The following is a 57,671-nucleotide window of genomic DNA, read 5'->3' as shown; positions in this document are numbered from 1 at the left end:
AGCTGCCGGGGCTGTGTAGACCAGTACCCCCAGAAGAATATAACGTTCTGCCGCTTCAAAGAGCAGCTTGATGTAGTTCCACGCCAGAATCAGTACCAGAATCAGTGCAATGATGGCTACCGCCCCATTTGCACAGACTCCTAGGATGACTGTGACTACGGAGTTAAAATCCGCAAATTTTAAAGGCGGCAGGTCTTCCGTCAAAATCCAGTTGTACGGTGTTCCTGAAATCTTCAGGAGCAGATCCACAATATCTTTCGCATAGAAGGTGAGAAAGATAAAGAGGAAGGAACGGATGGACAGCTTAATGGGATCTTCCGCTTCGATACCGGCTCCCATAAAGTAATTTTTAAAGAGCTGCCATACCCAGTTTAAGAGGATCAGCCCGATGCCCAGTGCCAGAAAGACCTGATACATGGTCTCGGCTGCAGGAAAGTAGCGAAGAAACGTATCCATGGAACAGCCCAGAGCACCGAGGACTGAAGTGGTGATCAGATCCAGAATGTTCATGACCTGTTCGGCAATCCATTCCACGATTCCGTCAAGTATTCCCATAGTGGCATCTCCTTTCGTCTATCCGTTCCATTTTCCGCCTGCAAAGAACGGGGTGATGTAAGCCATGATAAAGCCAAGCCCGTTTAAGATCGCCCAGGTAATGACGATACGCTTGAGCCATGCACGTGATTCGTCCACGGTTTTTCCGCTTTTGGAAAAATTCATCATCAGAAGGGCAACCGATGCCGTTACGACTGCAGCAATGGTGGAAATGAGGATAATCTGGTTATAGACATCCTTCATGATCTCATTGGCTTTGGTCCAGATGGTAGCGGCAAAAACCGGCTGTGTATATCCGCAGAGGACTGTGACAGCCAGAAATGCAGCATACAGGCATCTGCCATAATTGACATGCCGTTTTGTGTCCGGCGGAGCGTTTTTCAGTTTGTGTTTCACGTAAAGATACCTCCTTTTTATAAGAGCGGCAGGAGAATTACCTCCCCTGCCTTTGCTTATGGTTTTCCTGCCTCAAGAAAGGACGCAGCCCGGTCAATGCAGGCTGCGTCCTAAATCAAAGTATGAAATTGTAAAGATCCTCCTATCTTACAGAAAAAACGCAGCTTATTTGCCGCAGGAGAGGCTTCCCATAAGGCAGTGCTGCGTTTCCTTCTGCATATAATTTTGACAATATCAATTTTAACATGGGTAAATTACCGCTACAATCGCAGGAATGTGCCAGTTACAGACGATGGAGTGCCAAAAACGTGACCAACGCTAAAAGCGTTGTAAATGCAATCCTTATGGATACTGTAAGCGTGATTTGCAACCAATTATACTGGATTTACATGACTAATGCTTTAAGCGTTAGTGAATACTGGAAGGAGGAGGTGTGCGTGTGAAAGGAATGGGAAAGGCAATCCGCAGGTACAGGGAAGAGGCAGGAATTACGCAGGAGAAACTGGCTGAACTGGTGGATATCAGTACCAACCATCTGGGTGCGATTGAGCGGGAAGTGAAAACACCTACGATGGAAACATTTGTAAAGCTGTTGAATGTATTAGGTGCGGAACCGAATGAAGTGCTGAAGGAAGTGATTCCTCTTACCAGAATGGAACATACTTCTGTAGTGGAAGGAAAGCTGGAAGGGCTCACACCGAAGAAGCAGGAAAGCGTGCTTCGGATGCTGGATGTGATAATTGAAGAGATGATGAAATAGAAGCTGTCTGCGAAATTGCCGCAGGCAGTTTTTTTGAAAGTTGTATATGCAATAAAACACATAAAAATATGCGATTTATGATGAAAGTGATTGCAAGATTTGATATAGTAATCCTAAAAGCATTATAAAACTAATTCTTAAAGGATGACTATGATATGAAAAAGGGATATGTGGGATTATTGGCATGTGCGGCAGGAATTCTGATCGGACTGGGAATCAGCCGGCTGGATCTGACAGGTTATCTTGAAAAAACACAGGAGCAGGAATATCACCCGGTAGAAAGAAAGGTGCCTGAATTAGTAGAAAGCAAGCTGAAAGATCCCAAGCAGTGCTGGCTGTGTGGGAGTCATGAACGGAGCATGATGGGATATTTTCGGAAGTTTGATGATCTTGGAGTCATCTGTACCAATCAATGGTATGTGATGGATATGCATATACGGAATCACGATGAAGACGGGAATCTTACCGGCCCGCAGGGAAACGGGCATATGGGTTATACCGGGACAGGAGAAGGCGGCTGCTTTTTCCATACGGAGCAGATGTCGGATTACGGGATTTCCGAAGTATCGGTGGATTACGGGGAAGATAGTATCTTCGATGTGAAAAAAGTACAGAACCATCTGTGTCAGGAATGTCTGGATAAGCTGGTGGAAAGCATGGAAGTATTCTGTGAGGAAACACAAAAGCCAAAGCCACGTGATCTGGTACTGGTGGATTTTCAGACATTGGAGCTGTACGCCCTTCAGGAGCATAATGCGGGATACTTTATCCGGGATTATTATGTGGAAATTGAATCAGATGAGGAGACTATGAAGATCCAGGCGTTTTACTGTCCGAAGCTTGTGAACGGGAAAAAGGCTGGGGAATAAATTGTGATTTGAATTGGGGAGGAGTATAATGTAAGTAGGTTTTATGTATTAGAAAAATTTGAAGTTGATGGAGGAAAAGCAATGACAATAGCGGCATCGTGGGTGAGAAAAATTCATAATTGTGAAGAATTAATTTTTATTTCTGATAGTAGATTATGTGGAGGACATCGCTGGGACGAGTGTCCAAAACTTACAACTTTGCCGGGAAATACATGTGCACTAGCGTTTGCAGGAGATACTGAATATGCATATCCAATGATGATGCAAATTAGGCAGGCAATGACGGGATATACAAGAATAGAAACACGGGCAATGGATATAACCGATATTAATGGACACCTTTTAAATCATGCAAATCATCTAATGAATTCAGTGTATGATTTGGCTGATCCAAATTATGTTCCCGATAATGAATTCGTTTTTGGAGGATATTCGTGGGTGGAGAAGAAATTTAAAATTTGGAGATATTATTATGATAAACATGATAAGTCTTTTGCAAAGGACGGAAAGAACCATAGAATAATATCTAGTGTGAGTGGCAACTTTGTGGCAATTGGTGATCAGAGAGAAAATTTTAAAAGAGAATTAAGGGATTTATTAAGGAAAAAGTATGGAAACGATATCGAGAAACAAAAAGGGATTGTTTTAGATATGGAGCCTTTTGAAGCATTATGCAGAATGCTTCAAAAAACAGATAAAAGAGATACAATAGGAGGAGCTCCGCAGATGATCAAGTCGTATCAGTATATGAATTGTCGCCCTGTGGGAGTATACTGGCCAGAAAAGAAAGATATGTTTTCAAATCGCACATTATTAGGAAGAAGGTTATTTGACTATGAAGATACAAAATATTGGTTTATAGATCCAGTCACGCTACGAACTAATCCATGTAATAAGATTGAAGAACATGATGAATTGAGAAGTATATAAAAATTCTATTTTGTGGAGGGGATAGATATGACCAATAGAGTGGAGAAGAATAATGAAATGAAAATTTTTTGTAGTGAAGACGAGATAAATTATAATCAATCAAATAATTATGCTTTTTTGAACTGGTGTTTTGATGACGCTATGGGGGGAAATGATAAAAGTAATCCGGTTCAAACTATAAATGATAATTTTGAAATGGGCAAAGCATATATGGCCAATGCAGTATTAGGGCTGTATTCAATTTTGTATAATAGAAATCGTTATTGTGTGGCAGATATGCTTGTTTTTCCTATTTTATTTGACGTATGGCATGGCGTAGAATTGTGGCTGAAAAGTAGTATAAATGCAATTCATTTTCTTATTCATTCTGGAGAGAAATTAAAAAATAATCACGGTATTTATGAGTATTTAAATATTTTAAAGTGTGAATTGAGTAGACTAAATATGAACAAATCAATAGAAATCGCACTATCAGAATTGAGCGTACTGATCGAGGAATTAAAACGTGTAAATGCACATTTTGATTTTGCGAGATATTCATTTGGAAGAAATGGTGAATATCAGTTTTATAATGCACCGTTAGGTGAGGAAAAACAATGGCAGAAGAAAAATATGAGTGGGCGAGAGTCGATAATTCCTAATACAGGGGTTGATCTTCAAGTGTTATTTACTATTCTTTTAGGAGTTGTTGAGAATTTTAAGGATCTTGTGGAATATTTAACTTTGGTAATATCTGAAGGAGGTGAACTGTCAGATGAAGCATATATGGAACATCTGAGAATATGTAAAAAATTTGAAGAACATATAAATCAGGATAGTGATGACAAAGAGGATATGGGAATAGAAAAAATAATGGAGTTAATATATTCATACATTTTATGACATGTATTCTTCCCGTAAAGAAGTATGTGATTTGAGGAGAAGGTAGTTACATAAAAATGTTTGGGAATCATAGCAGGAATTTTAGGAATTGTATTGGCTGTCATTGGCATTGTACTGAAGCAGAAAGAAAATGCGGCAGTATCCGTGATAGGCGGTGCGGATGGTCCGACTTCTATTTACATAGCAGGGAAATTGAACGGGATAGTTTTAGTTTTCTGATTGTAATTGGTATTACTTTGTTGATTTTAGCAGGAATTGTTTTATACAAACGTAAGCATTAAGTTACAGTTTTTTAGACTGTGTATGGCGGAAGAACCGGGAAAGTGTAGATATATCATGGGGATTTTGGAAAAAAATAAAAAAAGTAAGGGTACAGCGTTTGTCTATGATGAGAATAATGATTACTATAAGATGGAAATAAACGGAATTGAATTTACATGCAACAGGATACATTCAGATTATAAAAAACGTGCAGTTGAACTGGCACAGGTGTATGAAAAAAGGCTTCCGGATATCGTGGATTATCTTATGCCGGATATAAAGGAGATGTTTGGAATTACAAATCCAGATGTAATAGCGAACTCACTGGGAAAGCCGAGTATAGATTTGGACAGAGGAACACTGACTTATCTGGAGCACACAATGGACAGCCTACATATTATTGAAATGGAATTTGACGGGGATTTTACCTCTTTTTATAATGCGTGCTTAGATGGGTAGCGAGGAAGAATATGGGAAAAATTAACAGAGAAGATATGCTGGAACTGACTAGACGTATGACAATCAAGAGAAACTGTTTCAGCAGGATTGCCGGAGCATACATGGATGAGGAAGGATTTGTGGATGGAACATTCAATACACATTTCCTGAAATTATCTGCTTCAGATCAGACGAGAAATCTGGCAATCGCAATGGCGAGTGATAAAGCAGAGCTGTGGGAATCGGAGGAAGTCTATCCGTTCCTTATGTGCGCCATCTGTCCGGTTTCAGGAGATTATGAGCCGGGGAAACCGGAATATGGGTTCCTGTTTCCGGCGTTTAAAGACCGGAGTGGGGATGAGCACCGGATCAACATTTATCATGCAGATGCGCTGCATCCGCATAGAGAGTTGTTCTTTGGTAAGCAGGCAGGAGAATAGGAACTATAATCTATCATCGTAGGAACTGTCACATCGTTTTCAGAAAAGCAGATATTTGCTATGCTTTATTTATGCCAACGGCAAATGAAAAAGCAAAGAGAGGTATCTGAAAAATGAATGAAGAGATGATGGAACTTTTGATGCAGAGTGCAATGGAACTGATGGAGCCGACCAGAACAAGGCTGCGGGAGCAGAATCCGGTGTTTGAGGAAGGCAGAAGTGTATGCGGCGAACTGGAAAAGAAGTTTGATGAGGCAGTGGAAGCACTCCGGAATGTGAATGCTGAAATGGCAGATCTGTTTGAGGAGCATTATAATGCCTACGAGCATTGGGGATATCAGACGGAGCTTTTCAGTTATGTGCAGGGATATCTTGACTGTATGCAGCTATTATCCGGGCTTGGTGTACTAAATGGGGTGAATCAGAAGTGGATTGATACATTCCTGAAAAGGTATCCGATGCAGAGATTAAAATAAAAGGGGGACTTGATTTCTCAAATCCCCCAGTGTATAATGAACTCAAGAAAGGTATTCAGATGCAAAATCTGATGCCCTCAGTTAAATTTTATATTCTATGTATAAGTCATAGCATCCAAAACTTTCCTAGGGTCGTGGATGCTATTTCTTATTATGTCGATCTATATAAGTCAAAGCCGCAAAAATTACCAATAGTAAAGTCAATACTTCCATTGTATTCATGGGCATCACCCTCCTTGGATACTAGAGGGCAAAATCGAAATGCATCCGTCTTTCCAGTTCAATAATACCGAATCAGTATACCACGTTCCTTTTTATGGAACAACCTATAATTTTAAATGGTCTGCTTGATGATGCGGGTGATGATGCCGAGGGCAACGTTCCGTTCCTCATCAATATGCGTCACCACAAAGGATACCTGATCCTTTTTCCCGACTGTCCGGCTGTCATAGCAGGAGTGAGCAATGGCATTGACACCGATGGAGAGCCGGACAAAGACGGTGCCTTTATGGATGTCTTCCACAGTTCCGGCGTATTTTCCCTGAATCTTACATTTTTTCATATTCTCTTTGCTGGTATTACCTTCCACGCTTTTTACATCTACGTGAACCGTAATCTGCTCTGGTGAGTCAGCCTCCACATCCAGGATGCGTACCAGGATGTGGTCGCCCACCTGAAAGCGTTCTCTAGCATCGCCCATCCAGTCAAAAGACAAATCTCTGGCAAGAATGGAGGTTTCCACACCGAAAATTTCAGCACGGACTACTTTTTCAGCAACGGCAATGACTCTTGCCTGTACGATACGGTCTTCATAGACCTTTGGCATTCCGTTTGCGTCTTTATCCAGATAGAAAATCTGGCGTTTCTTTAGCATCGCTTCTTTGCGGCTGGCAACAATGCTGCGTGTTTTGGAATCCAATCCTTTAATCAGAAAATCAATCTCACATCCAAGCATATTGTTGAGGATTTTGTTCTGCCGCAGAGCAAGCTCCCCATAATCGTGTGCTTCATCCTGCATGAGATGAATCATCATCTCAGTTACCGGGATGACAGCACGGAAATCTTTGTAGTAAACCACGGCAATGAGGCTGCCGTTTTCTGTTTTCTCGATACCGCCAAGCATTCCGGTTAAGATACGGCGGGTACGGTAGGCATTCTGGATCTCATGCCAGGTAAGGTCTGAAATGGACTGGGCTGTTTCCAGCTTTGCATCGGAATCCAGAGTTAAAATAGATGTGTTGGTTGTTTCGTTTGGCATCATAGTGTCTCCTTTCAAATTATGACATGATAGAATCTTTATCTAAAGGAACCATGTCTGTGTGATCCGGATAGTTATCTGCTGAGAAGTCATCCGGGAAATCGTGATAGCCAGGTTCCTGATAAACGCTTTGCTGGTCAAAGAGAGGCTCAGCTTTTTTCTTTTTCTGCTTTCCATAAGAAGCGGTTTTTTTCGGGTGGGAAGCAGGAATAGTTGGAGTGTACGTATATTCTTCACTACATGCTCCTTTTCTCCATTCCGGAATATGCTCGGAAGCCTTCCGGGAAATGAGTTTTTTGGCATCCGGGTGCAGGGTGTAATCGTATTTTTCTACCTGCAGGACTTTCTGGCCACGCAGGATAATCAGTGCGGTATCCAGAGGCAGGCGTAGGATCTCATCCGGAGTTAAGAGCTTTCGTTTCCCGATGGATCTGGTCTGGCGGTATTCTGGTGTATAATCGGATACCCTCCAGCTATTTAATTGTTTGGCTTCGCTGCTGACACCAACGGTCACATCACCGGAGCGGTTAGAGATAAATGTAGCAGTTACCTCATCCGTACAGCCTAAAAATAGCTGAGTGTCGCAGTTCCCGATGATTTCCTGCCATTGGTTTAAGGGATACCGGTTCTGCATCTGAGGCAGGTTCTGGAAAATGCAGGAAATACTGAGGTTTCGACTTCGGATCACGGAAATCTTTTTGTTGAGCGATAGGATTGCTCCCGTATTCGCCAGCTCATCAGCCAGGATATGTACCGGAACCGGCAGTTTTCCATCTTCCCCATAGGTGTCTGCATAACGGACCAGTTTGATAAATACGAAGGTCATAAACAGGGAAGAAAGAAAATCAAAAGTGCTGTCTTGATCCGAAGTGATGCAGAAGTATGCACATTTTTCTTTTCCCGGCAGCGTCAGGTTGATCTCATCATAGGAAGTGATTTGGCGGATCAGCTTGTTCTGGAATACCTGAAGTCTGGAACCGAGTCCGATGATGACGCCGGAACGTACCGTGTCACTTGCCTGCTTATAGATGCAGTAGGGGACTTTTGCCGGATGGGAGACCGGAAGCAGGTCAAAGAGGCTGTTCAGTTCTTTTTCAGAACTCATGGTCAGGAGTTTGTATACCTGTCCGATATTCTTTGCCTCCGGTGGGAATCCCTGATCCACATAGAGAATCAGAGCTTTTAATAAGTTCATCTCGGCATTGTCCCAGAAGTGATCGCCTTTGGCAGAACCGGTATTCTGGATGATGACATCAGCAAATACTTGTGCCATGGTTTCCTGTCCGCCAATTTCACCCAGACAATTCCAGCTATCCGAGTTTTCCGGGTTTACAAGATTAAAGGATTTCACGATATATCCGGCATTCTCAAGGTAAGTGGCTGTACTTTCGTACAATTCCGATTTTGGATCGGTGATGATGAGGCTTTCCCCGCGGGCAACACACTGGAAGATCATGTTGCGTGCAAAGGCCCGGCTTTTCATGGAACCGCTGGCACCGTAAACGGCAATATTCCGGTTCATGCGGGTATCCTTCGGGAGACAAACGGCTTTTCCGTTCAGTTTTCCAAGAATGGTTCCCTTGTGTTTCTTGACATCATTCGTAAGCTCCAGTACCTGATGCATTTCCTCCAAAGTCATAAAACCGGAAGTCCCATAGGTTCCCTTTGTGGAATAATTCAGGTTCCGGTCCCGGTCTGTTATTTCCCCGTTTCGGTCAAATCCCATACGCATGAGAAGGAAGGTCAGGAGTCCAAAAGCTGCCAGACATAGAAAAATCCCATACAGATTGTACGGGAAAGCAGTCAGGGCATCCAGACAGGCGAGCGGGTGCGGGGAGGGAATCTGCGGGGCAGTTCCGTTTCCAGCAAAATTGCCGGCAGATTCCCAGGTCTGATAGTTGCGGATAAATTGAGCAACATAGCCTCCTGCATAGAGGGTGCAGAAGGTGATCGGAAGCATATAAATGAGCTTCCACCATTTACGGTTCATGTAAAAACCCCCTTTTGAATTTGCAAAGGTCAATACTGGAGAAATGGATTGTGGCAGTTAAGTATTTTTTCAGGACCGGAATCTGAAAATCGAAACAGATCAGGTTCCCGGATCTGCCGTATACATTTAAGCCGGTATTGAACCGGTTGATTCGCTGCATGTCAAAATCATAAGCAAGAAGGATGGGGTTCCCGGAAGCATCCGTGGCATCATGTTCCAGTGGAATTGAATCGTTGCGGCAGCCCAGATCGGACAGCAGGAGGTTGTCCAGCTTTTCCATGATCTCAGGGTGAACCAGCAGTTTTAAAAGCACTTCCCCTTCCGGAGTATTGGGAAGGTAATGGAAATGCTCGAAGGAAGTGTCCAGCATAAACAGGCTCTTTTTGTAGCCTCCTGTACTGGTAAACAGCCGGAAAGCCATTTCCATGTCGGTTCCGGTCATGATTGCCCGGATCTGTGGATGTCCGTTGTAAGGGTAGCCTTGCAGGTAATGCTGCAGGAAGGCGTTTAAGCGGACTTCCGTTCGATATTCCCATTTCAGGACTCCGTTTCCCGTGTTGTAAAGGACATAGACACATTGCGGTGCCATCAGGATGCCCATGCTGCGGGAGTTCCTAATCTTCGTGGTCTCCGGGCCTAGTTCCTTAATTTCTCTGGAAGCGTAAAAAAGAGGAAGGCTTCGCATACCGATGGAACCAGCTTCGCGGTGATTACAGAAGATGTCAGGTTTTACATCCGGATAAAAGGGAATCCCGGCATGAAGGAGTGTCAGATACGTTTCGGCTTTCTGATGTAAGCGGATACGTCGGGATACTTCACTTCGGATGAGGTTCGTCTCGGTATTGCCGGTCAGATAGCACTGGAAGCGTAACGGCGAGACAGATAACAGCATTTCTTTCGCAGCTTTTGTAAGACGGTAGCCTCTGAGAGCATCCCGGTAGTGGGTACGGATGAGGTGTTCCGCCTTCAAATCCGTAATGAGTTTTTCCGCATAGGAGGCACTTGGGATGAGTCTGTTTAGCTGGTCTGCGGGAAATTCCCCGCACATCCCTATCATTTCCAGTAAGCGGTATTTCGTAGTGTCAGGTCTTATCAAATAAGCATCACCTCAATTCAGTTCTTACCCATGCAAGCCTATACTTGGGTAAATCTCTGGTGGTTTGGAGATAAAAAAAGCAAGAAAACAAAGTTCCCTGCGGTGGTTCTTACCGATGTCGGATTTCTGCCTGAGAAGTCAGGAGATTTTCCGACATGCTTTCGTGATGATTTTTCTGGTTCTGCAGCCATTTCGGAAAGTCAGCTTTTTCCATAACCGATACTAGTGTACAGTCCTTTAAGCCAAGCTGTGTCGTGTAGTAGGAATCACAGAAAAAGCCGCTGTCATCTGTCAGAACATAAGTACAAAGTGTATCCAGAATCTGTTTAAACTCCAGATTGTCATAATCCCGGATACGTCTTTGAGGAAGTTCCCTGTCATATATTTGACTGAAACATATCACGCAGTCACGATAGAGGGGCAGGGCATTTTGTTTTACATACTCCCGAAGCATATAATTAAGCGGTTCATGGAGAAATGCAGTGTTTGTGTGGACTCTTCGTTTCGGAAGCAGTCCGGGAAGCGTAATGGTGAGAATCCCCTGCTGTTCTGCAATCCGCATTCCCTGTGCATCTGCCGCTTTGGGAAGATAAACTGCTTGATTTGGGGAGAGAGCCGGACAGACAAGGTTACGCATCTGGCAGGCAATCCGCTCCGCCCGAAGAGCAGCACTGACGCTTAGTTCCTCAAAATTTTTATCATAATTCTGGATATCAGTGACCTTCAGAGCGTAAACGGTATTCGTCAGTTTTTGCAGCTCCCCTTCCAGTTTTTCAAGCCGCTGGTAAATGGTTGGTGTATTTTGCGTCATAATAACCTACTTTCTCATGTAGTAACTGACAGCACCGGATTCATTTACAAGGCAGTAAGCGGCTACATCATCAATGGTGATTTTGGCAGCCTGGCTTTCGGATTCTAAGACAATCAGGCGTTTGGAACCATTTGATGGGATACTTTCCATCACATGATTGATCAGAGCCTCCTGTTCTTCACCGATATAGATGATTTCGTATTGTTCATCTTGCGAAAAGAAATTGAGCTTGATTGGAAATTCGCCACTGGTGTGGTATACAATACCTTTCTTAAAATCCAGCAGTACCCAAAAGCATGTAATTATAGCATAGTCAGGATTCTCAGCAGACTGCTGGCTGTCACAAAGAAGGTCATGCTCTTTATCGTAAATGATGCGCCCTTGTTTGATGAGGCTGGTAACCAATGACTTGATAGACTGCTCATGTCGGGAGAAAAGTTGTAAAACCTGGTCATACTTCAGAGTATGGTAAGTGGTAATGAACCGTAAGAGCTTGGCTCCCTCTCCTTGATAGATTTCGTTCCTTGTTTTCATGATTGACTCCCTTCTATATATAATAGGAAACTTTATACGTATGGCTGTACGTACAGAATACGTTTGGTATTGTAGGTATAGTGTACGTACAAAGTACATAGAACCTGCTGTCAGCGATTGAATTTACAGGTACAAAAAAAGCACCATCTATGGGTGCTGGAAATAAGGAAAACTATAAGCAATACCTATTGTAGCATGGGTAATTTTACGCTTCAATCGCAGAAGCAGGTCATTTCTGTGCCATTTTCACTGGTTGGCATAAAAAAAGCAGGAAACCATTTTGATTCCCTGCATGGTGTATTGTTGTGCTTTTGTGTAGTTCTAATGATTACTTGTCTTTATAAAATGCTTCGAAAGCTTGTGCGAAGAATTCGGCTGTACCATTGCCGTATTTTTCATCTATCATAGGTTTGATTTTTTCATTACGGTAATATTGAGCCTGTGCAACCATCAGACCGTGTTCTTTCTTTATCTGTGAAAGTTGTTTCATAAGAAAACCGTATTCGGAAACAAGTTCTCTTACTTCAGAAGAATCTGGTGAACATACTTTTTTAGCTGCTAATTTGTATAAAAGATTGTCAAATTGTTGGTTGTAACTTTCTGCAGCCTCTTTGCTAATAGGATTGTTGGCAACAGACAGGAATTGCTCTTTTCCTCCATACCACTCAACAACTTTAGCATAGCCTTTCTGCATTTCTTCTGATGAAACTGTTTTAATATAATGCTTTTTCCATTCTTCAATGCTTCCAAACTCTTTTACAGCAAGTTCTTTCATATTGTCAGGCATATGTTCAAACATAGTTTGGAACATTTCTTCAACTTCCGTTTTACTAAAAATCGCAAAATCCATTTTATTCTCTCCTTTCAGGATATCATCAATGCTGGCAATCAGATGTTCCATACGTTCTTTCTTTGCTACCAACATTTTTCTCTGCATTTGCAAGATCTGGTTCCTTTCAAGAGCAGGATTCTCCAGAACAGCTTTGATTTCTTTCAAAGGAATGTCAAACTCACGGAAAAACAGAATCTGCTGTAATATTTCCAATGCCCTATCGTCATAAAACCGGTATCCCGCATCACTTTTTTGTGTTGGTTTTAAAAGCCCGATTTCATCGTAATAGTGAAGCGTGCGAACGCTGATACCTGTAAGTCCTGATATTTCTTTGACTGTCCTCATAGTTGCTGACCTCCTGTTCCTGATAAGATAACTGTACGCTATGACGTTCCGTGAGAGTCAATATATATTTTGCATTTTTTAGTATAACATTTTTATGATATTACGAAAAGCCGAGAAGATAGGCGATATGTATTACTCTGGAAAGAACTTGTTGAGCGTATCCAATGTCTCTTTTGCAGTAAATCCCCAAAGGATGGTACTGAGTGCTTCAATCGCAGCCCTGCGTTTCCGGTAATAGGTGCGGTAGGAAATATTGGTGATGTGGTGAGCCAGCTTATCCAATATCTCATCTGTATTTTTCATTTCCTGTGGAGAGAGAAAAGCGTAGTAGAGAATCCAGTAATACTGTTCCCCATGCTTGTGATTGTTCCGGAGGAGATCGATGGATGATTCCAAAAGCTTCAGCATCTGGTTGCTTCTGGCAATACTTTTTGCCCGTTGTTCGATGTCGCTTCCGGTAAGATCAGCCCCGGCAGCATAGATGGAGTCCAGAAATTTGTCGATGTCATTGTCGTATTGGAGCTTAAACTGGTGCTCCATCTGGTGTACGACTACCTTCAGGCTGTAGGTTGCATCCCGGTATCTGCGTAAAAACTGATAGGTGTCGTGAAAACGTGGATCTTCTTCGGGTGAAGGAAATCCCTGTGTATTGCGGTTTGCCATGTCTATTCCCCCCCTTTCAGTGCAGAAGGCTCTGCCACGGCAGGCATCTTTTGGGCAGACTCATCCCCCGGACTTACGGACAACTCAAACCGATAAGCGGCATTTCCGTAGGGACAGATAATATTTAGAGTAAATGTATTAAATATATCTTTGCAGGCTGATAATGGAGATAATATATAGCGGGTTTTGGAGCAGTGGCAACATGGAATCCCTTGTGAATCCAATAGTTCTGCGACTTTTTGCACGATAAATTTCATGTGTGAATCTGGAACGCAGGAATCATTTTTTGTAACGGTGATTTGTGAGTCTGTGACAGTTTCTGAAACGCTAACAGAAGCAGAATCCTCAATAGTGATTTCTTCAGGTACATGGATTGGTAATTGCATCTTCATAGCGATCTCCTCCTTGTCAATCATAACGTCGCTGATATTAAACATCACGGACAGGTAATTGTTGAGATAAATTACGCTTCCGTGTTTTCCTGTAAATGAGATAAGTGTAATGTATTCTTTTTCCTCCAGTTTCTTCAAGAGTCGTGATACCGATGCCTTTGACAGACTCCACCTTTCACCCAGTTCATTAAAGCTGGTAAGGGGATTTCCGGTATTATCCCGGTAATAGACAATGGGACCGGAATCAGATCCCAGGACAGAGGAATCGTTGTAAACTGCATGAATCCACAGATCCAGAATAACATCCATTTCCGAGCATTTTCCAATGCCAATTAGTTCGTGAACTTTGGCAATCGGGAAAAAGAAAAACCCTGTATCTTTTTTACAGGGATAGTTGTATTCCAATACGGTATTGTCTTTGGGCCAGTCTGATATTTTGAATTTGACCAGGCGCTTTTTGCCGAGAAGAGAGTAGGTAATGTAATTCTGCTCTTCAAAAAATCGAAGGATGGACAACGCTTGATGTTGGAAACGGCAGCGAAACCATTCCTGAAGATCTGTGACTGTGCAGATCCACTCTCCTGGACCAATGGTATAGGTAATGTGTTCCATCCGGCGGTAGGATGTGCGGTAATTTGCATAGGAGCATAATACCAGATAATAAAAAAGAAAAGAGCCCCCGGTAGTTCGGATGCTCTTGGTAGTGATTAAAGTTTGTATGAAGTCACGGTAAATGCGACAGCGTGGAAATTCCACGATTTGTTTGAGTTCTAATTTGTAATTCATGGTGATCTTCCTTTCAAAGTATATTTAATTGTAATCGGACTTTTCATAGTGTTGGTATCAAGAAGAAGCCGATGGAAGTATAGCAAGTAGTCGTTTCACTCATTGCATTTTTATTGCATTTTTAAAATTTAGATTATGTGGCTATGTTGCTCTTAACTGGTTAAAAAGCCTTTAAAATCGTCTATATGCGTTAATACTCCGTACTGTCAATCTGGAGTTTGAATAAATCGAGTTGCTTAAAAAAGCCAGTGTTTATGCGGGTTTCAGCGATTTCGATTAGTCTTTTGATAACAAATTGATAACAGTCATAGCAAGTGCCATTATTCTTGTTATCCAGTGGTTTATGGGTAACGGAACAATTAACAGGTGGCTTGCAGACTAAAGTTCGGAGCTTGACTCTGAACAAATTCCATATTATAAACTAAGCCCTTAGCTGTGGTTAATAACCATAGTTAAGGGCTTTTTTGTCGTTGCCAAAGCATCTGTAGGGAGCTGCCAGTGGCAGGTCCTGTAGGTGCTTATTTATCTTTCAAGTGGTCTTTGAATGCTTCCACGAGAGCGTCACTTAATTCCTGTGATGGAACTTTTGCCCAACGCTGTGTGGTGTCGAACTCTGGATAATGGTAACGCCAGTTATCGTATTCTTCTCTGTTGATTTCTTCGGAAGATAGCTTGTCTGCCTGTTCTTTCCAAGCATACAGCATTTTGAGGAGTTCATATGCTTCTCTGCCTTTGTCCTTGTTGACCTTTAAGCATACCTCTCCGTCTGCTTCACTGACAGTAAGACCGTAAATATCTTCAAGGGTAAACAGAGTGTGCATAAGACCGATATAGCTGTCTATGTCAGGAACATCAAGAGCCTGTGGAGAAACATCAAGCACCTGTGCCAATGCATTTGTAAGGTCTGCTTTCGGTTTGCGTGTACCAGTTTCGTACTGTGCCAAACGCACATCAGCACTCTTTTCTGGAAAACCGATTGCTGTACCGAGATACTTTTGTGTCATACCACGCATTAGTCTGAAAAAATGTATTCTTTCGCTGATAGCCATAATGATACGCTCCTTTTATATTTAGTGAAATAAGTATAGCAGAAATGTTTAGTGGAAGTCAAGAAAAACCGAAACAAAAATGTTTAATATTTTCTTTGCAACCACTTGACAATAGCAAATATGTTTAGTAAAATAAATTACGAATTAAACAAATATGCTTAATGCGACAACTGAATGACCGTCCGAAAAGCCAAACCGCCAAGACCTCGTCGGAGCAAGTTCCGTATCGTTCGCTTGTGTGCAAGCACAAAAGCTCATTCGCTGCACTGCTCCTCCTCTTCCCCAAAAGTCTCCGACTTTTCGGGAACCCCTATACGAGCGAGCGCCTGATGTACTGCGGTGCATTGGGACAGCACAGCGCCTGCCGACAAGCAGGAGTGCCTGTTGGAACTTTAACACGGAGAAAGCGGCAAGCAAAAAATTATTTTAAGAAAGGAAGAAAAAGGATATGGAAAACAGATTTATCCGAGCCGAAGATGTGGCTCAGGAACTAAACGTATCAAAACCTTATGCATATAAACTCATCAGACAATTAAATGAGGAATTGAAAGCAAAGGGCTTTATTACGATTGCAGGGCGTGTAAATCGCCAGTATTTTTACGAAAGGCTCTACGGAGCAGGAAAGGGGGAAATGTAAATGCCGGTATTTAAGAATGAAGATAACGGTACTTGGTATGTGATGGCAAGGTATGTGAACTGGAAAGGGGAACGCAAGCAGAAATGCAAGCGTGGCTTTGCTACCAAACGAGAAGCACAGGAATGGGAAAGAATGTTCAAATTGCAGACTTCTTCAGACCTTGATATGAGTTTTGAAGCCTTTACGGAGCTTTATATCAATGATGTGAAGAACCGTTTGAAGGAAAACACGTGGCTTACCAAAGAGCATATCATACGCACAAAGATACTTCCGTATTTCGGGAAACTGAAAATCAGCGAGATTTCCACAAAGGAGATTATTACTTGGCAGAATGAAATGCTTGCCTATCGTGATGAGAAGAAAAAGCCTTATTCACAGACGTATCTGAAAACGCTGCACAATCAGTTGTCCGCCATTTTCAATCACGCTGTCCGCTACTATGAACTGCGTTCCAATCCTGCGGCAAAGGTGGGAAATATGGGACGTGAGGAACACAAGGAAATGCTGTTCTGGACAAAGGAAGAATACAAGAAATTCTCTTTTGAGATGATGGACAAGCCTGTTTCCTTTTATGCGTTTGAAATGCTTTACTGGTGCGGTATCCGAGAGGGCGAGCTGTTAGCTTTGACTCCGGCAGATTTCAACTTTGATAAGGAAACAGTCACAATCAATAAATCCTATCAGCGTTTGAAAGGGCAGGATGTGATTACTTCTCCGAAAACGAAAAAGAGCAACCGCACGATTAAAATGCCGAAGTTTCTGTGTGAGGAAATGAAAGAATATCTCGGTATGCTTTACGGATTGAAGAAGAAAGACCGTATCTTTACGGTGACGAAAAGCTATCTTCATCACGAGATGGACAGAGGGGCAAAGGCGGCAGGCGTGAAGCGTATCCGCATTCACGATCTCCGTCACAGCCACATTTCACTCTTGATTGATATGGGCTTTTCTGCGGTGGCGATTGCTGACCGAGTTGGTCACGAAAGTATTGATATTACTTATCAGTACGCACACCTCTTTCCGTCAAAGCAGATTGAGATGGCAGAAAAATTAGATGATTTAGGGAAAGGAGATTTTGAAAATGTCAGCTAAGAACAGAGATAACAAAAATCGTTGGAGGAATATCACAGTAGGGTTTCGAGTATCGCCCGAAGAAAACGAACTCATTAACAGAGCTGTAGCTCTATCAGGATTGCCAAAACAGGAGTATTGTTACCGCCGTTGCTTAAATCAGGATGTGGTGGTACAGGGCAATCCGAGAGTGTATAAGGCGTTGAAAACGGAATTTGCCACAGTCCTTGCGGAACTGAAAAGGATTGAAGCAGGAAAAGGTGTGGATGATGAACTGCTGAGTGTAATAGAACTGATTTCCATTATTCTCGGCGGTTTGAAAGGAGAGGATGCGAATGGAGAATAAAAAAGAAATGACTATTCCAAATGTATCTGCGGCAACAGATGCGGAACAGTCACTTTCCAAATGTACTGACAATAGTATAGTCAATCAGGATACGGATTTCAAGGGGTACGAGCAATCTTTTGAAGAAATGCAAAGGGAAATACTCAGACAGTTAGACCCTTCCTATCTGAAAACAGTATCAATGACAACGCTGTATGATACGGTGTTTGAGGTTCAGACACCACTTATCGACGGTCTGCTCCAAAGGGGAACTTACCTTTTCGTAGGTTCCCCGAAAGTGGGAAAGAGCTTTATGATGGCACAGCTTGCCTATCATATCAGCACAGGCACACCGCTTTGGGAGTATAAGGTGCGTAAGGCAACGGTGCTTTATTTTGCCCTTGAAGATGATTACCCACGTTTGCAGAAGCGATTGTTTCAGATGTTCGGTGCAAAGGAGACAGGCAATCTGTATTTCGCAACGGAATGTAAAACGGTCAATGGCGGACTGGAAGAACAGATAAGAGGGTTTATGAGGGAACACCCAGACACAGGCTTGATTATCATAGACACCTTAAAGCGTGTGCGTGAAGCAGGCGGAGCAGATTACAGCTACGCAAGTGATTATGATGTTGTGGCAAGGCTGAAAGCGTTGGCAGACAGTTACAAGGTTTCAATGCTTATTGTTCATCATACACGCAAACAAAAATCGGAAGATATATTCGATATGATTTCAGGCACGAATGGTCTGATGGGTGCGGCAGACGGTGCATTTGTTCTCAGTAAGGACAAGCGTACTTCCAACAATGCCACACTTGATGTTGCTGGCAGAGACCAGCAGGATATGAAAATCCATCTTGTAAGGGACAGCGAGCGATTGGTGTGGAACTTTGCAAAATCGGAAACGGAGATGTGGAAAGAACCGCCCGAACCTCTGCTTGAGAAGATAGCGGATACGCTCTTTTCGGAAAGTGACAGATGGGAAGGAACTGCTTCGGAACTTTGCGAAAGGCTTGCGGTGGATATAAAGCCGAATGTACTTTCTTTAAGGCTCAGTATCAACGCAAGCAGGCTGTTTCGTGATTACGGTATCCGTTATCAGAACAGCCGCACACACGACGGAAGAAAGGTTTCACTTTGGAAAGAAACCGAGCAGACGGCGTGACAAACGGTGTCAAAGGTGTCAATGTTTTTGAGAGCAGCACGCTGTGAAAAACATTGTCACCATCGTCACACTTTGACACCGGATAAAGTTTAGGGGAGTGTGCAGAGAGTGCCTTTTCAAAGGCGGCTCTTTGGTCTCGCCTGCTGGCTCGGTCGGTTCGCAGGCGTGTGTGCCACCGGCACACGCTCACCCCTCGGAGAGCCTTCGGAGAACGCAAAACCTGTTTACAGGTCGCATTTTTGATGGGTGTACCCGTCAAAAGTGCTTTTGCGTTACTTTTGACAAAAGTAACAAAACCTGAGAATGTTGAAATTTACAGATGGGAGATGAAAAAATGCAGAGAACGATAAGTGCAATGGTCGGTAAAGGCTCGGTCAATCACAATAGCCGAAAGTTCCGAGCAGAAAATGTAGACGGAACTCGTACTCATCTCAATATCGACTACTGCAATGAAAATATAAAGACAGTTTATCACGAATTGTTTGATGAAGCATTGGAAAGATACAATGCCAAGCAGATAAGGTCAGACCGAAAGATAAAAGATTATTATGAAAAAATCCGAAGTTCCAAGCAGGAAAAACCGTTCCACGAAATCATTTTACAGGTGGGCGGTAAGGGAAATATGAACGCCGATACGGAAAACGGAGAACTGGCAAAGCAGATTTTAGATGAATACTATCAGGGTTTTCAGGAGCGAAATCCACAGCTTCGGGTGTTCTCGGCTCATCTGCATATGGATGAAGCTACACCACATCTGCACATAGATTTTGTACCTTTTACCACAGGCAGCAAGCGTGGACTTGATACAAGAGTGTCACTAAAGCAGGCTCTTGCAACGCAAGGTTTTAAGGGCGGCAGTCGTGGCGATACGGAGTGGTCGCAATGGATACAGTCCGAAAAAGAACAGCTTGCGGCGGTGATGGAACGTTATGGGATTGAGTGGGAACATTTAGGCACACACGAAAAACATCTTTCTGTTTTGGATTATAAAAAGCAGGAAAGAGAAAAAGAAGTGGCGGCATTAGGTGCGAAAATCGAGCAGAAACAGATTGAATTTGATGTGTTGTCGGAACGAGTATTGAACTATGATAAGGCAAAAGACGAGCTGTCAAATCTTGAAATAGAGCTTGATACTGCACCGAAATATCAGTTGCCAGAACCAGAGAAATTTATGACTGCAAAGGCATATAAAACCAAAATGGCAGAGCCGGTTGTAAGGAAATTGAAGCAACTTGTCAAAACGGTGCTTGCCCGCTGCTTTGAGGGGTGGGACAACTATCATAGGCTGAATACAGCGAATGCACAGTTATACCGCACCAATCAGCGTTTGGAGAAAGTCAATGAAAGATTGACCGAAGAAAACAAAATCCTAAAAGCAGAAAATAAAGATTACAGCCTGCTCCGTAAGGTTTTTGGTCGCAAACAGATAGATGATTTGTTGGAGCAGGCAAGAACAGTTAAAGGTCGCAAGCGTGATAATACACGATCACGATAGACAAAAATCACAGGAGGAAAAGGAAAATGACAAAGACAATTTTTGAAGAAATGGGCGGAACTTATAGACAGGTGGGTGATTATTTATTGCCGAACATCACAGTACCAGCCGAAGAAGAAATAGAGCCGATTGGTTTATGGGGGAAACGACATGCAAGGCATTTAAAGGAACACTATAAAGTGTTATATATGAACCTGCTGACAAGCGGAAAGCTGCATAGTTATCTTGCAGAAGTCGATAAGCAAGCAGAGGATATGTTTCTTCGACTGGTAAAGGAATATGCCGACAGACAAGATGTGACGGAACAATTAAAGAAAGATAATCCCTACGAATGGATTGGAAGAATGAATAATATTCAGGCTTGTGTGAGGGAAGTTGTAGGAACGGAGTTGATTTACACATAAGCGTTTTACGGTATGGTGCTCCTGCGTTTGCTGGAGTGCTGTGGTTGTGGTTGTAAAGAGGTTGTGAAAGATTGAATTTCGTAATGGTTGGATGTATAATTAGGAAGTGAAAATTTTAATTTGCACTTCCATAAGGTGAAATGTATTGACAAAAAAAATACAGTATGATAGTATTGCCATTAGAAGAAAGAAAGGCACATTTTGTGTAAGGTGAGGAAATGATTAATAGATAATTTGATTTAAGTAAGACACATATAGTTATTGAGCCTGTAGAGAATAGGTTTGTTTTGTGTACGCTTAAGTTGGATTATCGCAAGAGGCATTTCCTTTGTTTTCCTTTTGGAAAAGAAATAAGGGTCTATTTAGCGAGTCTATTTTTGCGTATGCAAAAAAGACTCGTTTTTGTGTGTTCAAAATAATAATTGGCTCAGACTTCGAAAAGGAGAAACTTTAATGTTGCAGATAAAAAAATTAAATTTAACACATAAAAAAGACCTGAGAATAATTCTTAATGATTTCAACCTTGTGCTAAATGATGGAGATAAGGCAGTTATTATTGGAGAAGAGGGAAATGGGAAATCGACATTAATGAAGTGGATATACAATCCGTCGCTTGTAGAAAACTATATAGAAGCAGATGGGGAAAGGATAATGGGACACGAACGTCTTGGTTATCTTCCGCAGGAGATGCTCGATGAAGATAAGGAAAAAACAATATACGAATATTTTTCTGAAGAGGAAATATTCTGGGAGAAAACGCCTAAAGAATTGTCTGTTATTGCGGGAAAATTTGGAATGAAAAATGATTTTTTCTACAGTAACCAGACAATGGGTAGTCTTTCAGGAGGCGAAAAAGTCAAGACACAACTTATGAGGCTTTTCATTCGCGATGTTTCTGTGCTGTTGTTGGACGAACCTTCCAATGACATCGACATTGCGACGCTTACATTACTGGAAAAAATCATAAATGACTGGAAGCACATTGTGCTTTTTATTTCACACGATGAAACGCTGATAGAGCGTACTGCCAACATGGTGATACATATCGAGCAGATTATACGAAAAACAAAGGCGAGATATACCGTGGCAAAGCTTCCCTATAGACGCTATGTGGAAGAACGGCTTCATAAATTTGAAATCCAAAAACAGCGGGCACTGAGTGACCGTAGGGAGAAAAAGATTCGCGATGAAAAATATCAAAGAGTTATGCAGAGTGTACAAGGTGCATTAAGAAGTTGTACCAGACAAGCACCGTCTGTTGCCAAAAACTTAAAGGACAAAATGCATACGGTTAAGGCAATGGAACGAAGATTTGAAAAAGAAGATGAAAATATGACTCAGATGCCGGAACAGGAAGAAGCAATCTTTGTCAAATTAGGGGATGAAAACTCACACATTCCCGCAGGAAAAACGGTCATAGAATATGAACTTTCAAAGCTTGTGACTCCGGATGGCAAAAGAATTTTAGCAGAAGGAATTCATTTAAAAATAAAAGGTTCAGAAAAAATCTGTATGATAGGAGCCAACGGGGCAGGAAAAACGACTCTTCTAAAAAAGATAGCGGAAGAACTCCTAAATCGGAATGACATTAAAGCAGAATATATGCCTCAAACTTATGAAGACCTGCTGGATTTGGATGTTACACCGGTTGATTACCTTGATAAAACAGGAGATAAAGAAGAGCGTACAAGAATTAGAACATACCTTGGTTCACTTAAATACACACCAGATGAAATGGAGCATCCGATTCGGGAGTTATCAGGCGGACAAAAGGCGAAAGTGCTTCTCTTGAGGATGAGCTTAAGTGGTGCAAATGTTCTTATTCTGGATGAACCGACAAGAAATTTTTCACCATTGTCCGGTCCGGTAATAAGAAAAATGCTCCGAGAATTTCCGGGGGCTGTCATTAGCATTTCTCACGATAGAAAGTATATTGAAGAGGTGTGCGATAAAATATATCAGCTAAATCCTAATGGATTACAGCTAATTGGTGATTGATAACAAAAAGGATGAAAGACTGACAAATTTCAGGCTTTTAGTGAGTTGGAAAGCATACAAAGATTTGAATTTGGAGGATAGATTATGGTACGTACAGAAGATGCATGTGAAATTATAAAATATGCTTTGCAAAACGAAATTAAAGTATATTTAGATGGCGGATGGGGTGTTGATGCACTTCTTAAAAGAGAATCAAGAATACACAATGATATTGATTTGTTTGTTGAACTGAAACATTATCATGATTATATTTATGTGATTAAGCAGCATGGATTTGAGGAAGTAAATACTGATTATACAACGGATGGTCATACTGTCTGGAAAGATGATAAACAAAGAATCATTGATTTACATTGTTTTGAATTTACAGATGACGGAATTGTTTATGAGGGAGATATATTTCCATCAAAAACTTTTTCCGGTATTGGAAAAGTTGGAGATATAACTGTTTCTTGTATTGAACCATTGAGTCAGGTAATGCTTCATTTGGGATATGAACACGATAAAAATGATGTGCATGATGTGATGCTGTTGTGTGAAACATTTCAAATAGCAATACCAGATGAATATAAGGAAAAGTAAAATTTCAGTTTTGTGTTGAATCTCTAAGCAAAATAGCTTATAATTTGACATGCTACATATAGTTATTATCCACAGTTATCGAGTAGGTGTTATCAATGCCGATAACAAAATGATAACATTAGCTCGTATAGGCAGGATAATATGGATATATCAAATAATCAAAAGAACGAGAAACATTACAGAGAATAATTCCTAAACAAAAAGCGTTAGTCTTTGTAGAGTTTGAATAGTTGGAGCTAAGCTGTAAAGCCTTTGTTTACAAGGGTTTTACAGCTTTTCCTTTATAGGATTGCATTTTCATTGCATTATTTTTCTTCAACTGTTCTGTGATAGATTGCTGTATGTTGATTGCTGGTATAATTAGCAATGCTTTCAGTAGCAGATTGTACTTGTAATATTCCAGTCAGTTTTTTAGCAACTTCAAGATTCGTATTTGGATACAGATGACCATAAGTGCCGAGTGTTGTCTGTATTTTTTCATGTCCTAAACGTTCCTTAATAAGTAAAGGATTTTCGCCCATGCTGATAAGCAATGAAGCGTGTGAATGTCGCAAGGCATGAATTTTAATACGATGAACACCTGCTAAATTTGACAACTTTTCCAAAGCTCTGGGAAGAGTTGTTTTACTGGTTGGAGTTCCGTTATAACTTAGTACAAGTGGACAATCGGGAAGAACCTGTTGTTGAACACTTTGCCAAGCCTTTAGCTCATTGAGTGTATCTGAATCAATATAAAAAGTACGGATACTTGCCTGTGTTTTCGGCTCAACGAATTTATAGTCCGTCATTGTTCGGTAATATAATGTTTTGGTAATGCTAAGCAAGCCTGTTTCAAAATCTATGTCTGACCAATGTAATGCTGACGCTTCGCCAATTCGCATACCAGTCATAAATAATAACCAGAACGATATAAACAGATAATGTTCATAATAGTCTTTCTTACAGAGTAAGGAAATAACCTTTTGAAATTCTTCTAATGTCCAGAAATCAACTTTGGTTTTCTTGCTTTTGATATTTCCTATCATTCGAGAGGGGTTTTTCTTTGCAATCCCAAGCACGATCGCTCTGTCAAATGCAATGGAAAGCATTCCCTGTACAATACGGATGTAATTAGGACTAAAATCTTTTGCAAGTTTCAACTGCCAGTTTTGAACATGGATAGGTTCGATTTCGTTTGTTTCCATTTTGTAGAAATAGGAAAAATGTTTCTTGATGGTAGTAGCACGATTAAGATAAGTGCTTTCTTTTACCTGTGTTTTATACCATGGCAGGTAGGTTTCTTCTATAAATTGCTGAAAAGAAACGCCATCTTTTTTTGTTGTTAATTCTTCGGTAGAAGCTAACACCAGTTTTGAATATTCTTCCTTTGCTTCTTTTTTCGTTCTGAATCCACTTCGGTATTTCTGTATCTGTTTTCCGGTAATGGGATTGTAGCCTAAATTAGCTCTGAAATAATAAGTTCCGTTATCTGCTTTCTTAATAGGGTCTTTTGCCATAATTTCACTCCTTACATGATATGCAAGAAGTACAATCAATCGTTTGTGTCTGATAATGTAATCCCTAATAATTCTTCCACGGCTTCTTTGGGTACTCTGTCCAATTTACGGGATTGGTAATAAGTATGCCCTTTTTCAATCATAAGTTTTTTTGCTTTTCTTATGATGTCTGCCGAGAAAGAAGTTCCATAACCTAGTGCTATGAGGTCTTTTTTTGTTACGGTAATCATAATCCTCCTTTCCATAGACCAGATAAGGAAATCTCAATATCTTGTCTATCAGTATATCAAATGATGAACAAAAAAGCTCTATTAAGATGATTTTTTCTTGCAAAATCGTTGTTAGATAGTTTTACAAGCAATCAGACGGCTTCGGCAAGCTCCGCTGGTATCTCAACCATTCCCATTCCTGTGGGCTGAACCGTGTCATACGGGTGTATCATTATCCTGTGTTGCAGGTCATGGCAGAACGACTTTTCCAACGGTCACTCCCAGATCATTGCATGAATCGCTATCTCCCGATTGGAAAAGTCACGGCGTACAACCTCTGATGGCTCACTGCAAGCACAAACGTATCTGACTGCTTTATTCACTTGTCAAAGAACTGTTAGGCTCTTGTCAGCCTGTATCAATTCATTTTTACAAATGGACTGATACAGAATGATAAGAAAAAGCGGAACAGGAAAGAGGGGAGTTTGTTAAATCATGCTCCGCTCAAATATTACTTAATGTTCGTCTATTTCAAATTCACATATCATTTTCAAAAGGGCTTCTCTGATACGTCCCTTTAATTCCATATCAATCACAATGTATACGTTGCCGTATTCATCGTAGAATGGGCGTAAACAGCATTTTGATATGTACGCTTCATAGAACAGCAACAGCTTCACTATGGCGTTTCCGTTACCGTCTACGGCTGATGATATGAGGTAGAAAGATGGAAGTGTATGTTGCTTATTCTTCATCTTGTTTTTTCTCCTTTAATTGTTTTCTGATTTCTTCAAGTGAATTTCTTCTGTGCCTGTATGATGTACTTCGGTTGATGTTCAGCTTTTCGCCTATCTCCGAATCACTCATATCCAAGAAGAAAAACATCAATACAATGTTCCGGCTCTGCTCCGGCAACTGTTTCAGTGCTTCTGCAAGTTCTTCATCAAGTACACGGATTTCTGTACCGCACACATCGAACGTTGTATATTCACTTTCGTAATCGTCCCATACAATCAATTTTTCAACAACAATCTCTGGAAGTTCACAAAAGGATACTTCCTTTGCCTGTCGTCTGGCTAATTCCTTGCGGTAATTACGGACAATTCCTTTCACAACTTTTTTGAGCTTACAGTCGAACTGACACTGTATCGTCTTTTGGAAGTCTGACGGTTTCACAATCACACCCCCTTTCCGTTATGAAGTGAAAAGTATGTATCCCTCTTTCCGCACCATATCTGTACAGCAGGGTGTGATTTGTTGCAGAATCAAAAAAATTCTTTATGTTATAAAAAAGACAAAATGCGTCTGCTCGCAGAACGCAAGTAAACGCATAGGAAATAAAAAAGCCAGTATATTGAATTGTCAGTTCGTATTTATAGTCGAAATTACCCGGAGAGGGAGCTACGCTTTTTTTAATTGATGTAACTCATGTACACTATGAATAACCAAAACAGACACGGTAAATCAACCTCCAATCGGCTACCGTGTCCCTGCAAGTCGTCATAGGTTTCTGTAAACGCAAAGAAACGGCGGCTCTGAAAATCAAAGTCGCCGTTTCATACGCGCATGAAAATATGTCTGCTCCACGACGGCTTTTTTTCTTTTGCCGTCGTCCGGCAGATTGCATTTTTATTCTTTACTTATATGCTATATGTTAATTTTGTGGATTTCATAAAGATTTGAAAAATAATGAGCGATACGAGCCAGTTTTTGTCTGTGTAGCAACCGCTTGATACTGTCATATCCGTAACGATAGTAGAGAAAAGCGACCAATGCACAAACACCAGTCGCTATCAGAACCGTAATGGAATTGTAGGCAGTCCATGTGATTCCAGCATGGAGCAAGTTAAAATCTGTCCAGTCGGTAACAAGAAGCTGTCGCAGGTTCAGTAGCAGGAACACCGCAACGAACAGGAGTAACAGCCAACCGATACAGAAGTGATAGACCAGCGATTTATCACTGGCACGAATCCTGTTACCTTTAGATTTTTTCCATACTTTCATATAAACTCCTTTCTTTGGACGTAAGAAAAGCAGTCAATCGTGTAGACTAACTGCTTTGTGAATATAAATATTAAATGCTCCCTTATACTTCTTTATTCTCGCTTATCATATTGCGAAGTTTCTGTGCTTTTGAATCTGCCTCATATAACGAATCACTTAATATTTTCATTTGATTCGATATTTCTTTTGATAAATCGCTTTTTCGTTTATAAGTAAGTTCATGTGTCTTCATTGCCCAACCATTTTGAAATGATGTACGTAATTGAATCTCAACTTTCACATCTTTATAAAGCTGTTTGTTATAATATACATCTACTTCTACAATGACATGAATACCTCTATACCCCTCCTGTGTAGGTTTTTCAATCTTGTCATCGATTTCTATAACCCGAATAAGCGGATTTTCTTTTATATAATCCAATAAGTAATAAACATCTGAAATATACTCACAGACTACTCTTACACCTGCAATATCATCAAATCTTTCGTATATCTGACTACTCAAGATACCTTTTCTATAGACTTTTTCTTCTATACTATCTACACTTTTCACTCGTCCACTAATGTCAATAATTCTGCATTGGTCAATTTCAACTTCCTTAGAAAAGCTCTCTAGTTCAAGGATAATAACATTTTTAGCTCTTTCATAGACAGGTAAGATTTGACTTATCCTTTTTCTTGTTTTTTTAACTAAATTTTTGCCTGTAACCGCGGAAAAATATTCAAAGAAATCTTCTCTTACTTCATCCCATAATACTGATATAATCTTAAAATCTTCATCTTTACGTATTATTATTCTATAGTTTGAATTTGGAATTTCAATCTCATAATCTTCACTAGAATTCATTTCTAAACTCATCTGTTCATAAACAGATTGTGGTATATCAGATTCTTCCATATATTTCCGTGTAACATCTGTTAATATCCATACGTTTTCTTCAACCCTATCAATATATGCATCTGGCCACACTTCATCATCTATATCTGGAAATGACTCTAAGACCATGGTAGTTCCAACTGGCAACTCCGAAAGTCTTCCATTTTCTGATTCTAATTCACAACTAAGAATATCCTTGTATACTTTTCCCAACATGCTTCATTGCCTCCTTATACATTGAGAATATGATAGTTCTACTCACGTTTCCTAATAGTCATATCATAATCTAAATTTTTATCTAATAAAAATTTTACCCGCATATTACGATTGGGTATTTAGTACATTATATCAAGTACATCTGACCCGTACAATGGAATGGGGACAAAGACATAAACGTTATTTGAAAGAACATAAGGAAGCAGTTTATATTACTTTGCTTACAAGTGGCAGGCTGAATAGTTATCTTGCAGATATAGAAGAACAGGCACAGGAACGCTTTGAAAGGATTGTAGAGCAGATGAAACAGGCACATGGGATCACGGAACGGTTAAAGGCAGAAAATCAGAAAATCAGATGGAATGGGTAGGGAGAATGAACAATATACAAGTGTGTGTAAGGGAGATTGTGGATAAAGAGATTATATATGCTTAGAAATGGGAGGGCAAGTTCTTAAATGGGGCTTGCTTTTTCTTTACAAAGATATTAGTTTGTGTATAATTATGGATAAAGATACAAACGAGGATTCGTTTAGTTGATAAACTTTGAGAAAACTGTATATGATAATTTAAGTATTTTCAAAAGATTTGATGGGAAATGAAAAAAAGAGAACAGCAATGCCTTTGGTGAGCAATGTGTTTTATGGACAATCACAAAGAGAAATAAAAAGTATAGATAATGTGGAGATTTTCTTGCAAATAAAGGTTTATACGATGAAATAGAAATTACCAAAAGCAACATTTTTGAATTAACTGATTTGGTAGGAGGACATGTGAAAAAAGATATTTATTGTCCTAAGTGCAAAGAAAGTCGGGTGTTTTCTTGTGAAATGATCCCATATTATTGGTATAATGATCGTAAACAAGAAATAGAAAGACGTCCTTTAGAAGAAATTGTATCATGGCAACAAATTCAAAATATGAGAACCCCTCAGCTTATAGATGAGTTGGAAACAAATAAAATCAAATAGAACCAAATCTCCTATACAAAACTGTATAGAACTCAATTTGATTTTGTGAATTCGAATAGTACGAGAGTACACAACTTATTTTATATGGCAGGTGGTCTATAGGGTTGCCTGCTGTATTTTAATTATATGTTTTTAGATTGTAACAGTAAAAATTCTGATGACTTTTATCCAACGTAAAAATATTGTTCTAGTAGGAACGGGGAAGGAAGAGATATATGTACATAAGAAAAATTGTTGATGAAAACATTGGACCTATAAAAAATATAAACATTTCTTTTGCATTTAATAGTGATGGAACGCCTAAACCGATAGTGCTTGTAGGAGAAAATGGAAGCGGGAAATCAACTCTCTTATCAAATATTGTGGATGCCTTTTATGAAATGGCTGGTAAAGCTTTTGACAATGCTTGGGAGACAACTGAAAATGGAGGGCATCAATATTACAAAGCAATTAGTACTTCCCAAATTACTGTTGGAAATGAGTATATGTATTCATATATTTCTTTTGATGATGAAAAAACGATAAATTATGTTTTGAAATCTGGTAAATTGTCTACAGATAATTTTACTGTATTAAGTGGATATGCAGCAAATAGTGGTATTTCGTGGGAGGAAAATGAAAATTACAAAAATGTAGATATTGAAGAAAAGAAAAGTAAAAATATTTACAATAAAGATGTAATATGTTTTTTTGGTCCTGATCGATATGAAAAGCCTAATTGGATGGGAGAAAAATATTATATATCATCTGAATATGAACATCTTTCTATACATGAAAAATGGTCCAGACAATTGCAAAATCCAATCGTTGTTAAAAATGTTACAGCTACGAATTTGCAATGGCTAATGGATGTGATTGCAGATTCACGAGCGGATATAGAAGGTAATATAGGTAATTTGCAAATAGCACATATAACGGTTAATGATTTATTGTTATTAAGTACTGCAAGAAAAAATCTAGAAACTATAATGAGTAAAATCTTAGGAAAAGAAGTATATTTTGGGCTTAATTTAAGAAGTCAAGGATCTTCTAGATTTAATATAAGATTAAAAGCTGATAATTCCATAATTGTACCAACATTAGATTCGTTGTCCACAGGTCAAATCGCTCTTTTTAATATGTTTTCGACGATTGTAAGATATGCTGATAGAAATGATTTGAACAAGAGTATTCGGTTAGAAAATATAACAGGGATTGTTGTTGTAGATGAAATAGAATTACATTTGCATACATCTTTGCAAAGAGAGGTTGTTCCGGAGTTAATAAAACTTTTCCCTAAAGTGCAGTTTATTATTACGACTCATGCTCCACTATTTTTATTAGGAATGGAAGATTTGCTTGGAACAGATAATTACGAAATATATCAAATGCCAACAGCAACTAAAATAAATGTTGAATCTTTTGTTGAATTTCGTAAGGCATATAAATATTTTACAGAAACACAGACATATCAACAAGAAGTAAGAGATGCGATAGATAACAATTGTTCTAAGGCATTGCTTATTACAGAAGGATCTACTGATTGGAAACATATGTTATCGGCATATCGAATGCTTAGTGCAATAGAAGAATATTCAGAAATTTTTGAGAACATGGAATTTGAATTTTTGGAATATGAGCCCAAAAATAGTAAAGATAAAAATGCATTGAAATTAGAAATGGGATGTTCGCAATTATGTACAATGTGTGAGAATTATGCTAAATTGAAACAATCTAGAAAACTGATTTTTATAGCAGATAGAGATGATAAAAATACCAATAAGAAGTTTCAAGATGGTGATTTGAAATTTAAAAATTGGGGAAACAACGTATATTCTTTGATTCTTCCATTGCCTAAACATAGAGAGTCGACACCTGAGATATGCATTGAACATTATTATAAAGATGAAGAAATAAAAACCACTATTGATATTGATGGGATTGAAAGAAGACTGTATATGGGAAATGAGTTTGACGAAAAAGGTATTAATTATAGCAAAGATATTTTTTGTGAAAAGAGAAATGTCTGTGGACCAGAAAAAATAAATATTATTGAAGGAAGTAGTGGAGAGAGAGTTGTACAGTTATCAGATTCATCAGGACCTAATTTGGCACTGTCAAAAATGGAATTTGCAACTAAAATTTTTGAACAGAAAGCACCATTTGATAAGTTTGACTTCAGTAGTTTTTTGCCGTTATTTAAAATTGTGAAGGAAATTTTAAATTTACCAATACAATAAATTAAGGGCAGTATAATGGCAACGATTTGGCAACGTAAAATCAATACGGCAAAACAAGCTATGCAATTAAAATAAAAAAGACGTTAAAAGCACACAAAACTTGAATAAAAATGTTTGATGTCACCTAAGAAAAGGTGGAGTTCGAATGATTTATTAAAAACAGCATATAATTTTAATGGATAGTGCATTGACTTTCTGCTTTGTACTTGTTAGTATATTAGTAGAAAGAAAGTTTACCACTGACCGATATGTGGTATATAAATGGTCGGGTTGTAAGTTTACCGCTGACCAATATGCGGTATATAAATGGTTGGGTTGTAAGTTTAGTCCTTCGCCGAAAGGCGAGGGACTTTTTCCATATTTCCGCAGAGAGGATAGAACGAATGAAAAAAACGGGATTTTATATCATAAAGGACAGATTTTTTGAAGATATGCCTGATCCGTATCTCAAGGGAAATAAGGCAGGAAATAGACCACATTATTATTGCTTTGAGGATACTACTACAGGAATTTATTGGATGATACCGCTTTCTAGCAGAATAGATAAGTTTCGGAAAATAATAGAGAAGAAAGAACAATTAGGGAAGCATTGCGATATTCTTCATATTGTGAAGTTGGATGATAGCAGAGAAAGTGTATTTTTAATACAAGATATGTTCCCGATTACGGAGGAATACATAGAACGTGAGTATACGATTGCCGGAAATCATTTGATGCTGACCAGTGAACATACGGCAAAGGTAATCGAACAAAAAGCAAGAAAAGTGTTAGGAATGTTAAAGCGTGGTGTGAAGTTCATGCCTACTCAACCGGATGTGTTATCGATATTGGAAAAATTAAAGCAGAAAAAATAGTTTGTACTGGCTCTATTTTGACTCTAATAATTTGGTACGAGAAAAATATCAGATAAAATTTGGAGAATATGAACACAAAACGACACAAATGTGTACTGAAAGATGCCTGGATTATCCTATCCGCACCCGAGTTTGAGTAGCTTGAAAAATCGCGGAAAAGCCCATAAATAAAGGCTTTGCGGGGTGTCGAAAAGACCAAATGGAGTGCAAATGGAGTTTAAAAATTATTTTTTTCTCTTGTTTATATTCCAGATTCACCTGCAAATTTCGTGAAATCAGTTATTCTCATAAAATAAAATTAGAGTAAATATAAGAACAGTTTGTTTTGATTGAAGTGATTTTCGTCAAGGCAGACTGTTTTTTTGTTGCCTGCATTTAGAAAACAGATACCACAGAAAGGTTCTTTACTTTCGATGAGCTTAAACTCCATGACACAGTAATCACACTGATGGAGAATTAAAAACAAGAAAATTTGATAAATTTCGGAAAATGATGTCCGATTTTGCATCTGCCAGTACAGAGTATATGAAGAGATAAATATTCAAAACACAGGAGGTACTGATTATGCAGAACAAATTATTTTTAAAGGCAGCCGATATATGTGAACTTCTGAAAGTAAAACAAACATCGGCTTATGAGATCATCGGAAATCTGAACAAGGAACTGGAAGAACAGGGCTATCTGACGCTTAGAGGAAAAGTTCCGACAAAGTATTTTGTGAAGCGTTTCTATGGAGTGGAAGATACTTGTGAGATTCCACAGGAAGAGGGAAAGGAATGGTTTCATGCGTAAGAGAAAAATGTATTTATCAGTGGAAGACATTGCAGAACTCTTTGGAGTATCAGTTTCGTTTGCTTACCGGGTGGTGGAAAGAATGAATGCCGATCTAGCAAGCAAGAACTATTATGTGATTCTCGGTCGGGTACCAACCCGTTATGTAGAGGACAAGATCTATGGTCTGGAACATGTTGAGCAGTATTTGAAGGAGGATAAAGCGGTATGAGTATGGTGCAGGAAAAAATGTATATGGATGTGGATGATGTGTGTGCAATTCTTGGAGTTTCAAAGACTTATGCATATAGTCTGATGCGAGAATACAACAAAGAATTGAAGGCAAAAGGATATATTGTAGTAGCTGGAAAAATCTCTACGAAATTCCTGGCAGAAAAGATTTATGGCATGAAAGTCGAGGATTAGTAATGGGGGGTTACAAAGAAGGAAACTGGAAGAGTTTTATATTCTGGAAAAAGAAACCGAAAAATCGGATGCTAGAAAAGTAGCTGTGCTGATGAAAGGATATCTGCAGTCGATGAAGTCAAATATTCGAGAAATCATTCGTTATATTGATGACACGACACTTGAAAAATCAAATGATAAAAAGAAAGATAAACAGGAATCTGCGAGCGCCATATCCGAGGAAGTGCAGGAATTTGTGGATCTGACAATTATAGAGCGTATGGGGAAAGCATATTCAGAATGGAAGTTAAAGCAGGATAAAGAGTCAGTAAGTGAGATTGCTAAGAAATACCAGAAATTACTGGAAACGTTATCCCAAGAACAGGAAGGAGTGATTACGGAATACTGTAATGCAATTTTTAGCAGTGGAGCAGAAACAGAAGAATTTTTCTATCGACTGGGATTAAAAGATGGACTGAATTTGAAAAATACGGTAAAATCTATATTAGAAATGATATCATGAAATCGGAAGTTGGAGGGTACACGCATGAAAATTGTAATCATTAATGGAAGTGCCAGAAAAGGAAACACGCTGACAGCAATCAATGCATTTATAAAAGGAGCATCAGAAAAGAATGAAATTGAAATCATTGAACCTGACAAACTCAACATTGCACCATGCAAGGGATGTGGTGTCTGTCAATGCTCTAAGGGATGCGTCGATAAGGATGATACAAATCCTACAATTGATAAAATTGCTGCCGCAGATATGATTCTTTTTGCTACACCAGTTTATTGGTGGGGAATGTCAGCACAATTGAAACTTATCATTGATAAGTGCTACTGCCGTGGATTGCAGTTAAAAAATAAAAAAGTTGGCACGATTGTTGTAGGCGGTTCTCCTGTAGACAGTATCCAGTATGAGCTGATTGATAAGCAGTTTGACTGTATGGCAAAATATCTTTCTTGGGATATGCTTTTCAAAAAATCATATTACGCAACAGCCAGAGATGAACTTGAAAAAAACAAGGATTCCATGAACGAACTAGAGGAAATCGGAAAAAATTTATAAAGCACGTTCCAAATTCCTGTTTGCATATTTCATTAAAAGGCACATATTAAAATTAACACAAAAGGAGATGTTAGAATGAAAGCTCATGAATATTGGTCTGTCGGAGCATTGATAACGATGCTAGGAACTTTTTATAGCGGATATAAAGGTTCAAAATCAAGCTATAAATATTTTGCGGCAAGTTCTTTGCTTTGTATGATTATGGCTATTTATACAGGTCATAAGATGATGTCTAAAAACAAGAAAACAAAGAAAGAACCAATATCATTAGGAAATGAAGAATAATACAATCAACCTTGTGCCAAGTGGACACGAAGTTGGCATAGTCACTATGGTGTCAGGAGAAATCCTGGCATCTTTTTTTATATCTTTTTACACTTCAAAAAATAATTTCAAAAAATTTCTAAAATCATGTCCGATTTTGTCGCTCCCAATACAGAGTATATGGAAGGCAAATTGAAAATCCTCTGATTTCCAAAAATCACAAACGTAAAAGAGGTTCAGACAGTTCTTCCGATTGCACCTTGACAATTGAAGGAGCTGATATATCTTGAGAAACATGCTTACCGGAGTTAATCCGGCTTGGAAATCTGATGGATGATGTTCGGTTTTATGGAGAGCTTGCACTGGTACGGGAAGGGATTGAGAAAATTCATGAAGCATTGCCGGATTATAAGTATGTACCGATGAGGGATGTTCGAGAAGCAATGTATCCAGAGAAGATGACCACAGAACAGCTGGCAGAGGCACTGGATGAGATTGCAGAAGCTTTTGATCCGTATGAGTATCGAGATAATGTGGAGCCGAGAGAAAATACGGTACAAGAGGTGATGTTGGATTTGCAGAGCTTTTGCAGTCTGGAAGAAAAAGGTGTGAAGGAGAGACGAGAACAGCAGGTAGCGGAAAGAAATGAAGGAAGAGCAGATGAGCGAGTAATAAGTACCGGAGCGAATGCAGTGGTTAAGGAGGCAGGAAAGACAGATAGAAAAACGGCACAGCAGAAGCAGACGGTAGATGGAAAAGATAAGAAATTATCCATTCATGAACGGCTTGAAATCAATAAGAAGATTATTCAAGAAAAACAGGGAAAAGATAAGCCGGAGAGAGGAGCTGATTTTGGTGTGAGATAATTGAAAAAAGGAATGGAAGTTACTGTTTTGGTAGTTCATTGGGAGCATCCCAGTTATCATACCAGCGTTTCATAGAATTCGGGTATTTTGCGGTCCATTTTTCAGTAACACGATTTAGTACTTTTTAAGATAAAGTAGAAATAGTGCAATTTTCACAGGATATTATACAAGAATTACATAGAAATATATTGTATTATTGATATAGTATTCTTGAATTGTATGTGAGGAGAAAACTATGGCAGCTGAAAGAAAAACATTAACACAGTTATCTGTGCCAATATGCTTAGAAACTTTATTTTATATGCTTTCAGGTATGGTCGATACGCTTATGCTATCATCTGTAAGCGACCAGGCTGTAGGAGCAGTGGGAACAGCAAATACATATATAGGTGTTTTTATTATCATGTTCGGCGTAATATCGTCGGGTATGATAGCTGTTATGTCACAAAATATCGGAGCCGGAAGACTGGGGATAGCGTATCAGGCAAGACAACTTGGACTTATATTCAACGCATTGATAGGTATCGTAATGTCTGTCATTCTTGCTACTTTTTCTGGTGGGATACTTCGAATTGTAAGTATTGCTCCGGCTTTGCTTGAGCCGGCTGAAATATATCTTAGAATTGTTGGCGGCGCATGTTTTCTAAATGCACTGATTCCTATTTTCTCCAGTTATTTGCGAGTGTTTGGATATACAAAACATTCTTTGATAGGAACTGTTGTTGGAAATGTTCTCAATATAATACTTAATTCAGTATTCTTATTTGTATTCAACTGGGGTGTAATGGGAGTTGCTGTTGCCACGGTTATTTCAAGAGTTGTAAATCTTATTATTGTAGCAGGTATGGGGGCTGTGCTTATAAAAGCAAAACAAAGTCCTGAGCGAATTGCATCAAGAAAGATATTTGCGCAGATTGTTAAGATTGGTTTTCCTTCTGCGCTTGAAACAGCACTTTACAACATCGCAATGACCTTTATTGTGCGTTTTATGAATCAGATGGATGTGGATGGAATGAATGTTACAGCACGCTCATATGCTGTACAGATTGCAAATTTCTCATATTGTGTGGGAGCTGCCCTTGCTCAGGCAAATGCAATTATGACCGGTTGGAGAATTGGAGCAAAAGAGTTTGAGGAATGTAACAGGGGAACGAGAAAAGCTGCGATATACGGTATCATCACAGCGACCTGTTTTTCCGTGACATTTGCATTGGCAGGACATTTTATCGTGCATATATTTACTGATGATACACAGATGATAAATCTTGTGGTAAAGTTGTTAATAGTAGATGTCTTTCTTGAATTTGGAAGGGTAACAAACCTTGTATATGGCCAGGCATTAAAAACGAGTGGAGACGCACTTTTCCAGGTTATACTAGGTGCAATATTTATGTATTTGTTTGCAGTTGGCGGAACTTATTTTCTCGGAATACACATGGGACTTCTGGCTGTAGGATCATATATTGCTATGGCAGGTGACGAATGTGCGAGAGCTGTGGGAATGGTACTTAGATGGAAGAGTGGAAAATGGAAAAGTAAAGGTCTTATAGAAGTATAGGAGAGATTATGTACTTTGAATTAAAGGAAAATAAACCGCATGGTACAAAGGATGATCCGTTTAGTACATATCATATAAAAAATGAGGGACGATCATTTCAGATACCGGTACATTGGCATGATGAACTGGAAATTATATATGTAAAAAGTGGGTTTTTGACTGTAAGTATATCAGGAGAAAATTATATTGGAACCCCCGGGGATGCTTTTGTAGTGTCGCCGAGCAATCTGCATTTCATGGGTTCACAGGCTGGAGAAGTGGATTATTTTACTTTCCTTTTTCCACTTGAATATATCTCTTTTTGCACAGATGACATGTTAGATGATAAATTGCTTACTCCATTAAAAAATGGTCATTTGATGATAAGACCGAGGATCAAGGATGCAGCAAAAGAGTTGTGTGAGCAGTTGGCCGAAATATATATGGCAAAAAATGATGAAAAGAAGTTGGAAATAGCTGTTCAGATAAAGACAAAAATAATTCTTTTACAATTTATTCTTCACATGTGGGAGAATGGATTTATAATCGAAAATGATAAAAGTGGAAGAAATACTGTAGAAAAAGAGATGATTTCATACATACAGCAGAGTTTTACAGGGGAGATATCATTAAAGAGATTTGGGGAACAGTTCCATCTTTCTGAAAAATATGTATCGCAATATTTTAAAGAACATTTTCATATTACGCTTTCAAAATATGTTACATATTTGCGGTTGGAGCATGCAAAACAGTTGTTACAAAATTCGGACATTCCAGTTACAGAGGTTGCAATGCTCAGTGGCTATCAGAATGTAAGTTATTTTATCAGAAGCTTCAAAAAAACATACGGAGTGTCTCCGTTAAAATATAGAAAAAATGAGCCGAGTACATGGATTTAGCGGAGTGTGAAAGAAACATAAACGATGTTACAAACAAAAGGTTAGGGAACAACTGAAAGGGAGTTTCCTAACCTTTTGTTGTATAGAGCTATTATCAGTCTGCTCAATCAATAAATAATCAGGCAATTAAAGAAACTTAAATAACTTTAAATAAACTTAAATAAACCAGCAGGTGCTTTTATTGTACACCTCTTTTGTTATTCTATAGCTATCAAAGAAACACGACATGCCGGAGAGCCGGTCACAATAGCAAGGAGAGTGGCAAATATGAAAGGTTATACAACAGCACAGGGATATATGGGATATGTAGACGGAAGTTATATGTTATTCGCAAGTGAGGACGATTATTTGGAATATGTAGAAGGATAAAAGGAAAGCGTTGAGGAAAATATTATGAATGAGAAACAGATAATAAAATTGATTGGTGCAAGTATTTTTGCAGTGTTATTTCTTTGGGGAGTGTATGTATTTTCCGGATATTACAGCCAGTGGCAGGAAAAGAAAGCGCAGCAGGAGCAGCACGCAAGAGAGCAGATGGCAGAACAATATATGTCATCTTATACAGAGAAGCTGCAGAAGACACTTGAAAAAGCCGGACTGGAAGGTGTGGAGGTTTTGTATCAGTATGACAAATATTCGGGATCGACGCCGGAGTATGATGAATATGGCAGAGAAATAGAAGATGATGAGGATGAAGACAGTGCTATCTGCGATGAAGATGGTGATTATCCATTTTCGTACAGTGTTGAGTTTAAATGTGTGAAGTTGGATGAAATTTATAATGAAAACAAAAGCTATAAAGAAGTCTGTAATTATATGAAGCCGGCATATGATATACTGCAAACATCCCAGGTAGAGCGACAGTTTCTTAACTACAAAAACGACAGGAATGTGGTTGTGTATACGAACGTCTCTGATAAGATGGACATAAAGACGAAAGCTGGATGGTATATTCTTACGAAAGAGGGAGACGATGAGTACATTTTGACAGATTCAAAGAGACAGCAGTTGTATGCAGATGAGGCAGAAGAAGATGATTATGACGATGCAGATGAGTACGAGGATACAGATGAGAATGATGAAGATGCCAGTGACGCGAGCGGCGGTCCTGTTATAAAAGCTGGAGGAAGACTCATGGGAGAATCTGATTCGAAAGACACGTCTGACAGCGATAATGATACGACGAGTTCTAAGAACACACAAAAGAAGAAAAAATATGATCCGTATGACGTGTATGATTATGATGATCCAGACGATTTTGCTGATGAGTGGGCAGAAGAATTTGGAGATGAAGATTACGACAATGGGTATGATGATGCATATGATTACTGGGAGGAGAAGAACAGGTAGGGGAATTATTATTTTGTGATAAGTTTTTAATAAATAAAGTGCTTGCATAAAAATAGAAATATATAATATAATTTATTTACGAAAACAAATTTGCTATTTGGGCAGAACGGAGAGTAAAAACAGCAGTTATAGCAGTTTTTACTCTCCGTTCTGCTATTGATAAATAAAAAAGAGCTTGCATAGCAAGCTCATCCACACACTGTGGGTCACATCAAAGTGACGATTTGAATAAATTCTTATTTGAACTTATGATGTAAAGTCTAATATGGTACTAAACTTGTCTTTAGTATAGAGAATATTGGAAATAAAGTCAATATAAAATAAACAATTAATAAAGCAAAAGGGAGGAAAACAATGGATGGTAATTACTATTTAGGTCTGGACATGGGTACTAGTTCTTGCGGATGGAGTGTTACAGATGAAGAATACCATGTTTTAAGAAGACATGGGAAAGCATTATGGGGAGTGCGTCTATTTGAAGGTGCTAAGACAGCAGAAGAAAGGCGTATGCACAGGACAGGCAGAAGAAGACTGGACAGACGAGGTTGGAGAATTAATATACTGCAGGAGTTATTTGCAGAAGAAGTCAGTAAGATCGATCCGGGATTTTTTTTGAGAATGAAAGAAAGTAAGTATTATCCGGAAGATAAAAGAGACATAAACGGGGAGCGTCCAGAGCTTCCATATGCATTATTTGTTGATCCTGAGTTCACAGATAAAGATTATCATAGAAAGTTTCCAACGATTTACCATTTGAGAAAATGGCTGATGGAGACAAAAGAAGTACCAGATGTTCGATTGGTTTATCTGGCACTGCATCATATGATGAAACACAGGGGACATTTCTTGTTATCGGGAGACATAGAGCAGGTTAAAGAGTTTAAAAATACATTTGAAACATTTATCCAGAATGTTAAGGATGAAGAACTGGACTTTAATTTAGAAATAACAGAAGAGAAAATATCGTATATTGAGGAAGTTTTAAGTAATAAGAATATATTAAAATCAACAAAGAAAAGCAGACTGGTAAAAGAACTTGGTGCCAGGACAAAGTGCGAAAAGGCGGTGATTACTCTTCTGACTGGTGGAACAGCTAAATTGAGCGACATTTTTGCAAATGAAGAGTTGGATGAAAATGAACGACCTAAAATCTCATTTGCTGACAATGGATACGATGAGTATATAGATTCTGTAGAGGCAGAACTTGGAGAACAGTTTTATATTATTGCATCGGCAAAAGCTGTCTATGATTGGTCTGTATTAACAGATATTCTGGATAGATGCACTTCTATTTCCGAAGCAAAGATTAAAGTATATGAAAAACATAAAGCAGACCTTCGCTTATTAAAGGAAGTGGTAAGAGAAAATTTTTCTAAAGATATTTATAAGAAAATATTTGTTGTGTCAGATGCCAAACTTGCCAATTATCCAGCCTACATTGGAATGACGAAAGTGAATGGTAAAAAGACTGCATTGGGAGGGAAGCAATGCAGTCGGGAAGACTTTTTGAAATATCTGAATAAAACAATTGTGGAAAAACTGCCAGAGAGTGAAGAAAAGACATATTTGAAAAATGAAATAGAGACGGATCAATTTTTGCCGAGACAGGTTACAAAAGATAATGGAGTATTGCCATACCAGATTCATAAGTATGAATTACAGAAGATTTTGGATAACCTTAGTGCTCGTATCCCGGTGATTGCTGAAAATAAAGAGAAATTAATACAGCTATTTACTTTCAGAATTCCATATTATGTCGGACCGTTAAATAAAGTAAAAGAAGAAAATGAACAGAAGTATACCTGGGCTGTAAGAAAGAGTGAAGATAAAATTTATCCGTGGAATTTTACGGATATCATAGATGTTGAGGCAAGTGCAGAAAAGTTTATAAAAAGAATGACTAATAAGTGTACATATTTGATTGGCGAGGATGTACTTCCGAAAGATTCATTACTGTATAGTAAATACAGGGTATTGAATGAATTGAATAATGTTCGCTTGGATGGAAAAGAAATATCAGTAGAATTAAAGCAAAAAATCTATGAAGGTGTATTCTGTAAAAGAAGAAAAGTACGTCAAAAAGATTTAAAGAACTTTCTGCTTAGGGAAGGAATTGCAGAAAGAGATGTTGATATTACTGGAATTGATGGAGATTTTAAGGCATCGCTGACGGCTTACCATGATTTTAAAGAAAAATTAAGCGGAATAGATTTAAAACAAAGTGAAAAGGAAGAGATAATACAGAATATTGTATTATTTGGAGATGATAAAAAGCTATTAAAACAAAGATTAGGGAAACTATTTCCAAAGCTGACAGATAAACAGAAAAGCAGTATAGCAGCTTTGTCTTATCATGGCTGGGGAAGATTTTCAAAAAAATTTTTAGAGGAGATAACCATACCAGCGCCGGAAACAGGCGAAGTATGGAATCTTATAACTGCATTATGGGAAACAAATGAAAACCTGAGTCAGTTATTAGGGAAGAAGTATCAATTCAGTGATCAAATCAAAGAGTATAATGAGGAACAAAATAATCCAACATTGTCGTATAAAACTGTAGAGGAACAATATGTATCTCCGGCAGTAAAACGTCAGATATGGCAGACGTTACAAGTGATAAAAGAAATAAAGAAAGTAATGGGAAAAGAGCCGGAGAGAATTTTTGTTGAAATGGCAAGAGAATCGCAGGAGAGTAAACGGACGGAGTCTAGAAAAAAACATTTGATGGATCTCTATAAAGTATGTAAAGAGGAAGAAAAGGAAATATATGAGAAATTAGAAAAGCATGAAGAACAACAGCTTAGGAAAGATAAATTATTTTTGTATTATACTCAGAGAGGACACTGTATGTATTCTGGAGAACGCATTGAATTTGATGATCTGTGGGATAATACGAAATATGATATTGATCATATATATCCGCAGTCCAAAACAATGGATGATAGTTTAAATAACCGCGTACTTGTAAAAAAGGAATATAATTCTAAGAAATCTGATGATTATCCAATAAATTCCGATATACAGAAAAAACAAGGTGGATTCTGGAAAAGTTTGTTAGATGGTAATTTTATTACAAAAGAAAAATATAAACGTTTAGTCAGAAAAACAGAACTTACTTCGGATGAACTGGCTGGGTTTATTGAGAGACAGATTGTTGAAACAAGACAGAGTACAAAAGTTGTTGCAGATCTATTAAAAAAAGTTATGCCGGATTCAGAAATTGTGTATGTGAAAGGCAGAAGTGTATCTAAATTCCGACAGGATTATGATTTTGTTAAAGTGCGTGATATGAACGATTTGCATCATGCAAAAGATGCATATTTAAATATTGTAGTAGGAAATGCATATTATACGAAATTTACCAAAAATGCGGTTTGGTTTATAAAAGAAAATCCGGGCAGATCATATAATTTAGAGAAAATGTTTATCCATGATATTTCCAGAAATGGAAAAGTAGCATGGAAAGCAGGAGATAAGGGAACGATAAAAACTGTTCGAAATGTAATGAATAAAAATAATATTCTTGTAACCAGAAGATCTTATGAAGAAAAGGGTGGACTGTTTGACCAGCAGATTATGAAGAAAGGAAAAGGACAGGTTCCGGTTAAAACGAGTGATGAGCGGTTACACGACATTAATAAATATGGTGGCTATAATAAGGCGGCTGGTGCATATTTTATGCTTGTCAAATCTACAGATGCAAAAGGAAATGAACAAAGGACGATAGAATTTGTTCCGATTTATAAAAAAGATTATATAGAACGGAGTAAAGAAAATGCACTGGAATATTTGCGTGAGATTATGAAAGAACGGAAATTGTCAAAGCCGGTTATTCTGATTAATAAGATCAAAATTGATACTTTATTTAAAGTAGATGGATTTTATATGTGGTTGTCCGGAAGAACAGGAAAACAATTGATTTTTAAAGGTGCAAATGAATTATTATTATCAGATGAAGAAACTAAAATACTAAAAAAGGTTATAAAATTCATAAATCGGAAAATAGAAAATAAAAATGTGAAGATTGTGGCGTTTGATGGTATAAACGAAGCAGAACTTACACATTTGTATGATGTATTTGTGAGTAAATTACAGAATACAATTTACAAAATCAGACTTGGATTGCAGGCATCAACCTTGATAGACAATAAAGGGAAGTTCGAAAAACTGAGTCTGGAAGATAAATGTACTGTATTAGCAGAAATATTACATTTATTCCAATGTCAAAGTACGATGGCTAATTTAACATTGATTTCAGGACCGGCGAAGGCTGGATCAATAAAAATAAATAATAATATAACAAAATGTAAACAAATTTCTATTATAAATCAATCTGTAACTGGAATATATGAAAAAGAGATTGATTTATTAAAACTATGAGCTGGCGTATAATTGTTATTTCTAAACGGGCAAAACTGGATCTGCAATTGGGATACATGGTTGTACGAAGTGAAGAAGTAACAAAAGTAGTATTAAGTGAAATATCAACAATTCTAATAGAATCAACAGCTGTATCATTGACTACCAGTTTATTGGCAGAATTGACGAGAAGAAAAATCAAAGTGATATTCTGTGATGAGAAGAAGAATCCTTCGTCAGAATTAATCGGCTATTACGGTAGTCATGATACAAGCAATAAAATCCGGAAACAGATTGCCTGGAAAAAGAACACAAAGGAGGCAGTATGGACGGAAATAGTAACAGAAAAGATCCGGAAACAGAAAGAATTGTTAGAAATGTTGGGAAAGGAAGAAGCGGAGCTTTTATTATCTTATTTAAAGAAAATAGTCTGGAATGATACAACTAACAGAGAAGGACATGCTGCCAAGGTTTATTTTAATGCATTATTCGGACTGGATTTTACAAGGACAGAAGACAATAATATTAATGCTGCATTAAATTACGGGTATTCTATTATCTTGTCGACATTTACAAGAGAAATAGTTGCCAATGGATATATTACGCAGTTGGGATTATTTCATGATAATATGTTTAATCAATTTAATTTAGCGTCCGATTTGATGGAGCCGTTTCGTGTTCTGGTTGATCGTGAAGTAAAACAGATGAAATTGGACAGTTTTGAGCATGATGAGAAAATGCAGTTGGTAAACATTTTGAATCAAGAAGTATCAATAGATGGAAGAATACAGTATGTAAACAATGCAATAAAGATTTACTGTAAAAGTGTGTTTGATGCTTTAAATGATGATGATAGTTCTCTGGTTCGGTTTTACAGGTTTGAGTTATAGGTTTATGCGAGTATTAGTATTTTTTGATCTGCCGGTATTAACAGCAGAGAATAGAAGAGCGTATACCAGATTCCGAAAATTCTTACTTAAAAATGGCTTTCTGATGTTACAGGAATCGGTATATTGTAAATTAGCTTTAAATGGAACGGCAGTTAACGCAATTGTAGATAATGTACATAAGAATAAACCAGAGGAAGGGTTGATTCAGCTTCTTACAGTTACAGAAAAGCAATATGCTAAGATGGATATTGTTGTTGGAGATTTAAAGAGTGAGGTTTTAGATACCGATGAAAGGTTAGTGGTTTTGTGAAATTAGTTCATCCGGAATTAAGCAGAGCAATCATTGATGATACTGTTGATTATACAGAATGGATAATTGAGGCAACAGAAAGATTCGCGGCATTTGTATATGAACTGAAGAATCAATGTGACGGAAATGATGGAAGGTATGTACTATCTGATGCCGATAAAGAACTGGGAATATCAAAAAATATGGATATTGTATTTGATATTTTCAGCATAGATATCAACAGTAAAAAGATAGTGAATAAATTATATGAGGAAATGCAACAAGTTGCCTATTCTGAAAAGTTGTATGTAAAAACGCAAGAGATAGCACAAAGTATACAAAAATATATTTTAGAATTAGAACAGGAAACAGATTATATACTTACATTTACAGAAGATGTTGACTGGATGGCAATATTTAAAGCATTACAGGTACAGCATGAAATAATAGAGGAAGATTATTTTGAAAAACTGATTCGTTATATTAAAGTTGCAGCGGTAGTCATGAAGTATAAGATTTTTGTATTTGTAAATCTCCGGAGCTATTTGTCAGATTTGCAAATGCAAAAACTTATCCAAGAAGCAATTCATCAGGAAGTAAAACTGATATTTGTGGAAAATTGTGTAAAAGATTGCATGGGAGAGGGATTAAGGTATATTATAGATAGAGATCAATGTGAAATCTATTAAATGTGTTTGAGTACCTTGTTTTGCGCAAATGATGGCGGTTCATTTTTGAATTTGAGGTTTGAGAATGATGTAAAAACGTATGGTACTGAAACAAGCGACTGCCCGGAATATGTAAAAGAGCTGTTTGAGAATGATGTAAAAACGTATGGTACTGAAACGAAGGTATTTCTATTAAAGAACGACCATTTGTTTGAGAATGATGTAAAAACGTATGGTACTGAAACGATACACTTGACGGACATCTTCTCCGTGGTGTTTGAGAATGATGTAAAAACGTATGGTACTGAAACTGAATCACATCTACTACCGTATATCCCGGGTTTGAGAATGATGTAAAAACGTATGGTACTGAAACGCAAATAAAAGCATACAGACTTGTAGATAAGTTTGAGAATGATGTAAAAACGTATGGTACTGAAACACGACTCCGAGTGATACGTCTGTCGCAATTGTTTGAGAATGATGTAAAAACGTATGGTACTGAAACACAGTGGGTGGTTACTTATCAGGAAATGTTGTTTGAGAATGATGTAAAAACGTATGGTACTGAAACGGTATAATGTTATCCAACTGTGAACAACTGTTTGAGAATGATGTAAAAACGTATGGTACTGAAACACAGATAGTTACTTTAAAGATTTATCAAGCGTTTGAGAATGATGTAAAAATGTATGGAACTGAAACTCTTCAGCCGATACAATACGTTCCGGCATGTTTGAGAATGATGTGAAAATGTATGGTACTGAAACACAGATTCGACAGTTACAGTATCCACTGGTGTTTGAAAATGATGTAAAAATGTATGGTACTAAAACTGATAAGTAATCGGTTATAAAAAAAGGAACTTGAAATTGATGTGAAAACATATAAACTATAGCATACATTAAGATTCTCCCCATTAAGTTTGAGAGTGATGTAAAAGAATACGGAATTAAAAGTACAATTGTCCCCAATTTGGGTGCGTGGATGTTTGAGAAAGATTGTAAAGTTAATATATATGGAAACTAAAATCAATGTAATCTATTTATATTTGAGAATGATGTAAAAGGTTAAAGGCGGCAAGTTTTTTGCTGTCTTTATTTGTTTTAAAGCTTACAAAAGTCGCTTTATCGTATACCTATTTTGCTATGCTATAACTATCAAAGAAACATAAACGAAAAACGTTTTTTCTATTGATGTATTAATTATAAATAATTTCCTGTATAATATTGGAGAGGCAAAATTTGTAAAAACAAATTTAAATTAAAGATAATATATGAGGTGTTAGTTTTGAGCCATGAATTGAAGAGCATTAACGAATTTAATATAGAAAAATACTTAAGAGAAAGCAAGGACAGAGGAGCCAATATTATGACACTTAGACAACAATCCGAGTATATCATCCGTCATGCACTCCACAGCGTTCTCCCGGATGAGGCGGTAAAAGCTGTTCTGACCGGGGATAGATTCCGTTCGGTTGTGGATGATAGTGGAAAACTATATCTTGTTGCAATCGGGAAAGCCGCATGGCAGATGGCGCAGGCGGCAGTAGAAATATTGGATGATCGGCTGGATGGCGGAATCGTTTTGACAAAATATGACCATGTAAAGGGAGAAATCCCGCACGTAGAATGCCTGGAAGCAGGGCATCCGGTTCCGGATGAGAATTCGTTTGAAGGAACGCAGAAGATACTTGACATGACGGCAGGGCTGAGTCCGGAAGATGTAGTATTATTTCTGATTTCCGGTGGTGGATCGGCATTATTTGAGAAGCCGCTTGTATCCGGCAAAGAGCTGGAAGATGTTACAAAGCAGCTTCTTGCCAGTGGCGCAAATATTAAAGAAATGAATACGATACGGAAACGCCTGTCGGCGGTAAAAGGTGGTCGATTTGCTCAGCATGTCGCACCGGCGAAGATATTTTCGATTGTGCTCAGTGATATTATCGGTGATCCGCTGGATATGATTGCATCCGGTCCGGCATGTGCGGATCAGAGTACCTGTGAGGAAACACTGGAGATTGCAGACAGGTATGGATTAAAGCTGAAGGATTCCATAAAGGAGCTGCTGAAAAAGGAAACGCCGAAAGAATTGTACAATGTCGAGACGGTCATCAGTGGAAGTGTGAGTGCGCTTTGCACAGCTGCAAAAGAGGCTTGTGAGGAACTGGGCTATGAGTCGGTCATTTTAACAGACCGGCTGGACTGCGAAGCGAAAGAAGCAGGGGCGTTTCTCGCATCGATTGCGAAAACACACTGTTGTAATATGCAAGGAAATAGGTGTGGAGATATTCCGCAGAATATGCAGCAAAATGAACAGCAGAAGAATACAAATAAGCTTGCATTTATTGCAGGCGGTGAGACGGTTGTACATTTACATGGTACCGGAAAAGGTGGACGCAATCAGGAGCTGGCGCTGTCGGCGGCAATCGGTTTAGATGGAATGGAAGGCGTAGCACTTTTCAGCATTGGAAGTGACGGAACTGATGGCCCGACGGATGCCGCAGGCGGTTATGTGGATGGAAAGACTTGCGAAATGTTGCGAAAACATAAGACAGATATTTACCACGAGCTGCGTAATAACAACGCGTACGCAACTTTGGAGAAATGTGATGGACTGATAAAAACAGGTCCGACCGGAACGAATGTAAATGATGTTACAGTTTTGCTTATAGAAGAAAGAAATATTTAACATTGCCAGTGTAATTATATAATGAATAAGAGAAGGAAAGGAAAACAATGGATAAAAAAGCACTTTATGAAAGATTTGAATTTCGGAATATAGAACAAGGAGAAGCGGAACAGGCAGCAGAGATTGAACGAATCTGTTTTCCACCAAATGAAGCCTGCTCTGAGAAAAACATGTGTGACAGAGTCAGGGATATTTCGGAACTATTTCTCGTTGCAGTAGATAAGGGAAATGGAAAGATTGTTGGATTTTTGAACGGACTTGCGACAGACGAGCCAAAACTTCGGGATGAATTTTTTACTGACGCCGGTTTACATAACCCGAACGGGAAAAATATTATGCTGCTGGGACTGGATGTTTTGCCGGAATATCGTAGACAAGGACTTGCAAGAGAACTGGTTGCCGTGTATTTGCAGAGAGAACAGGCGAAAGGGCGCAGCGAGATTATTCTTACCTGCCTGGATGCGAAAGTAGAGATGTATGAAAAATTTGGCTTTATTGACCGTGGCATATCTGACTCTGTCTGGGGTGGCGAAGAGTGGCACGAGATGAGTGTAGTTTTGGAAAAATAATAGATTTTTTGAAAATAGCAAAAATTTTGCCGGGTGGTTTAGGATGGAAAATACATTCACGGGGAAATGGATTAAAATTTGAAATAATATAGGCAGATCATAAAATAATTTATATTATGGTTTTATTTAGATTTAGTGATAAATAAAATCAGGAAAGCAGGTAAAAAATTATGGAATTTAAATATTGCAAATTAGAGATTTTTATTCCGGAAACGAAAATATTGGAACTACAGAAAGCGTTACAGAAAGTGGACGCCGGACATATTGGGAATTATGATTCCTGCATGTCAGTAAGTCAGGTGACGGGATATTGGAGACCGTTAGATGGATGTGATCCGTATATTGGCGAGAATGGGAAAATAAGCAGCGAACCGGAGGCAAAAGTAGAAGTGACAATCTATGCAGAAGCGGCGGAGCGGACGATTCAGGCAATCAAGGAAGTGCATCCGTATGAAGAACCAGTCATCAACGCAATTCCAATCTGGAAGACGAGCTTTTTATAAAAAAATAGTTAGATGTTTTAGTTTCAACATTATATAAGTTATTATAATCAGAATATGTATGGAAGCGTTACAGAGGAATTTTAAGAAAGCGGGGAATAAAAAATGGTACGAATGATAATGCATGATCCGGTGTTTTTGAGTCAGAAATCAGAGCCGGCAACAGAAAAGGACAGACAGATCGCAGTCGATCTGCTGGATACTTTAAAAGCACACGAAGAAGGCTGTGTTGGCATGGCTGCAAATATGATCGGTGAGAAGAAACGGATAATTGCAGTGAATATGGGATTTATGAATGTGGCAATGTTCAATCCGAAAATCATAAAAAAATCAGGGAGATATGACACAGAGGAGGGGTGTCTTTCGCTGCCTGGAGTGAGAAGCTGCACAAGATATCAGGAAATAGAAGTGGAATATCAGGATATAAATATGAAGAAACAAAAGCAGAAATATTCTGGCTGGATCGCACAGATCATTCAGCATGAAGTAGACCACTGTGAAGGGATATTGATTTAGTCGAGAACTGGGTGAAGCCAGAACAAGATTAGGTGATTTGGAATTGATTTTTTAATAAATAAAAGAGAACGAAAATGAGCCAGTATAATAATTGATGTTACACTGGCTCATTTATAATATCTGTATTAAGTTCCCAGGTAAGTATGACAGGAAATACAGAACGGATGTTCCTTATCACTTAATTTTTCCAGAAGTCTTAATGCTGCTCCATTTACTGAAATAGGTCTTTTTACTCACCTTTTTATAAGCACGGACGCGAACCTGATATTTCTTTCCTTTTTTCAGAGATTTCAGTGTTTTGATCTGCTTGCCCGTCGTAATAGTTTTCCATTTTTTTGTACCCTTTACACGGTAGGCAACCTGATATGCTTTGCCGTAGTAGCCGGACGGCTTCTTTGCAAATTTGACAGAAAGAGATTTCTTCTTAGGAGTCAGTTTCGCAATTTTCGGCTTTGTAGAAACAACCTTCGGCTTTGCTGGTGTAGAAGGTTTCAACGGTGTAGATGGCTTTGACGGTTTGTCATTTGAATTGTCAGCAGGATTTTTCGGTTTTGATGCAATTTTCCATGTAGAACCATTTTTCGCAAGCTCGTATTTAGTAGAATCAAAGCCCCATTTGATCTCCGGAGCATTATTTGTAAGCTGAATCGGTTCGATTTCAGAGCTGGTAGAAATAAAAGTTCCACATGCAATACTTGTGACCGCTCTTTCACCGGAAATATCAAGAGCAGGAGCACCCTGATAAGTGCCACATTCAATGGAAAGAGTGGCATCACCTTCAATTGCGCCGCCATTTACCTTTACGGCAGGTGCAGAGACGGTTTGCGAGTACGTGCCGTCATCCAGTGTCAGTGTTCCCTGGTTTTCCAGAAGAACAGTTGCATATTTTCCGGAGGAAATGGCACTGCAGTTATGAAATGCTGCATTTCCGTAGAGCATATAATAGCAGGAACCTGTGCTTGTGACCGTACAGTCAGTTATTTTAAGATCAGAGCCTTTCACAGACTGCTGAATTGCCATTGGATTGCCGGAACCACCGGTTGCCTGGTTGGCGATAGTTATATCAGAAAGTTCCAATGCCCCGGCAACATTGAGGGTAGTGATCTCCTGTGTGTTCGGATATTGACCGGAGGTAGAGATAATTGCCTTCGATATGTCTTCGCCGGAATTTGTAATCCGGAAAACGGCAAGGTTATCTGCTCCGGAGCCACGCACAGAAAATCCATTTGCTTTTTCAAATAAAATGGAATGGTTGTTAAGATCCAGTGTCAGATCCTGAGTCAGATAAGTGATCAGATAATCCGAGCAGGTCAGATCACTTGTAAGTTTTACCGTTGAATCATCCGGCGAGATGTATGTACCGCCATTTTGGGTAATGAAATTTTCCAGACCGGTTTTATCGCTGATTGAAGTGGCTGCCATTACGTGAACCGGCTTCGCAAATAAAATCATACCTGCGCTTAAGAACAGTGCAGTAATCGCAATCATGACGAGCCGGGAAAGATGATTTATTTTTTTTAGTATGTGCATAAATCCTCCTTAAAAAAAACGGTCCTGCCAGAAAGGCAAGACCGTTCAAAATACTTCAATATATAAGACTTGCTTATAATTTCATGTATTTGATTATTTTAATGTTACAGTGATTTTTACAACTGTTCCTGCTTTAGGAAGTACGTCTTTGTTACCCATTGTTTTAATATCAGCACCGGAAACAAATGGCATATCTTCGTTTGTTACAACACCTGCGTAGCAGCTGCATGTGCAGAGCAGGCATCCTGATTTGTAAGAAGCAGATACGTCTTTGCTGTTAGAGAATACTTCATCGATTGTAACCGGGCTGCCATCTACAGATGTTAAAGTATCAGCCATGGAAACTGTTTTGTCTCCCCATGATACGTTAACGTCTACATGAGTGTAGTCTTTGTTGTCACCATTTTCCGGGGTAATATATTCACCAGATTTGATTTTGTGTCCACCAGGAGTTGTATTCCATGGTGTTCCGCCAAGCTCTGCCATTGCGTCAGCAAAGTCAAGACGATCGCATAATCCTTCGAACAGGCACTGATTTCCAAGTGAGCATCCTGTTGTGGACATATAGTGTTTTGTTGGCTCTTCTAAGTATTTACCGTTCAGTACACCATATACAGAGATTGTCTTGTTAGCTTTGTCTACGCTTACCGGAACAGTGCTTTTAACAACTGTATTTCCGGCAGCGTTCCATGCAGAAGCACCACCTTCAAGAACAATGATCTTGCCTTCGCTTACACCAAGTGCTTTTAAGTAGTTTACAGATTTGTTTGCATATTTGTTACCAGAGTAGCATTCTACAACATAGAATTTATTCGGGTTCGCTTTTACTGCTGCTTCAAGGTTAGCTTTTGATGTTTCATCAGAAAGATCAGCACCGTTGTTCTCACGCAGTGGTGTAGAAACAGCACCGTCAATATGTCCTGCAGCATAAGTTACAGCGTCACGCAGGTCAAATACTACAAATGGAGTATTTCCAGCTTCCAGATTTGCTTTTAACTGGTCAACAGTCATACCATTTACAAAATCAAATCCACTTGTTGATTTGTAAGATTTAACGAGGTAGTTTGCTTCTGTCCAGCCGCCCATACCACCTTTTAATGTGTAAATGTTAGATGGATTCACACCTTTTTCTACGAGAGTAGAAGCAGCGGCTTCAGCGTATCTGTTACCTGAGTAGCAGATGATTGTATATTTCTGATCTGCGGAGTCACCTGCGATTGCTTTTTCAACGTTGGCAGCTGCAGTAGCTTTGTCGCTTCCGGAAACAGCACCAGCCTGATCAGCAGAAACAGCGCCAACGATGTGGCTTTTTGCATAATCTTCAGCTTTACGTGCATCGATTAATTTATAAGACTGTGTGCTGTCAATATCAGCTTTTAAATCAGCAGCAGATACAGTAAGTCCAACAATTGTTGAATGATTTGCATCCTTCCATGCTTTAGCGCCGCCTTCAAGAACGATAATCTTGCTTTCGCTCACACCAATCTCTTTTAAGTAGTTTACAGCCTTTGCAGCGTAGTTGTTACCAGAATAACACTCAACAACATAGAATTTATTCGGGTTAGCATTTACAGCAGCCTGCAGATTTGCTTTAGACTGATCATCAGACAGATCTTTTAAAGCACCATCTACACTCTCACGAAGAGGAGTGGAGATAGAAGGTTTGATGTGTCCTGTTGCGTAAGATGCAACGTCACGCAGATCGAATACTACGAATGGAGTTTTTCCATCGTCAATATTAGCTTTTAACTGATTAACAGTCATACCGTGAGTAAAATCTGTTTTACTCTTGTCAGATGTGTAAGATTTAACACAGTAATTGTCATAATCCCATCCACCGGCATCTTTTTTCATTCCACCCGTTAATGTGAAAATATTTTTGTTGCTAATACCAGCTTTGATCATAATCTCAGTAGCTGCCTGTGCATAGCGGCTTCCGGAATTGCATACAACTGCATATTTTGTACCTGCAGGATCATTTTTGATTGCAGCTTCAATATTCTTTGTAGCAGATGCCACATCAGTACCTGATACAGCACCGTCAACGTCAGCAGAAACAGCACCGGCAATATGAGATTCAGCATATTTAGCAGCCTGACGTACATCTAAGATTTTGTATTCCTGTTTTCCGTCGATATCAGCTTTTAATTCTTCTTTTGAAATATAGTTATATGGAGCTTTGTATCCATCAACAGCGATTGTGATTGTTACAACAGTACCTGCTTTTGGAAGGTTCGCGGAGTTTCCAATCGTAGTTCCACCCATTGCAACATCTTCACTTGCACAGATACCTGCATAACAGCTTGATGTACAGATTTCGCATCCGGATGGGATTGCTTTCTGAACAGCACCACTGTTAGCGTATACAATAGTTCCTGTATATGCTGACTTGTCAGCATTTTTAATCGTATCCTGCATTGCAACAGCATCATGTCCTGCCCAGGAAACGCTGATATTCAGTTTAGAATAATTAGCGTTTGTTCCTTTTTTGTCTTTTACGGCGGCAATAGATTCACCATTCGCTAATACAGTTTTTGAATTTGTATTCCATGCAGTTGCTCCGAGAGAATCCAGTGCATTTGCCAGATCAATACGGTCATTCAGACCTGTGAAGATCGGATTGCCTCCGGAAGCTCCAAGATTAGCAGTCACGAGATAATGCATAGTTGGTTTTTTAAATGCAGAAGCATTTAAGATACCTTTTAAAGTAACAGTTCCGGCTTCTGTATCAACTTTAACCGGCTCAGTTACAGTGATAAGGCATGTAGCTTTTTTGCTTCCACCTTTTTCAGTTGCTGTGATTGTAGCCTGTCCTGCTGCGATACCTTTTACAACACCTTTGGAAGTTACAGTAGCAACTTTTGTATTGCTTGATTTCCATGTAACACCCTGATTGTAGAATCCAGTAGCACCTTTTACAGTAGCTTTTAAAGTAGTTGTCTTTCCGGAAGCTACTGTCTTGGAAGTTGTGTTCAGCTTAACAGAAGAAGCTTTCAGATCTTTTACTGTGATCTTGATTGTAGATTTTACTTTCTTGTTCGTCTTGGAAGTAGCAGTGATTTTTACAGTACCTTTTTTCTTACCAGTAACAATGCCTTTAGAAGATACAGTAGCAATTTTCTTATTGCTTGATTTGTAGGTTACAGATTTGCTTGCATTAGAAGGTTTTACAGATTTAACAGAAACCTTCACTTTACCCTTGATATCTACTGTTTTAGAAGTGGCTTTGAGGGTAATCTTTGTTGGCTTTCCTTTTACTGTGATCTTGATTGTAGATTTTACTTTCTTGTTCGTCTTGGAAGTAGCAGTGATCTTTACAGTACCTTTTTTCTTACCGGTAACAGTGCCTTTAGAAGATACAGTAGCAATTTTCTTATTGCTTGATTTGTAGGTTACAGATTTGCTTGCATTAGAAGGTTTTACAGATTTAACAGAAACCTTCACTTTACCCTTGATGTCTACTGTTTTAGAAGTGGCTTTGAGGGTAATCTTTGTTGGCTTTCCTTTTACTGTGATCTTGATTGTAGATTTTACTTTCTTGTTCGTCTTGGAAGTAGCAGTGATTTTTACAGTACCTTTTTTCTTACCAGTAACAATGCCTTTAGAAGATACAGTAGCAATTTTCTTATTGCTTGATTTGTAGGTTACAGATTTGCTTGCATTAGAAGGTTTTACAGATTTCACGGAAACCTTCACTTTACCCTTGATATCTACCGTTTTGGAAGTAGCTTTAAGGGTAATCTTTGTAGGCTTTTTGGAAGCCGCCTCACTGTTCATGCCTGTAGAAGCTGCCATAGTAAGAACTACAGCAAGTGAGAGCATAAACAGGGAGATTTTTTTGATTGTTGTTTTCATAATAACAACTCCTCCTTGTCTTACCGTTAAAAACGGACACTTTGTATCTATTTAAGTATAGTTTCATATATAAATATAAGCAAATTGATAATATCTATAAAATGACTAAATAATAGATAATATCTATAAGATGAAAAATAGCCTAAATCCCAGTAAAATTGTGGGCTTTAGGCTATTTGTTAAATAAATTATTTATTAGCTTAAATAGAAGAAAAAGCAAGAATTTGACATTATCCTTCAATAGCAATCTGTTTCTTATTTTCTACGGCAGGTTTGGCTTCTTTTTTCGGAATGGTCAGTTTCAAAATGCCATGTTTGAAGCTTGCTTTAATATCTTCTTCAGTTACATCCTTGCCAACATAGAAACTTCTCTGGCAGGAACCGGCATAACGTTCACGACGGATATAATGTCCGGTTTCTTTTTCTTTCTTATCCTGCTCCAGTCCTTTTGCGGCACTAATCGTCAAATAACCATCGTTTAACTCAATGGTAAGCTCATCTTTCTTAAATCCAGGAAGGTCAATATCGAGAACATAACTGCCTTTTCTCTCGCGGATATCGGTCTTCATTAAGTTGTGAGCTCTGTGTCCGTAAAGTTTCTTCTCCATACGATGTTCATCTTTGTCATTATAAAATGGGAATCTGAAAAAATCATCAAATAAATTATCATTAAAAATACTAGGCATCATCATAAGTCATTCCTCCTTGAATCTCTATCTATATTATGTGCTACCGGAGCTTTTCACTCCGGCTATGAGCAACTTGTCGACTATAAGTTTAATTATAAGATTATCCTTCGATGGCAATCTGTTTTTTGCTTTCCACAGCAGGTTTAGCTTCTTTTTTCGGAATGGTCATCTTCAAAGTGCCATCTTCGAAACTTGCCTTAATATCATCTTCTGTGACATCTTTGCCAACATAGAAACTTCTCTGGCAAGAACCGCTGTAACGTTCACGACGGATATAATGTCCATCTTTATCTTTCTCATCGTTGTTCGTATCTGTGCTTGCGCTGATTGTCAGATAACCATCATTCAGTTCAGCCTTTACATTATCTTTCTGTACGCCCGGCATACTCATCGTCAGTTCGTAATCCTTTTCGTTTTCCTTAACATCTGTGTTCATAAGGCTTGTGTCACTATAACCCCATGCATTCCAATCATCATCAAAGAAATCGTCCAATAAGTTCTCTCCAAAAATACTAGGTAACATCATAAGTCATATCTCCTTTCAAAAGACATTCATAAAATATAATTAAGCACTGTCGGAGAATCCGATGTGTTGTTGTCTCATAGGAACATCTGGAATCAAGATCCTTTCTTTTTATCTCTCTTCCTTTGTTCTAACTGTACTATAACATCTATTATTAGCACTGTCAAGAGCGTGAGTGCTAATATTTTTGTTATTTTTTTGCAAACCCTTTAAAATCAATGGTTTGCAGTATCTTATTTCTTTTGAAATTGTGATTTTTTCTGTTTTGACACCAATTTGACACCAATTTTTCTTTTTAGGGTGTCAAGCATTTAACACCATATTATCCAGCCTTGCAATCTCATTTTCAATCCTTGTCAGCTCTCCAATATGGTTATACACTTCCATTGTTACATCTATATGGGCGTGTCCCATAATATATTGAAGAACTTTTACGTCCATACGGCACTCTGCCATTCTGGTACAAGCTGTGTGACGCATTACATGAGCTGAAAACTTCGGTAACAGTTCTGCTTTCCTATGCTCTTTTTTTGCTCTCTCTACTTCGGTTTTGTTATATGCGTCTACAATGTTATATAAAACACTATTTACGCCATTCGGCATAAGCGGTCTGCCCGATTTCGCTGTAAAGACAAACCCTGAATACCCGTCCACCTCAATGCTCTTATCCTTTGCAAGCATAAAATTGATTTTCCTTTGTTCCTCAAAGGCTTTTGCAACTTCTTGTGTCATAGGTATAATACGAATACCCGACTCCGTTTTTGGTGTTGAGATATGGAACTTGCAACCGTCGCCTAAATTCTTATAAATGAGCTGGTGGTCTACATTAACCGTTTTTGCCTTGATGTTTATATCTTTCCATGTAAGACCAATAAGCTCCCCACACCTTAACCCCGTACCAATCATTATGGTAAACATGGGATAATATGTGTTATAGACATTGCTCTGTTTTACAAACTCCATAAACTTTTCTTGTTGAGAAACAGTTAAGGCTTCTTTTTCCTCTGCTGGTTTTCCATAATCGCTAATGGAACTTTTTGCAGGGTTCTTTCGGATAATATCATCATCAACAGCCATTTCTAATGCAGGATAAAGCAGGTTGTGAATATACTTGATTGTAGAATAAGCATATCCAGCTTTGGA

The 57,671-nt window shown here is 38.7% G+C and carries 58 protein-coding genes, 2 pseudogenes and 1 CRISPR repeat array (2 of these 61 only partly in view); of the genes and pseudogenes, 38 read left to right on the top strand and 22 right to left on the bottom strand.

Annotation, left to right across the window (positions count from 1 at the left end; all coding sequences use genetic code 11):
• Positions 1-555, bottom strand: partial view of a hypothetical protein gene (locus tag DW125_RS02160; RefSeq protein ID WP_005333522.1) — the 5' portion only. Its footprint begins 156 nt before the window's first position; only the first 555 of its 711 coding nucleotides appear in the window; its start codon is at positions 553-555; its stop codon lies off the left edge, out of view.
• Between the two features lie 18 nt (positions 556-573).
• A complete protein-coding gene (locus tag DW125_RS02155) occupies positions 574-951 on the bottom strand; it encodes a hypothetical protein (RefSeq protein WP_005333524.1) in 378 nt (125 codons plus the stop codon).
• A 448-nt stretch (positions 952-1,399) separates the two neighbouring features.
• Between DW125_RS02155 and DW125_RS02145 the strand changes: the two genes are divergently transcribed.
• The 8 genes from DW125_RS02145 to DW125_RS02110 all read left to right on the top strand — a co-directional run bounded on the left by DW125_RS02145 (position 1,400) and on the right by DW125_RS02110 (position 6,007).
• Positions 1,400-1,711: a helix-turn-helix domain-containing protein gene (locus DW125_RS02145; protein ID WP_240577250.1), complete on the top strand. Its 312-nt coding sequence runs from the start codon at positions 1,400-1,402 to the stop codon at positions 1,709-1,711.
• 155 nt (positions 1,712-1,866) lie between these two features.
• Positions 1,867-2,580 (top strand): hypothetical protein, encoded by a 714-nt coding sequence (locus DW125_RS02140; protein ID WP_117536978.1) that lies wholly within the window; start codon positions 1,867-1,869, stop codon positions 2,578-2,580.
• Between the two features lie 81 nt (positions 2,581-2,661).
• Positions 2,662-3,510 (top strand): hypothetical protein, encoded by an 849-nt coding sequence (locus tag DW125_RS02135; RefSeq protein ID WP_117536977.1) that lies wholly within the window; start codon positions 2,662-2,664, stop codon positions 3,508-3,510.
• A gap of 27 nt (positions 3,511-3,537) precedes the next feature.
• Positions 3,538-4,392 carry a hypothetical protein gene (locus DW125_RS02130; RefSeq protein WP_242992884.1) on the top strand — a complete coding sequence of 285 codons (855 nt, stop codon included), beginning with the start codon at positions 3,538-3,540 and terminating at the stop codon, positions 4,390-4,392.
• Positions 4,393-4,452: 60 nt separating this feature from the next.
• The gene (locus DW125_RS02125; RefSeq protein WP_240577163.1) at positions 4,453-4,611 is read left to right on the top strand and encodes a sodium ion-translocating decarboxylase subunit beta; all 159 of its coding nucleotides are present in this window, start codon (positions 4,453-4,455) and stop codon (positions 4,609-4,611) included.
• 117 nt (positions 4,612-4,728) lie between these two features.
• On the top strand, positions 4,729-5,112 hold the full coding sequence (locus DW125_RS02120) for a hypothetical protein (protein WP_240577164.1): 384 nt from the start codon (positions 4,729-4,731) through the stop codon (positions 5,110-5,112).
• Between the two features lie 11 nt (positions 5,113-5,123).
• The gene (locus tag DW125_RS02115; protein ID WP_117536976.1) at positions 5,124-5,531 is read left to right on the top strand and encodes a hypothetical protein; all 408 of its coding nucleotides are present in this window, start codon (positions 5,124-5,126) and stop codon (positions 5,529-5,531) included.
• Between the two features lie 113 nt (positions 5,532-5,644).
• Positions 5,645-6,007 (top strand): hypothetical protein, encoded by a 363-nt coding sequence (locus DW125_RS02110; protein ID WP_117536975.1) that lies wholly within the window; start codon positions 5,645-5,647, stop codon positions 6,005-6,007.
• Between the two features lie 334 nt (positions 6,008-6,341).
• On the opposite strand, the gene DW125_RS02105 is transcribed toward DW125_RS02110, so the two are convergent.
• From DW125_RS02105 to DW125_RS02065, 9 genes are all read right to left on the bottom strand, one after another.
• Complete coding sequence (locus DW125_RS02105) at positions 6,342-7,265, bottom strand: S1 RNA-binding domain-containing protein (protein WP_199537816.1); 924 nt, start codon at positions 7,263-7,265, stop codon at positions 6,342-6,344.
• 19 nt (positions 7,266-7,284) lie between these two features.
• Positions 7,285-9,255 (bottom strand): VirD4-like conjugal transfer protein, CD1115 family, encoded by a 1,971-nt coding sequence (locus tag DW125_RS02100; protein ID WP_117536973.1) that lies wholly within the window; start codon positions 9,253-9,255, stop codon positions 7,285-7,287.
• Complete coding sequence (locus DW125_RS02095; protein WP_242992883.1) at positions 9,245-10,225, bottom strand: hypothetical protein; 981 nt, start codon at positions 10,223-10,225, stop codon at positions 9,245-9,247. The genes DW125_RS02100 and DW125_RS02095 overlap by 11 nt, the downstream gene beginning before the upstream one ends.
• Positions 10,226-10,460: 235 nt before the next feature.
• Entirely contained in the window at positions 10,461-11,162 is a 702-nt protein-coding gene (locus tag DW125_RS02090; protein ID WP_117536972.1) for a DUF6100 family protein, read from the bottom strand.
• Positions 11,163-11,168: 6 nt separating this feature from the next.
• Entirely contained in the window at positions 11,169-11,696 is a 528-nt protein-coding gene (locus tag DW125_RS02085) for a DUF5697 family protein (RefSeq protein WP_117536971.1), read from the bottom strand.
• Positions 11,697-12,024: 328 nt separating this feature from the next.
• A complete protein-coding gene (locus DW125_RS02080) occupies positions 12,025-12,873 on the bottom strand; it encodes a MerR family transcriptional regulator (RefSeq protein ID WP_117536970.1) in 849 nt (282 codons plus the stop codon).
• Between the two features lie 132 nt (positions 12,874-13,005).
• Entirely contained in the window at positions 13,006-13,536 is a 531-nt protein-coding gene (locus DW125_RS13940) for a hypothetical protein (RefSeq protein WP_005333547.1), read from the bottom strand.
• A 2-nt stretch (positions 13,537-13,538) separates the two neighbouring features.
• Positions 13,539-14,714: a MarR family transcriptional regulator gene (locus tag DW125_RS02070; protein ID WP_226850870.1), complete on the bottom strand. Its 1,176-nt coding sequence runs from the start codon at positions 14,712-14,714 to the stop codon at positions 13,539-13,541.
• Positions 14,715-15,232: 518 nt separating this feature from the next.
• Positions 15,233-15,763 carry a helix-turn-helix domain-containing protein gene (locus DW125_RS02065; RefSeq protein ID WP_009247529.1) on the bottom strand — a complete coding sequence of 177 codons (531 nt, stop codon included), beginning with the start codon at positions 15,761-15,763 and terminating at the stop codon, positions 15,233-15,235.
• Between the two features lie 448 nt (positions 15,764-16,211).
• Here DW125_RS02065 and DW125_RS02060 point away from each other — a divergent pair, with 448 nt between their 5' ends.
• From DW125_RS02060 to DW125_RS02025, 8 genes are all read left to right on the top strand, one after another.
• Positions 16,212-16,400 (top strand): transcriptional regulator, encoded by a 189-nt coding sequence (locus DW125_RS02060; RefSeq protein ID WP_009247528.1) that lies wholly within the window; start codon positions 16,212-16,214, stop codon positions 16,398-16,400.
• Positions 16,401-17,492 carry a site-specific integrase gene (locus DW125_RS02055; protein WP_009247527.1) on the top strand — a complete coding sequence of 364 codons (1,092 nt, stop codon included), beginning with the start codon at positions 16,401-16,403 and terminating at the stop codon, positions 17,490-17,492.
• Positions 17,482-17,817 (top strand): plasmid mobilization protein, encoded by a 336-nt coding sequence (locus DW125_RS02050; protein ID WP_009247526.1) that lies wholly within the window; start codon positions 17,482-17,484, stop codon positions 17,815-17,817. The genes DW125_RS02055 and DW125_RS02050 overlap by 11 nt, the downstream gene beginning before the upstream one ends.
• Complete coding sequence (locus tag DW125_RS02045) at positions 17,807-18,961, top strand: AAA family ATPase (protein ID WP_009247525.1); 1,155 nt, start codon at positions 17,807-17,809, stop codon at positions 18,959-18,961. Before DW125_RS02050 ends, DW125_RS02045 begins: the two co-directional genes overlap by 11 nt.
• 355 nt (positions 18,962-19,316) lie before the next feature.
• The gene (locus DW125_RS02040) at positions 19,317-20,456 is read left to right on the top strand and encodes a plasmid recombination protein (protein WP_019190307.1); all 1,140 of its coding nucleotides are present in this window, start codon (positions 19,317-19,319) and stop codon (positions 20,454-20,456) included.
• Positions 20,457-20,482: 26 nt separating this feature from the next.
• Positions 20,483-20,860 carry a TnpV protein gene (locus DW125_RS02035; protein ID WP_009247523.1) on the top strand — a complete coding sequence of 126 codons (378 nt, stop codon included), beginning with the start codon at positions 20,483-20,485 and terminating at the stop codon, positions 20,858-20,860.
• A gap of 453 nt (positions 20,861-21,313) precedes the next feature.
• The gene (locus DW125_RS02030; protein ID WP_009247522.1) at positions 21,314-22,858 is read left to right on the top strand and encodes an ATP-binding cassette domain-containing protein; all 1,545 of its coding nucleotides are present in this window, start codon (positions 21,314-21,316) and stop codon (positions 22,856-22,858) included.
• An 84-nt stretch (positions 22,859-22,942) separates the two neighbouring features.
• On the top strand, positions 22,943-23,440 hold the full coding sequence (locus DW125_RS02025; protein WP_009247521.1) for a nucleotidyltransferase domain-containing protein: 498 nt from the start codon (positions 22,943-22,945) through the stop codon (positions 23,438-23,440).
• Between the two features lie 305 nt (positions 23,441-23,745).
• On the opposite strand, the gene DW125_RS02020 is transcribed toward DW125_RS02025, so the two are convergent.
• The 6 genes and pseudogenes from DW125_RS02020 to DW125_RS01995 all read right to left on the bottom strand — a co-directional run bounded on the left by DW125_RS02020 (position 23,746) and on the right by DW125_RS01995 (position 28,242).
• Positions 23,746-24,936, bottom strand: a complete 1,191-nt coding sequence (locus DW125_RS02020; RefSeq protein WP_117536969.1) for a site-specific integrase — start codon at positions 24,934-24,936, stop codon at positions 23,746-23,748.
• A gap of 35 nt (positions 24,937-24,971) precedes the next feature.
• On the bottom strand, positions 24,972-25,166 hold the full coding sequence (locus tag DW125_RS02015; RefSeq protein ID WP_009265203.1) for a DUF3173 domain-containing protein: 195 nt from the start codon (positions 25,164-25,166) through the stop codon (positions 24,972-24,974).
• 494 nt (positions 25,167-25,660) lie between these two features.
• Entirely contained in the window at positions 25,661-25,900 is a 240-nt protein-coding gene (locus DW125_RS02010) for a helix-turn-helix domain-containing protein (RefSeq protein ID WP_117536968.1), read from the bottom strand.
• Complete coding sequence (locus tag DW125_RS02005) at positions 25,890-26,321, bottom strand: RNA polymerase sigma factor (RefSeq protein WP_055057792.1); 432 nt, start codon at positions 26,319-26,321, stop codon at positions 25,890-25,892. The genes DW125_RS02010 and DW125_RS02005 overlap by 11 nt, the downstream gene beginning before the upstream one ends.
• Before the next feature lie 519 nt (positions 26,322-26,840).
• A pseudogene (locus tag DW125_RS02000) lies at positions 26,841-27,149 on the bottom strand (ATP-binding protein); the annotation flags it as partial.
• A gap of 82 nt (positions 27,150-27,231) precedes the next feature.
• On the bottom strand, positions 27,232-28,242 hold the full coding sequence (locus DW125_RS01995; RefSeq protein ID WP_117536967.1) for a GTP pyrophosphokinase: 1,011 nt from the start codon (positions 28,240-28,242) through the stop codon (positions 27,232-27,234).
• A 160-nt stretch (positions 28,243-28,402) separates the two neighbouring features.
• On the opposite strand from DW125_RS01995, the pseudogene DW125_RS01990 reads away from it, so the two are divergent.
• From DW125_RS01990 to DW125_RS01875, 22 genes and pseudogenes are all read left to right on the top strand, one after another.
• A pseudogene (locus DW125_RS01990) lies at positions 28,403-28,677 on the top strand (TnpV protein); the annotation flags it as partial.
• Between the two features lie 337 nt (positions 28,678-29,014).
• On the top strand, positions 29,015-29,212 hold the full coding sequence (locus DW125_RS01980; RefSeq protein ID WP_117536966.1) for a hypothetical protein: 198 nt from the start codon (positions 29,015-29,017) through the stop codon (positions 29,210-29,212).
• Between the two features lie 215 nt (positions 29,213-29,427).
• Positions 29,428-31,431, top strand: a complete 2,004-nt coding sequence (locus tag DW125_RS01975; protein WP_117536965.1) for an AAA family ATPase — start codon at positions 29,428-29,430, stop codon at positions 31,429-31,431.
• Between the two features lie 383 nt (positions 31,432-31,814).
• Entirely contained in the window at positions 31,815-32,285 is a 471-nt protein-coding gene (gene cptIN / locus DW125_RS01970) for a type III toxin-antitoxin system CptIN family toxin (protein WP_022278505.1), read from the top strand.
• A gap of 564 nt (positions 32,286-32,849) precedes the next feature.
• Positions 32,850-33,077 carry a DNA-binding protein gene (locus DW125_RS01965; protein WP_117536964.1) on the top strand — a complete coding sequence of 76 codons (228 nt, stop codon included), beginning with the start codon at positions 32,850-32,852 and terminating at the stop codon, positions 33,075-33,077.
• The gene (locus tag DW125_RS01960; protein ID WP_117536963.1) at positions 33,070-33,288 is read left to right on the top strand and encodes a transposase family protein; all 219 of its coding nucleotides are present in this window, start codon (positions 33,070-33,072) and stop codon (positions 33,286-33,288) included. Before DW125_RS01965 ends, DW125_RS01960 begins: the two co-directional genes overlap by 8 nt.
• Positions 33,285-33,482, top strand: coding sequence for a hypothetical protein (locus DW125_RS01955; protein ID WP_055054342.1), 198 nt, complete (start codon positions 33,285-33,287; stop codon positions 33,480-33,482). Before DW125_RS01960 ends, DW125_RS01955 begins: the two co-directional genes overlap by 4 nt.
• Positions 33,483-33,594: 112 nt before the next feature.
• The gene (locus tag DW125_RS14175; protein WP_242992882.1) at positions 33,595-33,984 is read left to right on the top strand and encodes a hypothetical protein; all 390 of its coding nucleotides are present in this window, start codon (positions 33,595-33,597) and stop codon (positions 33,982-33,984) included.
• A gap of 24 nt (positions 33,985-34,008) precedes the next feature.
• On the top strand, positions 34,009-34,533 hold the full coding sequence (locus tag DW125_RS01945; protein WP_117536962.1) for a flavodoxin family protein: 525 nt from the start codon (positions 34,009-34,011) through the stop codon (positions 34,531-34,533).
• A gap of 75 nt (positions 34,534-34,608) precedes the next feature.
• Positions 34,609-34,818: a DUF6219 family protein gene (locus DW125_RS01940; RefSeq protein WP_117536961.1), complete on the top strand. Its 210-nt coding sequence runs from the start codon at positions 34,609-34,611 to the stop codon at positions 34,816-34,818.
• Between the two features lie 308 nt (positions 34,819-35,126).
• Positions 35,127-35,663 carry a hypothetical protein gene (locus DW125_RS01930; RefSeq protein WP_117536960.1) on the top strand — a complete coding sequence of 179 codons (537 nt, stop codon included), beginning with the start codon at positions 35,127-35,129 and terminating at the stop codon, positions 35,661-35,663.
• A gap of 235 nt (positions 35,664-35,898) precedes the next feature.
• Complete coding sequence (locus DW125_RS01925; RefSeq protein WP_117536959.1) at positions 35,899-37,221, top strand: MATE family efflux transporter; 1,323 nt, start codon at positions 35,899-35,901, stop codon at positions 37,219-37,221.
• 8 nt (positions 37,222-37,229) lie between these two features.
• Positions 37,230-38,099: an AraC family transcriptional regulator gene (locus tag DW125_RS01920; RefSeq protein WP_117536958.1), complete on the top strand. Its 870-nt coding sequence runs from the start codon at positions 37,230-37,232 to the stop codon at positions 38,097-38,099.
• 393 nt (positions 38,100-38,492) lie between these two features.
• Positions 38,493-39,449: a hypothetical protein gene (locus tag DW125_RS01915; RefSeq protein WP_117536957.1), complete on the top strand. Its 957-nt coding sequence runs from the start codon at positions 38,493-38,495 to the stop codon at positions 39,447-39,449.
• Positions 39,450-39,803: 354 nt separating this feature from the next.
• A complete protein-coding gene (cas9, locus tag DW125_RS01910; RefSeq protein WP_117536956.1) occupies positions 39,804-43,829 on the top strand; it encodes a type II CRISPR RNA-guided endonuclease Cas9 in 4,026 nt (1,341 codons plus the stop codon).
• Complete coding sequence (gene cas1, locus DW125_RS01905; RefSeq protein WP_117536955.1) at positions 43,826-44,698, top strand: type II CRISPR-associated endonuclease Cas1; 873 nt, start codon at positions 43,826-43,828, stop codon at positions 44,696-44,698. Before cas9 ends, cas1 begins: the two co-directional genes overlap by 4 nt.
• A gap of 4 nt (positions 44,699-44,702) precedes the next feature.
• Positions 44,703-45,008, top strand: coding sequence for a CRISPR-associated endonuclease Cas2 (gene cas2 / locus DW125_RS01900; protein ID WP_021861462.1), 306 nt, complete (start codon positions 44,703-44,705; stop codon positions 45,006-45,008).
• Positions 45,005-45,676 carry a type II-A CRISPR-associated protein Csn2 gene (csn2, locus tag DW125_RS01895; RefSeq protein ID WP_021861463.1) on the top strand — a complete coding sequence of 224 codons (672 nt, stop codon included), beginning with the start codon at positions 45,005-45,007 and terminating at the stop codon, positions 45,674-45,676. Before cas2 ends, csn2 begins: the two co-directional genes overlap by 4 nt.
• Positions 45,677-45,732: 56 nt before the next feature.
• Positions 45,733-46,491: a CRISPR direct-repeat array (repeat unit 36 nt; unit sequence GTTTGAGAATGATGTAAAAACGTATGGTACTGAAAC).
• A 454-nt stretch (positions 46,492-46,945) separates the two neighbouring features.
• Complete coding sequence (locus DW125_RS01890; protein ID WP_330411766.1) at positions 46,946-48,346, top strand: glycerate kinase type-2 family protein; 1,401 nt, start codon at positions 46,946-46,948, stop codon at positions 48,344-48,346.
• 47 nt (positions 48,347-48,393) lie between these two features.
• Positions 48,394-48,915: a GNAT family N-acetyltransferase gene (locus DW125_RS01885; RefSeq protein ID WP_021861222.1), complete on the top strand. Its 522-nt coding sequence runs from the start codon at positions 48,394-48,396 to the stop codon at positions 48,913-48,915.
• Positions 48,916-49,085: 170 nt separating this feature from the next.
• Positions 49,086-49,418, top strand: a complete 333-nt coding sequence (gene cutA, locus DW125_RS01880; protein ID WP_021861221.1) for a divalent cation tolerance protein CutA — start codon at positions 49,086-49,088, stop codon at positions 49,416-49,418.
• Positions 49,419-49,520: 102 nt separating this feature from the next.
• Positions 49,521-49,931, top strand: coding sequence for a peptide deformylase (locus DW125_RS01875; RefSeq protein ID WP_021861220.1), 411 nt, complete (start codon positions 49,521-49,523; stop codon positions 49,929-49,931).
• A gap of 174 nt (positions 49,932-50,105) precedes the next feature.
• Here the strand turns inward: DW125_RS01875 and DW125_RS01870 are convergent, their stop codons facing one another.
• From DW125_RS01870 to DW125_RS01850, 5 genes are all read right to left on the bottom strand, one after another.
• On the bottom strand, positions 50,106-51,461 hold the full coding sequence (locus tag DW125_RS01870) for a fibronectin type III domain-containing protein (RefSeq protein WP_117536954.1): 1,356 nt from the start codon (positions 51,459-51,461) through the stop codon (positions 50,106-50,108).
• A 93-nt stretch (positions 51,462-51,554) separates the two neighbouring features.
• Complete coding sequence (locus DW125_RS01865) at positions 51,555-55,316, bottom strand: rhodanese-like domain-containing protein (RefSeq protein WP_117536953.1); 3,762 nt, start codon at positions 55,314-55,316, stop codon at positions 51,555-51,557.
• Positions 55,317-55,546: 230 nt separating this feature from the next.
• Positions 55,547-56,008 (bottom strand): Hsp20/alpha crystallin family protein, encoded by a 462-nt coding sequence (locus DW125_RS01860; protein WP_199537811.1) that lies wholly within the window; start codon positions 56,006-56,008, stop codon positions 55,547-55,549.
• 97 nt (positions 56,009-56,105) lie between these two features.
• The gene (locus DW125_RS01855; RefSeq protein WP_021861216.1) at positions 56,106-56,531 is read right to left on the bottom strand and encodes an Hsp20/alpha crystallin family protein; all 426 of its coding nucleotides are present in this window, start codon (positions 56,529-56,531) and stop codon (positions 56,106-56,108) included.
• A 300-nt stretch (positions 56,532-56,831) separates the two neighbouring features.
• On the bottom strand, positions 56,832-57,671 hold the 3' portion of the coding sequence (locus DW125_RS01850; RefSeq protein ID WP_117536952.1) for a tyrosine-type recombinase/integrase. Its footprint extends 381 nt past the window's final position; the window shows 840 of its 1,221 coding nt (coding positions 382-1,221); its start codon lies beyond the right edge, outside the window; it ends in the stop codon at positions 56,832-56,834.

The sequence above is a fragment of the Dorea sp. AM10-31 genome, from assembly GCF_003435815.1.
GTDB lineage: Bacteria > Bacillota > Clostridia > Lachnospirales > Lachnospiraceae > Dorea_D > Dorea_D hominis.
This window is presented reverse-complemented; position numbering and strand designations above follow the sequence as displayed.

Bases quoted from the DNA above. Each gene is read 5' to 3' on its own strand.
- DW125_RS01930 (WP_117536960.1), top strand. From the start codon at position 35,127: ATGGATGATGTTCGGTTTTATGGAGAGCTTGCACTGGTACGGGAAGGG.
- DW125_RS02055 (WP_009247527.1), top strand. From the start codon at position 16,401: ATGCCGGTATTTAAGAATGAAGATAACGGTACTTGGTATGTGATGGCA.
- DW125_RS01920 (WP_117536958.1), top strand. From the start codon at position 37,230: ATGTACTTTGAATTAAAGGAAAATAAACCGCATGGTACAAAGGATGAT.
- DW125_RS01945 (WP_117536962.1), top strand. From the start codon at position 34,009: ATGAAAATTGTAATCATTAATGGAAGTGCCAGAAAAGGAAACACGCTG.
- cas2 (WP_021861462.1), top strand. From the start codon at position 44,703: ATGCGAGTATTAGTATTTTTTGATCTGCCGGTATTAACAGCAGAGAAT.
- DW125_RS02030 (WP_009247522.1), top strand. From the start codon at position 21,314: ATGTTGCAGATAAAAAAATTAAATTTAACACATAAAAAAGACCTGAGA.
- DW125_RS13940 (WP_005333547.1), bottom strand. From the start codon at position 13,536: ATGGCAAACCGCAATACACAGGGATTTCCTTCACCCGAAGAAGATCCA.
- DW125_RS02025 (WP_009247521.1), top strand. From the start codon at position 22,943: ATGGTACGTACAGAAGATGCATGTGAAATTATAAAATATGCTTTGCAA.
- DW125_RS01865 (WP_117536953.1), bottom strand. From the start codon at position 55,316: ATGAAAACAACAATCAAAAAAATCTCCCTGTTTATGCTCTCACTTGCT.
- DW125_RS02010 (WP_117536968.1), bottom strand. From the start codon at position 25,900: ATGAAGAATAAGCAACATACACTTCCATCTTTCTACCTCATATCATCA.
- DW125_RS02070 (WP_226850870.1), bottom strand. From the start codon at position 14,714: ATGAATTACAAATTAGAACTCAAACAAATCGTGGAATTTCCACGCTGT.
- DW125_RS01975 (WP_117536965.1), top strand. From the start codon at position 29,428: ATGTACATAAGAAAAATTGTTGATGAAAACATTGGACCTATAAAAAAT.
- DW125_RS01860 (WP_199537811.1), bottom strand. From the start codon at position 56,008: ATGATGATGCCTAGTATTTTTAATGATAATTTATTTGATGATTTTTTC.
- DW125_RS02035 (WP_009247523.1), top strand. From the start codon at position 20,483: ATGACAAAGACAATTTTTGAAGAAATGGGCGGAACTTATAGACAGGTG.
- DW125_RS01855 (WP_021861216.1), bottom strand. From the start codon at position 56,531: ATGATGTTACCTAGTATTTTTGGAGAGAACTTATTGGACGATTTCTTT.
- DW125_RS02130 (WP_242992884.1), top strand. From the start codon at position 3,538: ATGACCAATAGAGTGGAGAAGAATAATGAAATGAAAATTTTTTGTAGT.
- DW125_RS02085 (WP_117536971.1), bottom strand. From the start codon at position 11,696: ATGAAAACAAGGAACGAAATCTATCAAGGAGAGGGAGCCAAGCTCTTA.
- DW125_RS02065 (WP_009247529.1), bottom strand. From the start codon at position 15,763: ATGGCTATCAGCGAAAGAATACATTTTTTCAGACTAATGCGTGGTATG.
- DW125_RS02050 (WP_009247526.1), top strand. From the start codon at position 17,482: ATGTCAGCTAAGAACAGAGATAACAAAAATCGTTGGAGGAATATCACA.
- DW125_RS01960 (WP_117536963.1), top strand. From the start codon at position 33,070: ATGCGTAAGAGAAAAATGTATTTATCAGTGGAAGACATTGCAGAACTC.
- DW125_RS01885 (WP_021861222.1), top strand. From the start codon at position 48,394: ATGGATAAAAAAGCACTTTATGAAAGATTTGAATTTCGGAATATAGAA.
- cas1 (WP_117536955.1), top strand. From the start codon at position 43,826: ATGAGCTGGCGTATAATTGTTATTTCTAAACGGGCAAAACTGGATCTG.
- DW125_RS01870 (WP_117536954.1), bottom strand. From the start codon at position 51,461: ATGCACATACTAAAAAAAATAAATCATCTTTCCCGGCTCGTCATGATT.
- DW125_RS01915 (WP_117536957.1), top strand. From the start codon at position 38,493: ATGAATGAGAAACAGATAATAAAATTGATTGGTGCAAGTATTTTTGCA.
- DW125_RS02120 (WP_240577164.1), top strand. From the start codon at position 4,729: ATGGGGATTTTGGAAAAAAATAAAAAAAGTAAGGGTACAGCGTTTGTC.
- DW125_RS02110 (WP_117536975.1), top strand. From the start codon at position 5,645: ATGAATGAAGAGATGATGGAACTTTTGATGCAGAGTGCAATGGAACTG.
- DW125_RS02020 (WP_117536969.1), bottom strand. From the start codon at position 24,936: ATGGCAAAAGACCCTATTAAGAAAGCAGATAACGGAACTTATTATTTC.
- cas9 (WP_117536956.1), top strand. From the start codon at position 39,804: ATGGATGGTAATTACTATTTAGGTCTGGACATGGGTACTAGTTCTTGC.
- DW125_RS02045 (WP_009247525.1), top strand. From the start codon at position 17,807: ATGGAGAATAAAAAAGAAATGACTATTCCAAATGTATCTGCGGCAACA.
- DW125_RS02015 (WP_009265203.1), bottom strand. From the start codon at position 25,166: ATGATTACCGTAACAAAAAAAGACCTCATAGCACTAGGTTATGGAACT.
- DW125_RS02145 (WP_240577250.1), top strand. From the start codon at position 1,400: ATGGGAAAGGCAATCCGCAGGTACAGGGAAGAGGCAGGAATTACGCAG.
- DW125_RS02080 (WP_117536970.1), bottom strand. From the start codon at position 12,873: ATGAGGACAGTCAAAGAAATATCAGGACTTACAGGTATCAGCGTTCGC.
- DW125_RS02140 (WP_117536978.1), top strand. From the start codon at position 1,867: ATGAAAAAGGGATATGTGGGATTATTGGCATGTGCGGCAGGAATTCTG.
- DW125_RS02100 (WP_117536973.1), bottom strand. From the start codon at position 9,255: ATGAACCGTAAATGGTGGAAGCTCATTTATATGCTTCCGATCACCTTC.
- DW125_RS02105 (WP_199537816.1), bottom strand. From the start codon at position 7,265: ATGCCAAACGAAACAACCAACACATCTATTTTAACTCTGGATTCCGAT.
- cutA (WP_021861221.1), top strand. From the start codon at position 49,086: ATGGAATTTAAATATTGCAAATTAGAGATTTTTATTCCGGAAACGAAA.
- DW125_RS01955 (WP_055054342.1), top strand. From the start codon at position 33,285: ATGAGTATGGTGCAGGAAAAAATGTATATGGATGTGGATGATGTGTGT.
- DW125_RS01925 (WP_117536959.1), top strand. From the start codon at position 35,899: ATGGCAGCTGAAAGAAAAACATTAACACAGTTATCTGTGCCAATATGC.
- DW125_RS14175 (WP_242992882.1), top strand. From the start codon at position 33,595: ATGAAGTCAAATATTCGAGAAATCATTCGTTATATTGATGACACGACA.
- DW125_RS02060 (WP_009247528.1), top strand. From the start codon at position 16,212: ATGGAAAACAGATTTATCCGAGCCGAAGATGTGGCTCAGGAACTAAAC.
- DW125_RS02115 (WP_117536976.1), top strand. From the start codon at position 5,124: ATGGGAAAAATTAACAGAGAAGATATGCTGGAACTGACTAGACGTATG.
- DW125_RS01995 (WP_117536967.1), bottom strand. From the start codon at position 28,242: ATGTTGGGAAAAGTATACAAGGATATTCTTAGTTGTGAATTAGAATCA.
- DW125_RS01940 (WP_117536961.1), top strand. From the start codon at position 34,609: ATGAAAGCTCATGAATATTGGTCTGTCGGAGCATTGATAACGATGCTA.
- cptIN (WP_022278505.1), top strand. From the start codon at position 31,815: ATGAAAAAAACGGGATTTTATATCATAAAGGACAGATTTTTTGAAGAT.
- DW125_RS02040 (WP_019190307.1), top strand. From the start codon at position 19,317: ATGGTCGGTAAAGGCTCGGTCAATCACAATAGCCGAAAGTTCCGAGCA.
- DW125_RS02135 (WP_117536977.1), top strand. From the start codon at position 2,662: ATGACAATAGCGGCATCGTGGGTGAGAAAAATTCATAATTGTGAAGAA.
- DW125_RS02090 (WP_117536972.1), bottom strand. From the start codon at position 11,162: ATGACGCAAAATACACCAACCATTTACCAGCGGCTTGAAAAACTGGAA.
- DW125_RS01965 (WP_117536964.1), top strand. From the start codon at position 32,850: ATGCAGAACAAATTATTTTTAAAGGCAGCCGATATATGTGAACTTCTG.
- DW125_RS01875 (WP_021861220.1), top strand. From the start codon at position 49,521: ATGGTACGAATGATAATGCATGATCCGGTGTTTTTGAGTCAGAAATCA.